The following is a 57671-nucleotide window of genomic DNA, read 5'->3' on the forward strand; positions in this document are numbered from 1 at the left end:
TCATTTTTCAAAGTATCTATTTTATCTAAAATAAAAAAACTAAGACTTTGAAAAATAGGGCCTTGCCCTAACAATAACAAAAACGCCAGAGGCAATCTCTGGCGTTTTCTTATTCTAACGTTGCTTTAATTTCTATTACTGTATTGATAGGTTCTCCACCGGCTTCCAAATCGTAATCAATTAAAAGATTGATTTCAGTATCCTTTTGCTCGATTACAAGACGCTTTGTGTGAACCACAATAGTCATCATGCCCATTGGTGTATTGTAAGCATTTCTGGTTCGAGCCCCTGGGGCAAATTCAAGCTTTGATTGAATGTCTCCTTTTTGAGTCAATGTAAGCTTGTTGTGTTCAAAGCTTATTAGACAATCTACCTTTTGGCCCTCTGGCATAACTCGATTATAAGAAAGGTAACGCTTACTACCTCTATCAATAAATGAACCCACGTACTCCTCATTTGTAGTCTCTGATTCGTGGCCCATCTTTTGCTTGGAGCAAAGTTTAATACTACATTTTGTTCCTGTCATTATTTATTTCCAATCTATTTTTGTTCTCTAATTAATTCACGAACAGCATTTATCTGATTTGACAAATGAACATGCATTATATCCTTCAGGAAATCAACATCTCTTCTGTCGAAACCGTCAATGATAGATTTATGTTCAGATATAAGCTGCGCATAAACAGATGGATTCTTTACATACTCGTAACGATATCTGTACATCTGCTCCCTTGCCGAATTGATTATATTTTCAAGCTTAGGATTTGCAGCGGCCGCATAAATCACATCGTGGAATGCCTCATCAGCCTCCACAATCTTGCGAACATCGTCAGTTCTAGTAGCTGACTCAAATGCCTTCATAGCTTCCTTGAGCTCTACAAACTGAGCATCAGTCATTCTTTCGCAGGCACATACCACCGCAAGAGCATCGAGTGCATCTCTTACTTCAAGTACATCCTGTAAATCTTTTTCTGTCATTTTAGCAACCTGGGCGCCCTTACGTGGAATTGTAACAGCAAGTCCCTCGTGCTCAAGCATTCTAATTGCTTCTCTGATAGGTGTACGGCTAACTCCAAGCTTTGTAGCTAAATGCATTTCCATTAGCCTCTCACCTGGCTTGAGTTCGCCCTTAAGAATAGCTTCGCGCAGGGTGTTAAACACCACATCGCGAAGTGGTAAATAATCATCCATTTGAAGTGTAAGATTTTCAGTCATTCTGTTTAAATCTCCTTATTTCATGTGTGAAACTAATTAATACTTGTTGTTAAAAAGTGTAGTGAGATAAAGCTGCTTTACCAGCTTACTCTCTGTAAGTGCTTCCTTGGCTGCCTTTGCTGTTTTGTTGTCTTCAAAAAAGCCAAATACAGTAGGACCACTACCACTCATCATTGCGCCAACTGCTCCATGATCCAGCATGTTTTTCTTTATATCAGCAATAACTGGATGTAGTGGAATTGTAACCTCTTCAAGTACATTTCCCATGTGGTTGCAAATGGCATGTAAATCCTGATTTTTAATATCTGAAATCAGCTGATCTATGTCTGGATGCTTAACATTGTCAAAGCATGAATCCAAAGATTCATATACCTGCTTTGTAGAAACTGAAATGCCTGGCTTTGCAATAAGCACTGGGCACTTCACCATTGGTGAAAGTGGTGTGAGCACCTCTCCAATTCCCTCTGCCAAAGCTGTACCGCGCATTACACAGTATGGTACATCGGCTCCGATTTTAACGCCTCGCTCCATCAAATCTTTTCTGCTGAGATTCAAATCAAAAAGTTTATTTATTCCAAACATTACAGCCGCTGCATCTGTAGAACCGCCTGCCATGCCTGCTGCAACAGGGATATGCTTTTCCAGGCTGATATGCACACCTGTGTGTATATCAAATTCTTCCATTAGAAGCTTTGCTGCCTTAATGCAAAGATTGTCATCGTTAACAGGAAGGAAGCGAAGATTGGTGCTCATGGTAACAGCATCCCCCTCCTGCTTCTTAATGCTGACCTTGTCAAAAAGATTGACTGTCTGCATAATCATTCTTACTTCATGATATCCATCGTCCCTGATTCCTGTAACATCAAGTCCGATATTTATTTTTGCTAATGCTTTAAGATCTATATTGTCCATTGAAAAGAAATTACTACTCCATTAAAATTTGTACTTGTGTGTATTTTGTACTTGATTGTTCTTTGTATTCAATCCTAATAAATTTTAACAAAGATACCACACTTTTACAAGAATTTTGTATTAAAATAAATACAATCTAATAATAAATATTTCTCAATTAGCATCCGATAATAAGAATAGGAAAAGGATTTCCATATGGTTTTTTATTCATGGCCACAGTAACAAGGAGGTTATTATTATGGAGTTAAGCACATTAAGCAGCGTATCTTCTAATATAGCAGGTACCTATTCTAAGACTACAAATTCTGATGGTTCGGTTACAGAAACACTTGAATTCAATGCATCAAAACAGGAAGTCAGCGCATCAAAGTTTTCTGATGAAGCTGCTGTTTATGAAAAATCTGATGAACAATCACTAACAACAGACAACTACAAAAAGACAGATAGAACTGCTCTTATTCAGCAGTTGAAGGCTGACCAGGAAAAAATGATTAACAATCTTTTAGATATTGTTATGAAGACAATTAATGGTCAGGGAAGCACATTTGCTATTGCTACTCAGGATGATATGTGGAAATTCCTTGCAGAAGGTAAATTCACAGCAGACGAGGAAACAATTGAAAAGGCAAAGGAAGATATTTCCGAAGATGGATACTGGGGTGTTAACCAGACATCTGATAGAATTGTAGATTTTGCCATCGCACTTTCTGGCGGAGATACATCAAAGGCAGACATGCTCTTAGATGCTTTCAAGAAGGGCTACGAGCAGGCAACTGGAACTTGGGGCAAGGATTTACCAGACATCTCTTCTAAGACTTACGATGCTGTATTAGATAAATTTGAGCAGTGGAAGAATGGCGCCTACAAATCAGGCAATAATTCTTCGAATTCAGGCTCAGGCTCGACAGGTGGAACATCCATCACATATATGGAAAACATTTCCACTGTAAGCTCATCTACATATATAGAGACCTAAAACCAGCTTAAAACCAAATAAATCAAGGCTAGTCAGCATCAAACTGACTAGCCTTTTTCATTTACTAAAAATTATCTATTGTTTTGCTTTCTCATCCCAAACCTTTACATCAATGCCAACAACATCTGATGTAAATGGTGTGCCATCTTCTTTTTCGTAATGTATCTGGGCTTTTTTAACATACTTAAATCCAATGTATAAAAGTGGAATGTTGCAGTATGCAATCAGAATGTTTGCAAAATCTGATAAATCCCAAAGGGCACCTAAGTCCATTCCTACGATTGATGTAAGCATACCAAAGCAGATAACTATTATATCAAGTGTACGAATAACATTTATGAATACCTTGCTTCTGCTGATTCTGTTTGCACAGATTTCTGAGAAGGACATGAATCCTAACAAGCAAGTGAATGCAAAAAGTCCAAAGCAAAGTGAAATAAGTAGGGTTACTACTACATTGAATGCTGTGCCTGGTGTAAGCTCTGCTGCTGAGGCAAGATACTTTGGAAGCTTGCCAAGCTCGAACCATGCTTCACCTGCATCTGTGAGCCATACACGACCCATGATTACAACAAAGCCTGTAAGTGTACAAATAACAATTGTATCAAGAAAAACTCCAATTGCCTGAACACAGCCCTGGTCACATGGATGCTTTGCATCTGAAGCAGCTGCTGGCATTGTGATTGTACCTTGGCCTGCCTCATTAGACATAAGACCTCGCTTTACACCCTGCATAAGTGCAATTCCAAATGCTCCGCCAAAAACTGCTTCTGGCTTGAAAGCCTCTGTAAATACTGCGTAGAAGAACCATGGAATTCTTGTAAAGTTGATGACAATAAGTATTACAACAGTTAACACATAAACAATTGCCATGATTGGAACAAGTACATCAGTAACCTTTGAAATCTTTTTTGTTCCGCCAAATGAAACTGAGATAGTTGCAATGATAACAATTACAAAGCCAATCCAATATACAGCATGTGTGGTTGGAAGCTCCTGTCCGCTAATGATGCTTGCTATCTGGCCCATTGCAGAGACTGTGTTAAATCCCTGTGCTGGGAAGCAAAGCAATGCATAAATAATATACATAAGCGATAATACAACACCAACTATTGCAGAATTCTTTATAAGTCTGCGTCCATAGAAGGCCATACCACCTACATATTCATCATCTTTTCTCTCTTTGAAAATCTGAGAAAGTGTAGACTCTACAAATGCTGTAGCCATTCCAAAGAATGCAGAAATCCACATCCAAAGAAGTGCTCCAGGGCCACCCACTGATACTGCGCCTGTAACACCAAGGATATTTCCAGGTCCTACTCGCATAGCAGTTGAAAGGAAGAAAGCAGCAAGTGGCGAAATACCAGTCTTTGCCTTGCTAGTCTTTAATACTTCTATTCCTCTCTTAAACTTTCTAACCTGAATAAACTTCAGTCTGATTGAAAAATAGATTCCTGAACCAATCAAAAGAATAATTGCCAGTGAAAAGTTTCCCAAGATAGGAATGTTTGCATACCACTCAAAATTTGTTGGGAAATCCCAGAATAAATCGGACACTACCTGTATTTTGCCACAGACAGTGGTAATGATATTTAAAATTGTTTCCATCATTTATCCTCCCTTATATTTACATAATATCTTTTTTATCTCTATACAACAATATAAAAAATCTTATTATATCTACTCTTTATAAGACACACAAAAAGGTCTGGCTTTCGCCAGACCCTGAATTCAAATATATACTATTTACGCTTTGCAAGAACAATTGCCTCATCCTTAAATGCGATTCCTGAGAAATCATGCTTAAAATGAACAACTTCTCTATTAACCGATGGAGTAACATAAGTTCCATCAACATCTATTACAAGCTCAATATCCTGATCATACTGACTTAACTCTTCTATAAAATCTCTAATTCTCATGCTAACCTTCTACCTTTCATTACAAAATTCACACTTTTTTCAAAAACTCGATTAGCTTATCACGGTTTCCGATTAGAGTCAAGTCTATGTTTATAATTGTTTACATTGGCGTGCCAACCTCAATCAAATTGCCATCTAGATCATAAAAACGCACAACCTTTTGTCCCCAACTATGTGTCATTAACTTATTCACATATATAGTATCTGGATACAACTTTTCCAGCTTTTCAACAAAAGCCTCAATATCCCTTTCTTCAAAATATAATTCACAGGAATTATTTCTATGAACTACATCTTTATTAATAAAGCTATTCCATATCTTCTCATCCTGAAGAACCAATCCCTCTGTCAGAATCATATTTCCATCATTATCCAAAAGCATATCAAGCCCAAATAAGTCATGATAATACTTCTTTGAAGCTTCTATATCTTTTACTACTATGAGTACATTCCTTAATTTCATAAAATCTAGCACCCTTTTTACATTTAATATATTGCAGTTAAGTTTCTTTCCTTGTTTTAAAATTTCACTTAACTCACTACTGCTACTTGAGCCAAAATTGTTAAGTGAATTTGTAAAAGTGAACTATTCCACTTAAAACTCACACTACTGGTTAAGTTTATTTTAAAATAAAATTATTTTCACTTATATTTTTATCTAAAAATATTTAGTCACTTAAGTTAAAAATAAGAATCTCATTTCACACTTAACTTTTTGTTAAGTTTATTTTCAGCATTACACATTTCACTTAACATATCTAAATACTTTGAGGTAAACACACTGATTTTTTAAGTGAAAAAACAAAAATTACTTATTTCACTTAACCCAACTCTTCAATTTTAAGTGAAACCCAGGATTTTATAATTCCCACTTAACATAGCGCCCCTAAAGCTCCCCTAAAGCTCCCCTAGCTGAGTCAAAGCTGTAAAGTAAGTACAAGGCCCATCACTACTTACAGATAATCTGATTACGTCCTGTTTCCTTGGCCTCGTAAAGATTGTCGTCGGCGCGCTTAAGGGTTTCGTCTGTGGTTTCACCAGGGACAAGGGCGGTAAGGCCAAAGCTCATGGTGATTTGACGATCTGTGTCAGGAATATAGATTGTGCGGACCTCATCCATAATCATAGAAAGCTCTCTTTTTGCTATATCCAACTCACGGTTTTCAAAAATAAGCAAGAACTCCTCGCCACCCCAGCGAGCTGAGAAGCCTTTACCTACCATGCCGGCCTTCAGTTTATCTGCTACTGATTTAAGAATCACATCACCCATTTCATGGCCATAGGTGTCGTTAACCTTTTTAAAGAAATCGATATCTGAAATACAGACGCAATACTTATTTCCCAGTTCCACTGCCTTCACTCTGATTTCTTCCAGCTTCTTATCAGCTGAGCGACGATTGTTCAGTTCTGTCAGAGCATCATATTCTACAAGCTTTTTCAATGATCCTGCCATCCGTTTTCCATCTGTGGCAAGATGCTTTATTTCATCATCTTTTGCCATGAGTTCTCGTGGCATTTCAAAATCAAATTCACCACTAGCAAGACGGTTCATATATTTGTCCATTTTGAAAATTCTGCCTGCCAGTTTATTGCCTTCATGAACCATAATGAATCCAAAGAAGACTGCTACCACAATGCATATGCCAATAATAGGAAGTACATATTTGAAGACCTCTTCTTGAACATCTTCCGCTGAACGACATACAGCAATCATACCAATAATTTCATCTTTATCATCCTTTAGTGCTGTATAGTATGCAAAGCTCTTCTTATCATATACAACCACATTATCATAGAATACACTTTCACCAGTTTTCAAAACTTCGTTTTTTACAACCGCTGCAGCCTTTGTACCCATGGCACTGTTTCCATCATCATCCTTAAGAGTTGTAAGTATTCGTGTGTCCTCTATAAAAATAGAAACATCTATATCCAAGAAATCAGACATGGTTGCTATAAGGGTGTCTTCTCCATTGAGCTTTTGTTCACCTTTATAAATATCAAATTCCCCTTCTTCGCCTGTTTCTTCTATTCTATAATCGCCAACATAAAATTCATCAAAAACAAAGCCAATCAATTCGGCATCATGAATTAGTTCATCCTCAATCTGATTAGTGATTGACGCTCTTACAATACTTACACTTGTCACAATAATTGCCACAGTCAGCAATATAACAGGTACCAGCGTCATTGTAAGCATCTGCTTTTTTAAACTATCTTTAAAATCACTTTTAGCCATGTTTTTCTCCTCTAAAAAACATCAATGTCAAATATATAATACTTCATTTTCAGGGGAAATAATATGAAATAACAGTGAATAAACATGAAAAAAGCAGATGCAGAACGCACCCGCCTTTTCCATGTTGAAGGATTTTGTTAGAAAAAGAAAGTTACTTATTGCGGCGTGCCTTAACTAAGGCAAATACCGACTGAAGGATTATGAAAATACAAAGGAGCGCTGCCGTTGCTATGTTTGCCCAGCTAGAAAGGAGCTTTCCGTTTGTATTAACTAGTACTGTAATTGTACCGTTGATGAGAACACCGAAGAGTGAACCGATTACGTTTCCTACACCACCTGTAAGAAGTGTTCCACCAATAACGGCTGATGCAATAGCATCCATTTCAAGGCCCTTTGCCTGGTTAACTGAACCTGACATTGTGTTCAAGCAGTATAGGATACCACCGATTGAGCAAAGGAATGATGAAAGAATGTGTGAAAGCATTCTTGTCTTTTTAACATTCAAGCCCATCATTGTTGCTGATGTCTGGTTTCCACCAACAGCGTAAAGATTACGTCCAAACTTTGTATACTTTAACATCAAGAAGATAAGAACAAGTACAACAAGGGCAATAACAACTGTTGGTCTCATATAAGGAACAACTACCTTACCATGCTTGTTAACCTTTCCAAGGAACTCTGGAAGATTGATTTTTGAATTTGCCCATGCATAGAAAACTGGGTTGTCAGCCTCTGTGATAGAAATCTGACCTGAGCAGATAACTGCTGTCATACCTCTTCCAAAGAACATGCCTGCCATGGTTACAATGAATGGCTGTATCTCTAAATATCCAACTAAGAATCCCTGAACTGCGCCAAATACAAGACCGATTACAAGAACAAGAATTACCATTGGAACTGCACCCATGTGCCATTCTGTCATACCATAAACAAGTAACATACAGTCCATGGCGATAACTGAACCTACTGAAATATCGATTCCACCTGTCAACATAACACATGTCATTCCACAGGTTACGCAGATAAGACCAGCATTGTTGATAAGGATATTTAGGAATGTCTGTAAGTTTCCAAAACCTTTATCCTGATAAATCAGGCAGCCTACAATATACATAAATATGAAGAGGCCGATTGTGATAAATATTAAAACTGTATTTGGATCTAATTTTCTTCTCGTCTTCATTATGCTGCCTCCTTTATGTGAGCCTTCTGGGCCTTTCTTGCTGCCATGTAGGCTTTGAATGCAGGAGCCTGCACTACTACGATTATAATAACGATGATAGCCTTAAACACTGGAGCCTTATCTGTTGAAACACCCATAGCAAGAAGTGTTGTTGTGATTGCCTGGATTGTGTATGCACCAATGATTGAACCAGCAAGGTTGAATTTACCACCGCCAAGTGAGTTGCCACCAAGTGCTACTGCAAGGATGGCATCCAATTCGTAGTTAAGACCAATGTTGTTTGAATCTGCTGAGTAGATTCTTGATGAAGCTACAATACCTGCGATACCAGCACAGATACCACAAACAAGGTAGCAGATAAAGCAAATTACATCTGAGTTGATACCAGAAATTCTAGCTGCTCTGCTGTTGATACCAACTGACTGGATATAAAGTCCAAGTGCCGTTTTCTTTAAAAGAATAGTTACAATAAGGATTACTAACGCTGCCACAAATACTGGTGTAGGTATTGGACATCCCGGAAGGAAGTTGCCTAAATATTTGTAAGGCTCATATCGTATATACGTAATCTGGTTGTTGCAAAGTAACAAACCGATTGCTCGTGCCGCCGTATATAAAATCAACGTTGCAACCATTGGTTGTATCTTTAGTTTGGATACCAGGGCACCGTTCATTGCACCGCAGACACCACCCATAAGTACACCAAAAAGCATTCCGATTCCCATTGGAACCATAAGCTCATTTACTGAGTTGTTGCCGTATCCTGCAAGTAACATACAGCAGCTACATGCTGATAGTGACATTACTGAACCAACAGAAATATCAGTACCTGCTGAAACCGCAACTACAAGTGTCTGTCCTACTGCAAGGATTGCAATTTCTGAACCACGGTTCAAAATATCGATTAAACGTCCAAACAAAACACCATCCTGTATCTTGATTGAAAAGAATGCAGGGCTCTTAATCAAGTTGATAAGCAAGACCAAAATCATACAGAAGATTGGTAGGAATAGTGGTTGTTTTGTTAATTTCTTAAAGTTTTCCATTATTCTGCACCTCCTGCTATGGCTGCCATGACTGTTTCTTGGTTAAGATTTTCAGTAATTTCTCCAACCTGGGCGCCATCGCGCATTACGTACATTCTTGAACATGTACGAAGCATTTCTTCAATTTCAGAGGAAATAAATACAATGCTCATTCCCTCTTCTTCCGCAAATTTCAAAGCCAACTTCTGGAACTCTGTCTTTGTTCCGATATCAATACCTCTGGTTGGCTCATCCAAAATTAAGAAATCAGGATGTGTGCATAACCATCTTGCAAGGATAACCTTTTGTTGATTACCACCTGACAACTGGTTAATAGGAGTTTCGCGAGATGCTGTCTTGATTTGAAGCATATCGATAAACTTGTCTGCAAGTTCATTTTGTTTTGCAACTGGAATCTTTTTGAACATTCCGTTTCTAGCCTGAAGGGCAAGAATTATATTCTCCCTTACTGAAAGGTCGCCTATGCAGCCGTCAGCCTTTCTATCATCTGGCAAATATCCCATGCCTGCTTTGATAGCATCAAGAGGCTCTTTTACATTGAGATTTTTGCCGTTCATTTTCAGAGTACCAGTTTGAGCTTTATCTGCACCGTAGATGCAACGAACCATTTCTGAACGACCAGATCCCAAAAGTCCTGTAACACCAACAACCTCACCTTTCTTGATTTCGAAATCAAATGGCTTGATTGTTCCCTTATGGCTAAGGCCTTTGGCTTCCACAACAACTTCATCAGATGTGTGTTCTGCCCCTTCCTTTTTGATAGATGCCAAATCATCGAAATCCTTACCAAGCATTGCCGCCACAAGCTTGACACGTGGCATCTCCTCAACTGTGTACTCTCCTGCAAACTCGCCATTTCTAAGAACAGTGATAGTATCGCATACCTCATATACCTGCTCCAAGAAATGAGTTACAAATATTATTCCAACTCCCTTTGCTTTCAAGCCACGCATTACCTTAAAGAGCTTTTCTACTTCGTTATCATCAAGTGATGATGTAGGCTCATCAAGGATTAGAACTTTACAGTCCATATCTACAGCTCTTGCAATAGCTATCATCTGCTGGATTGCAAGAGAATAATTTTCAAGAGCAATAGTTACATCAATATTAATTTCCAAACCATCCATTATTTCCTTGGCTCTCTTGTTCATTGTTCGCCAATCGATGGTTCCAATTTTTGTTTTTGGCTCGCGGCCGATAAATAAGTTTTCTGCAACAGTGAGGTTTGGACAGAGGTTTACTTCTTGGTAAACTGTTGCAATGCCCTTTTCCTGGGCTTCTAATGTTGAATGATTAACTACAGGTCCATCAACTCCAGCTACGTGGATTTCACCTGCATCAAGAGAATATACACCAGTCAACACCTTAATCAGTGTTGATTTTCCCGCACCATTTTCTCCCATCAGTGCATGTATCTCTCCCTTTCTGAGAGTAAACTGTGCATGATCTAATGCCTTAACTCCGGGAAAGGACTTAGAGATATCTCGCATTGTAATCAACAAATTTTCATCCATGTTCTTTCTCCACTTCTCCATCTACGCCAATTACGCATACTTGGTTTAAATTTTAAATAAAGGGGAAGGAATTGACCTTCCCCTATCTCTTACCTTATTTTTAGTATGATGCCTGTGATGCTGCGTCTGTTACAACTACAAGATCTTCTGTAACTTCTTCACCTGCATTGTTTGTGTATGTAATGCTTGAAAGGATATCCTCAGCAACATACCATGGCTCTGTCATGAATGTCTGCTTTGCAACTGTCTCACCAGCCTCAAGCTGCTGTACGATATCTGCACAATACTCACCCTGAAGTGGGTAGCACATGAAGTCTGCATTGATGTCGCCTGACTGTACATATTCAAGACCAGCCTTGCAAGCGTCGAAAGAAATAAGGATAACGTCTTTGTCTACACCATAAGAAACACCAGCTGCCTTCATAGCGTCCATAGCACCAAATGCTTCGTTATCGTTCTGGCAAACAACTACGTTGAACTTGCCTTCATAAGACTTGCAGTATGATTCCATAACCTGCTGACCACCATCCTGTGTGAAGTCACCATCCTGTGAATCAAGGATTGTCCAACCTTCAGCATCAGCGATCTTCTTGAATCCATCTGTACGTCCGATCTGAGCAGATGAACCATTAGAACCTTCGATTACAAGGATGTTGAGATCTGAGATACCCTTAGCTGCTGCATAATCCTTTAACCATGTACCAGCTGCAAGACCTTCGTTCATGAACTCTGAACCAACCCATGAAACATACTTGTCTGAATCATCAATTGTTCTATCGATAACGATTACTGGAATACCAGCATCCTCACACTCTGTAAGAACTGTGTCCCAACCTGTTGAAACGATAGGATCGATTACGATGTAATCAACATCATCCTGGATGAACTGACGAACTGCTTCAATCTGTGTTGCTGAATCATTATCGCAATCAACGAACTGAAGGTCATATCCATTCTCCTCTGAGAATGCAGCCTGTACTGAGTTTGTTGAAGCTGTACGCCAATCTGACTCATGACCAACCTGTGCGAAACCAACTGTGATTAAATCACCGCTTGCTGCTGCATCATCACTTCCAGCATCCTCTGTTGTCTCAGCTGCAGCTGTGTCAGATGATGTATCTGTTGAAGCTGTGTCTGATGCGCCACCACAAGCTACCATTGATGTAGCCATAAGGCTTACGAGCATTCCTGCTACTATTCTTTTTTTCATAAGGTTTTTCTCCTTCCTTCTCCTTACCAGGCCCCTTATTCCTGGTTGTTATTTATTTTCTATATTTAATTTAGCAAAGGTGAAAAATAGCAACAATAAAATTCCCCTAATTTGAAGGCTTTCTAAGAATGCGATAGTACCAATATTTTTAATTTATATATTTTCCATACCAATTCACAAACATTTCCCCAATATTCGTTTTCACCGTGAAATTTTTTTGAATTAAATGTGGAAAATTTATGATTGGTATGTTTTCACTATTGATAAATTTCATACCAATTTTCATTGACATATGTTAGAATTTTTATAGATAACGTGGAAACTCTTATGATTAAAGGTGAAATTTTATGATTCCAAAATATATTTCATTAAAAAATAAATTAAACAATGACATTCTGGAAAATAAATACCCTATCGGTTCAAAGCTTCCCACTGAGGTAGAATTGGCAAAAGAATATAATGTCAGCCGTTCCACTGTAAGACAGGCCTTGGACCTTCTGGTAGAACAGGGAATCATCGATAAACATTGGGGTAGCGGAAATACGGTAATCGCCAAAAGCGACAATTCCAAAAGCAAAACTGTAATGGTGCTTTTGCCAAACAATAAGGATGCGGTTTTCACTGATGTTTTTTCTGATATTAGTTCTATGCTTATGAAAAATGGTTTTGAAGTGGAATTTCATAGCACACAAAACAGCTATCAGCTTGAGCGCCAATACCTGCAGCTTCTTATGAATGATATTTATGCAGGGCTGATTATTATGATGGCTCGTTCTAATTTTCCATCCACAAATGCCGATTTGCTTCAGCTTCAATGCAAACGCCAGCTTCCTATTGTTTTTATAGATAATGCACCTTCTACTATTTATAATCCTGTAATTATCTCTGTAGATAATTACGGCAGAGGCTACCAGATGGCCCGTCACCTTATTAATCGTGGTCATAAAAAGCTTGGCGGTATTTTTATTAATGACAACTATTCTTCCATCCAGGCATTTTCTGGTTTCACCGATGCCATCCGAGATGCCAATCTTGAAATAATGGATAACAGTTTTCATTTTTGTAACTACCACGATCCACAGGGTGTTAACTCTCGTACCAATGCTGGTATAAATCGATTTTTAAAATATGCGTACGATACAGTATCAGCTGTTTATGTGGACGATCCAAACATCACCGGAGATGGCACATTTCCAATTTTTACATCAAGCTTGACCCCTTCCAAATCATTGGGCAAGGAATGTGCTAACGCGATTATGGAAATAAAAAAGAATGGCAACAGCAAATCTGTCACCATTCCATTTAAGGCTAATTAATATTTTCTATTTTGAATGTAGTCCTCTGTCAATTCATCAGGTGTAAAGGTATTCTCATCAACATAAGTTATTTTAGGAACCGTCTTGCCCTGATTTAACATATTAACTATGTTGTACAAATATGGCCCCTGCAGAGGATTACATTCCACTACAAAATTTATCTGACCATTCATACAAAGCTCCAAGGCATTTTTTGTAGCATCAAAGGAAACTACGGTAATTTTACTTCCCACACCATATTCCACACCAGCTTCATTAAGCGCTGCGATAGCGCCCATTGCCTCTTCATCGTTTTCGCAATAAAGCACATCAATGTCACTGGCATTCACTTCTTCCAATGTGTTTTCCATTATTTCTCTAGCTTTAGCTTTTGTAAATTCACCGCAGTCTTCCGCAACGATGTTCCAGTTGTCGTGTTCTTCTATAGCTTTTTCCAAAGCCTTGGACCTACCTAACTGGGCCGATGATTCCAGTGTGCCTTGAATGTGGACTATATTTAAATCCTCAGTCACTCCATCACCATCAGAATCATACAACTTTTCCAAATATGTTACTGCAGCTTCTCCCTGGGATTTAAAATCTGAGCCAACGAATGCTGTGTATAAAGCTTCATTTGATACATTTACATTTCTATCGCAGATAATTACAGGAATGCCTGCCTGCTTTGCTTCTGATAAAACAGTGTCCCATCCCGTTTCCACTATAGGACTAAGAATGATGTAATCCACGCCTTGCTGGATAAAAGTACGAATATCACGAATCTGATTATCCTGCTTTGACTGGCCATCCTTATAAATCAGCTTGTAGCCCTTCGCCTCTGAAAAAGATTCTTTGACTGAATCAGTCAGCGCCACTCTCCATGCTGATTCTGCACCTGGCTGAGAAAAGCCCACCACTATTAAGTCCGAACTTTCATCCTCTGCCTCCTCAGTCTTTTTTGAGGCTCCGCAGCCGATAAAAGTTGCCATGACTATACAAGCCAATATAAAGCTTAAAACCCTCTTTTTCCTAAACATTGATTATCCCCTTCTCATCATGCTTCTGTTTTGGAATGACTACAGTGATTGTGGTTCCAACTCCCTCTGTGCTGGAAATTGTAAGTCCATATTCCTCTCCAAACAAAAGCTGCACTCGCTCATGAACTGTGCGAAGACCAAATCCTATCTTTTCCCCATTTACGATTGCAGCCCTCATCTCCTGCAATCGTTCTTCCGTCATGCCCGCACCATTGTCCTTTACTACAAGCTCAATTCTGTCATCCAAATCCACCGCTTCAACTTTTATTGAGCCCTTCTCGCGCTGAAGCTTTATTCCATGATAAATACTGTTTTCAACAAGTGGCTGAAGCGTAAGCTTTGGTACTGAATACCCATAAAGACTTTCAGGTATATTTACCTGATAATCCATTCTATCCTGATATCTGGTTTTCTGAATTGCCAGGTAGCTGAGGACATGCTTTTCTTCCTCTTGAAGAGAGATGATATCCTTTCCTCGGCTTAAGCAAAAACGGAAGAAATCAGAAAGATCACTAACCATCTTTATACTCTCTTCTTTTTTATCAGCCTCGATTAACCAGATGATTGTATCCAAAGTATTATACAAAAAATGAGGATTAATCTGAGCCTGCAAAAGTTCAAGCTCTGCATGTCGCTTTCTTCGCTCAGCCCTCTTATTTTCCTGAATAAGAGTATTTAGCTTTCCAACCATCTCCTCAAAACCATCTGACAGAGTTTGTATTTCTGCCGGAGCTGCGTCAACAGGAGTCTTTGGTTCGAAATCCCCTTTTGTAATATCGTTCACGCGACCTGCCAGCTTTGTGAGAGGTGAAGTGATAGCTTCTGTAGTCTTTGCAACGTAAAAGATAATAAGGAACACCACTATTACGAACAGTGCAACTGTTCCTATAAGAATGTACTCAACCTGTGTGGTAATCTCTTCCTGAAGCTCACTAAGATGAACTGATTCATAATATAAATAATCGTACATGTATGTCTGAATCAGATCTGTCAGAATGTAGATATTGTTTTCCAGCTGAGTCATTCCCTCATCATAAGTCTCAGCATTATCCACCTCTTCCATTCTGGTTTCCAAGGTTATGCACAAATCTCGCACCGACTCTATGGAATCAATACTATCTTTTTCTGTGGTTTGCTCTAAAAGACGCTCCGCAAGCTCCCTAGCTTTTTCAACCTCTTCTGTTGGCTTTCCATCTGCATAGGCACTATCACTAACGTAATAGAACATCTTTAAATCTACATCACTTTTGAAATCCTGGTTGAATGCAGACGCAGCTGTAACATTATGAAGAATTGTTCTGTATTGAAAAGCATTCCAACATAAGAGACCTATGAGTACCGCAATTACGATACTCATAGGTACAAAAATAACCACTATTAACCTTCTAAGCATAACGCTCATTGAAGGCTTTTGTTTTTTGTTTGTTACTTCAGCACTCATACTCCCTGCCCTTTCGCTCTGAATTCCTTAGGGCTAATTCCATAAGTTTTCTTGAAAATATAACTAAAGTAATGTGGGTCCTTATAGCCCACCTTTTCCGCAACTGCAGAGGTCTTCTCCTTTTTATTTAAAAGCAATTCCTTGGCATGCTCCATGCGCTTTGATGTAATGTATTCAACAAAGGTAGTTTTATTTTCTCTTGAGAACATTGCAGACAAATAGCTAGGAGAAATATTTATTTCTTTCGCCACCTCATTAAGGCTCAAGCTTGAATCACAGTAATGCTCGTTTACATAATTAATTGCCGCAGAAAGCTGTGACTTTGACTGGTTGCCTACCAAATCCTTTCTCTTTGCAATAGCCGCTCTAAACATATCTGAAACAACATTCAATACTGAGTCACTTGTAACCTTTTCCAAGTTTCCTCTTGTGCTTGAATCCAAAACATTATCCGAATCCACCCCAAGTTTTTTCAGATAATCACAAACGCACATGTACATAGTCATAGCAAAATATTTACAGAATATGCTAGAACTCAATGCACTTTTCGTCTGCTGATTTACAATGTTATCAAGGAAATCATCTATCTCAGATTCGCCGGCGTTTTCAAGGAAAAGCATGACAAGTCGCTGGTCGATTGTGTTTGCACTATCCTCGCCAAATGAACGCATAGACTCTACATCCTGCTCTGTGAAGATATGACCATCCGGATTAATAAATCGACAGCTAAGTCGTTTGTTTGCTTGCTGACAGGCTTTTGCAAACTCCGACAGTCTAGTTATCACACCACTTTGTGCCAAATACCAATGTATTTCGTCATCATAGACCATACATCTACGATTGATATTTTCTATTAAATTAGTTGTATTACTTTCGATTGTGGATTCATCGCCCTTAACAATAATTGCATAAGTATCCATATTCCAATGGAACACAATGTATTCTGGGCAGCATTTTAGATACTGCATCAGCTGTTCTGACAAACGAGCCATGTGCTTTGAATACACTGGTGCTGTATGCATTCCTGTCATTGGGGTAAAATCCAAAAGAACCAGGTTGTAATGAGTAGTGTCCAACGAAAGACCAAGCTCCTCAGACTTCTCATAAACCTCAGATACGGACATAGTTCCACTAACCAATTGATTAAAAAATCTGACTCTGGCGAACTGTTCGTATTCCTGACTTTCCGCTTTGAATTGATCTAGATATTTGTCTCGCTCATTTTCTTTATCAAGCTTACTTTTGGCATCGTTCATAACATCTCCAAGCTTATCCTTTGTAATAGGCTTTAAAAGATAATTATCTACGCCAATGCTGATTGCCTCCTGGGCATAAGAAAAATCATCGAAACCACTGATGATAATTATTCTTGTGTTTGGAAGTTCCTTTTTGATCATTTTGGACAGAGAGATTCCGTCCATGAAAGGCATCCTGATGTCTGTGATTAACACATCAGGCTTTGTCTGCCTAATAAGAGGCAACGCCACCTCCCCATCGGCGGCATCACCAACATATGCAAAGCCATATTGCTCCCATGGGAAGCTGGCCTTTAATCCGTCTCGAATGACAATCTCATCCTCAACTAAAAAAACACTATACATTATTCCCCATATCCCCTAAACTTTACTGCTCTGCTTTGTTCTTTAAATACTCTGAAATCATTGCGTACAAGGCGTCCGCTGTTGCCTCTACACCCATAAGCGAGCTATTCACGCAGAAATCATATCCTCTACTGTCGCCCCATTTCATTTTTGAATAGTAGTTGTGATATGCCTTACGTTTTTTATCATGTCTGAACATCTTTGCTTTGGCTTCAAGCTTATTTAATTTGTACAATCGACAGATACGTTCTGTCTTTGCCTCCTCTTCACCTCTAACGAAAATAGAAATAAGTCCAGGAAAATCTCTCAATACATTTTCTGAACAACGTCCAACTACAACAAAGCTTTCTCCGCTTTCTGCCTTGTTTCTGATGAAGTCGAACTGAAGCTGTGCGATTTGATCCTGCACACTTGAAGAATGTCCCCTAACTGTCCTGGTTAATCCCTGACGCTTGGTTTCTTCGTGCTTGTGAAGCTCCTCAGCATCTATACCATTTCTTTCCGCCATTTGATCAAGCATGTTGCGGTCGTAAAGTGGTACATTAAACTTTTCCGCCAATCTGGAAGCAATTTCGTGTCCACCGCTTCCGTACTCTCTACCTACTGAAATAATAAACTGCCCCATAAGTTTCCTCCTTCAGTATTGATTTATACTTATATTCTAATTGATTCAAGCAAAGAAGTCGAGTTTATAAGCTTTAGAAATATCTTACAAAAATGCTGATCATGGATACTGCTAGAACGATGATTGTTCCTGGAACTAGCTCCTTACAGTATGTAGCCCAGCTGATAGGATAACCTTCCTTACCTGCTGTAGATATACCAACAACATTTGCGCTGGCACCGATTGGTGTCATGCTTCCACCGATATCTGTTCCGATTGCAAGTGTCCATGCCATTGTAGACAAATCAACACCTGTTGTAGCAGCCAATGTACGGATAACTGGAATCATTGTTGCTGAGAATGGAATGTTGTCGATGAATGCTGATGCAAAAGCACTTACCCAAAGGATAATTGCAATCATGAGGTAAGCATTTCCACCTGATACCTTTGCAATAAATTCTGCTATGACAACAAGTACACCTGTCTCCTCAAGACCACCTACTACAATAAACAATCCAATGAAGAATAATAATGTGTGGTAGTCAACTCTCTTAAGAAGAGTCCATGCCTTGCGACCTGAAGTTGCAAGTGTGATGATTGCAATAAATGTACCGATGAATGCTACTGTAAGTCCTGTTGTAGCATGTGTTACAAGCAATACAACTGCTGTTGCAAAAATGATTGTGCTTGTTAAGAAATCTTTCATGTTATCGATTTTAATTTCAACATCGATAGTTGCTGGATCAACTTTGTCTGCTGGATCCTGTAATCTATTTCTCATTGTGAAATAGAAATAGAGAACGATGATAACAAGTGAAACTGCACCAATTGCACCTGTGTTCATTACGAAATCTGAAAATGAAAATCCCAATGATGTACCAATGATAATGTTTGGTGGATCTCCACACATAGTGGCACTTCCGCCTAGGTTGGCACAAAAGATTTCTGCCATGATAACTGGAATTGGGTTGAACTTAAGTGTTCTCGCCAATCTGATAGTAACTGCTGCAAGGAACAAAATTACTGTAATTGAATCGATGAACATTGCAAGTACAGATGAAAGAATCATAAATGCAACGAATATTCTAACTGGCTCAAAGTGGGCAAGCTTTGCAATCTTGAGACAAAGCCAATCAAAGAATCCTGCTTCTGCCATTCCTTCAACCATGATCATCATTCCCCAAAGGAAAATGATTGTAGCCCAGTTGACGCCTGAAGTCTGCTCCGCAGATTCTCCTGCTTCATACCAGAAAGATGGTTTGAAAATACCTCCTATCGCCAGAGTGTTAACAAATGCCTCTACGCTTCTCATTCCAACACCAAAAACAAAAATGCTGGTAAGGGCTCCACACCCAAGAGTAACGTAATGCTTAGGAAATCTATCCCAAACAATAAGCACAAACATAGAAATAAAAATTACTATAGCTAGTATTTCTGCTAACATATAATACTCCCTTTCTTTAATTAAAATAAATAAAACTCGTGGACAATATATAATTGCCCACGACATTTTTTATTTTATATTAGGCTGTATTATTTTTAAAGTAAAAAATGCTAATTTATAGCGTTTTCCATCAACTTTTTCATTGATGCAGAATTCTTTATAGTACCCAAAATATTAATAACGGCCTGTTGTAATTCTCCAAGTGCAAGATATGCACCTCTATCAATACCTTTATAGGTAATCAGTCTGCTTCCGTCATCCTGTGTTTTTATACTGCAGAGACCTTGCTTTTCAAGTGATAATACCTTTTCACTTATCTGAGCATCAGCAGCGACTACTATTGATACTTGCGCATCGCCACTCTTATCCAAAAGGAATGACCCCCATTTTTCGTATGTAATCATTGGCTCATTATAAACATAATTCTTGTTTACAACAGTTACATATCCATCTGCCTCAAATGTAGGAGCTGTTTTAATCATTGCTTCAAGAATATGATCTGGATCGAAGCCTGGCATAATCAAATCACAACCTGCATGCAAATCATAAGCCTTTTCTGATTTAGAAGCCCAATCTGAAAGTACCATTCCAGTAGAACCCCAGTCGCTTTTAATAATATCTGTATTCAATCCTCTTTGGGATGAAGCATAAAGTCCATTAATCTTGTTACCAGAATTTAACAGACCTGCTGGTGCAGCTACCATTTGGCAAGCAGAGAATGGGCGAAGATAAAGCTCGCCAAAAGCCTGTCTTGATACATTAATATTTACATCCGAAGTACCACTTTCTTGATTATAAGTGGCCACATTCTTCATAATGACATCTCGGCCTTCATATCTCTTAACGCCAATAACAAATCCCGCGCCAAGTATTCCTGCAAGCGAAGGGTCCTCAGAATAAAATTCATAGGCTCTATTTCTCATAGGATTTCTGTGAATATTAAGAGCTGGTGCAATACAATAATCTATATTGTAGTATTCCATCTCCCTTCCATACACTCTACCCATACGAATCATTGCAGACATATCCCAGGTCTGGGCCATATTCATAGGCGAAGGAAAACATGTGCATGCCACCCCTTCGATTCTTAAACCTGATGGCCCATCAGCAAATGTTACCCCTGGAATACCAAGTGTAGTTGCAAACTGTGATGTGGTTCTTGCGGATATTCCAAGCTTATTCTTTTCATGAATAATATCAAAATTGAAGCGATTCTCGCTTTCTACTTTTGACTCACCACATTCGCCAGCCACTATGCGGGCTAATACTTCCGGTGATAATGAAGAAACAAATTCCTCCATCGATACTTTATTTTTAATAACATCAAACAATGTTGTTGAGCCACACGGTTTGATATACTCCAGATTTTCATGAACCCTAGTAGGCATGCTATATGAATTCTCATTTACATAAGAAACATACTTGCTACCTTCTGTAAGATAGGTTGTAACCTCCTGTTTTACCGGAACATATTTATTTTCTGAATTGTAATCATCCCCTGATAATGAAGCTACCTTTATATAGCCTGTATCTTCCTCTGCTCTAGGAGATGGTGATAGGAATTTCAATTCCTTTGTAGGTTCCATAACATTTGTAACTCTTTTGATAATAGTCATTCTATCTAGAACAACCTTAGCACAAAGCTTTGTATCTCTTGAATTTGAACCTAGTCTAAAGAGATAGTCTCCCTTTTCCATTACCCATGCGGTGCTTTCCTCATCAAATGAGCACAATTCCATTATTGGAATCTTTATTGTCATTTCTTCAGATTCACCTGGTTTAAGCTTTCCAGTCTTGCCAAATCCTGAAAGAATCTGATATGGCTTTTCAATATTTCCCTGAGGCTGGCTGCAATACAACTGAACAACCTGACGTCCTGCGCATTCGCCTGTATTCGTAACTTTTACACGCAATACAACAGCCATCCAGCTTGCTTCTAAGTATTCTAATTCCATATCAAAGGATGTGTAGCTTAGACCAAAGCCAAAAGGAAATAGAGGTGTCACATCAAATGCATCAAAATAACGGTATCCCACAAAGATACCTTCTTTATAATCGATTTCATTTGATTTTGCCGATTTGTTTAAAACTGATGGGCTATAGCAAGTCGAATAATCTTTGTACTTTTTAGCCCACGTTACAGTAAGGCGACCGCTTGGATTTACTGCGCCCGTCAATACATCAGCTAATGAGTTGCCTGCTTCCATGCCAGGCACACCCATATAGATAATAGCCTTAATGCTTTTCATCCTTGCAACAGATGAAAGCTCCAGCATTCCGGAATTAATAACTAAAATTACATTTTTGAAAGAGCTGGCAATCAATCCGATATTGCTAAGCTCCGTTTCTGTGAGTTGGTATTGATTTTCACTACCTTCCTCACCTTCACTTATAATTCCGTGTCGTACTACATATATACACGTATCAGTACCTAATATTGCTTCTGCCATATCTGCAACAGAAATAGGTACCTCTGGAGTGCAGCAACGTTTCCCCTCGAAGGCCAACCCCTTCTTCGCTACCTGCTTCTCCTTTTTGTCGTTAAGCTTTACCGCCTTTTCCATCTTACTCAGCCAGCTGTCGGTAGTTAACGTAAATCCGTTATTAAGCAAACCTTCTTTAACGTTTACAGTCGAATCCGTAAATACGTAGTTGAAGTATAGACCACAAAAAATTGTGTCTACTGCACCTGCACCAAACAACGCTACATTGCCCTTATTCATTGGTAAAATTCCGCTGTTTTTAAGCAACACCATACCGTCTGCGCCTAATCCACGAACTACATCTCTGTGTTCAGGAAATTGCATTTTGCTGGTTTTAGAAAACACTCCCCTTAAACGTTTGATGGCCATAATGTAATACTCCCAAAATCAACAATTTTTTCCCTTATTATCCCCACAAAAAGCTTTTTTTTCGTTAGTGAATATGATACTATCTTTTTATTTAAAATATGTGTCTAAATTGTTAACTTTGGCTAGTTTATAGGAGATTTTTATGTTTAAAGATATGTTTGCTAATGATTCATCTCTATCTTTTGAAGTATTTCCTCCAAAGAAGGACGATGAATTCGAAAATTGTTACAAGGTACTAGACTCACTTTCTGAATTAAAGCCAGACTTCATAAGCGTTACTTATGGTGCCGGTGGAAGCCGTTCAAAGAAAACAGTAGAAATTGCTTCTTATATTCAGAACGAATTACACACAGACGCTATGGCTCATATGACATGTGTCGGTTCTACTTCAGAAGACATTCTTGCAGTAACACGCGATTTAGAAGCAGCAGGGGTCAATCATGTGCTTGCACTTCGCGGTGACAAACCTCGCGACATGTCTGACGAACAATTCAATCAACGTGTTTTTCCACATGCTACTGATTTAATACGTTTCTTAAATGAAAACACAAAGCTGGATATTTCAGCTTCTTGCTATCCCGAAAAGCATCCAGAAGCAATGTCTATGGATTCTGATTTAGCATTCATGAAAATGAAGCAGGATATGGGAGCAAAGATGTTTATCTCCCAGTTATTCTTTGATAACGCAGATTTTTATCGCTTCAATGAGCGTGCAGACAAAGCTGGCATCACAGTTCCTGTAGTTGCCGGAATTATGCCTATTACATCTGCAAAACAGATTGGATCTACAGTCACACTTGCAGGCTCATCTGTACCAAAGAAATTAGCTGACATCTGTGCAAGATATGGAGAGTCTGCAGAAGATATGCGAAAAGCCGGCATTGAATACGCAATCGACCAAATTAGAGACCTTCGTAAATGCGGAGTAGGACACATCCACATCTACTGTATGAACAAACCTAAGATGACAGCAGAAATCTGTAAATCTATCTAAAACCAAGTTCTTCTAAAACCTACGCATGTTACGCTCTCAAGCCTAGGTATTACTCCGGTCAGCAATCACGCTTCCCTTGAGTAACACTATACCTTGTTAGCTACATGCTATTAAATGTGATACAATAGATTTACATTTTACGATACCACGGGGGTACTATTATGGATGGAAAAAAGATAGAGCAGGAAATGCTCGAAATTACAAAAGAGCTCATGAAGGATTACAAATCCGACAGAGCTATAGATAAACTTGATACATATCATCAGCCAAACAAAGACAGCATCATCGACATCACAATGAAGCTTCTTCGAGTTGTTTATCCTGGCTATTATCGTGATCACGTATACAAGGTCTACAACGTAGAAACCAACATCAACACTCTTATGGAGGATGTTGTTTACAATCTTAACAAGCAGATTTCACTTGTACTTTGCTACAACTCTATATTTGACGGTTGTGGTGATGAGATTTGCACTACAAAGGCTGAGGAACTTTCATTAGCATTCCTCAAGAAAATTCCTCATGTTCGTGCACTTCTCGACACAGATTTGCAGGCTGCCTACGACGGCGACCCTGCCGCTACAAGCATCGATGAAATCATCTTTGCTTACCCTGGCATTTTAGCAATCACAATCTATCGTCTTGCCCACGAGCTATACTTACTTGGAGTGCCTATCATTCCACGTATCATGACTGAGTACGCACACTCAAACACAGGTATCGATATTCACCCAGGTGCAACAATCGGTGAATACTTCTTCATCGACCACGGCACCGGCATCGTAATCGGAGAAACAACAGTCATCGGCAACAACGTAAAAGTATACCAGGGCGTCACCCTTGGAGCCCTTTCAACTCGCGGCGGCCAATGCCTTCGCGGTGTCCGCAGACACCCTACCATCGAAGACAACGTAACAATCTACTCCAACGCATCAATCCTTGGAGGTGACACCGTAATCGGGCACGATTCCATCATCGGAGGCTCAACCTTCATCACCGAATCCGTACCACCCGAATCCCGCATCTACTACGACGTAAAGTAACGGCATCATCGGGGTGTAATAAGCGGGGGACACCTCCCCTGACCCCGGCCCGCGCTATGGAGCTGTGGTGGTGTCATCGCATGAATATTATGTTTTTCTAAAGCACAAGGAGAGCATACTTTATTTACAGGTGTCTTTTGCAGGTCTGTACATTTTGTCGATTTGTATTTCTAGTTACGGACACACATATAATTGAGCTAGTATGGATTTCAAAAGTCATGGTTACCTTGGGTGATTTTGGAATGAGCTTAGAATAATAAAAACAGGTTTTGTAATATGTAAGCATGAGGCGCCATGGACGGCGCCGAGAGCCCGACAACGAAATGGACTGAGTTAAAGGGCGGTGCTTATATATACAAAACCTGTTTTTTAATTATTCTTAGCAAATGGAATATGAATCCAAGGAACCATAACTTTGGAAATCCATGCAGATAAACTAAAGTGTCCGTACTAGAACATACAAATCTCCAAAAGGTTCATCCCGCAACAAGACACCTGCAGTATGCTCTCCTTTTGTGCTAAGAAAAACTATAATATTCGCGAAATCGACACCACCACAGCTCCATAGCGCGGGCCAGGGGCCAGGGGAGGTATCCCTACATCTATATTACCCCGATGATACCGCATGCTAGTACAATGAGGCCTAGCGCGATTCGGTACCATCCGAAGACTTTGAAGTCATGCTTCTTGATGTAGTCCATGAGGAATTTGATTACGAACATGGATACGGCGAAGGCCACTACCATTCCTACGATGAGGATGGCTGCTTCCATGGCTGTGAAGCTGAGGCCAAACTTTAGGATTTTGAGAAGGCTGGCGCCAAGCATTACAGGTATTGCGAGATAGAATGTGTACTCTGCGGCTGTTGTTCTGGCAACACCAATCAAAAGAGCGCCTACGATTGTGGCACCTGAACGAGATGTACCAGGGAATATAGCGGCGATGAGCTGGAACATACCAATTAAGAATGCTGTGGTGTATGTGATATCGGCTACGGCATTAATTTTGGCTGTGTGACCAGCTTTTTTGTTTTCAACTAAGATAAATGCTACACCAAAGATTATAAGCATGAGTGCTACTGTAGTGTAGTTGTAGAAAAGCTCTTCGAATAAATCATCCCACAATACTCCAACAATTGCAGCTGGAACACATGATACTAAAATGTGGAACCATAATACAAAGATGTCTTTTTTGATCCATGCTCCAATTCCGCTTTCTGAAAGTGGTGCATTGTTGTTTTTCTTGCCAAATGGCCAAATACTGTTCCAGAAAATCAAAACTACTGCAAGGATTGCACCAAGCTGAATTACCACCTGGAACATGCTGTAAAACTCTTCTGATACGTTGAGCTTTACTATTTCATCTAAAAGAATCATGTGGCCAGTGCTGCTGATTGGTAGCCATTCTGTGATTCCTTCAACTATACCGAATAATATGGCTTTTAAAATTTCTATCATCATTATCCTCCATTAATTAAAAAGAACTGCTGCATACACAGCAGTTCTCATTATATACTTTTATATATTTTCCTTCCAGTTGTTCTTGAGGAGTCGCTCTTCTCGTTTTTTTTCTTCCTCTTCCATCTTTGTCTGCATGATTGCATTGTTTAGTTGAAGCATCTTTGTATCCATCATTGAAACGATTTCAGAACACTCACGAAGGTCACGGCTTATGTACTCAGGAGCATTGCCTTCGAACTTGTAGTAAATCTTGTGCTCCAAGCTTGCCCAGAAGTCCATTCCGATTGTACGGATTTGAATTTCTACCTTTGTATCAACTGTCTTATCTGACAGGTAGATAGGAATTGTAACAAGCATATGATAGCTCTTGTAGCCAGATTCCTTTGGATTCTTGATGTAGTCCTTTATTGAAACGACTGTAACATCTGTCTGTCTACCAATCATTTCTGCAATCTGATAAATATCCGATGTAAAGGAACAAACTATTCTAACACCTGCAATATCGTTACAATGTTCAATCATGTTTGGAATGGAAATTTCATATCCATTCTTTTTTAATTTCTTAACGATACTCTCTGGTGTTTTTACTCTTGTTTTAATGTATTCAATTGGATTATATTGATGTACCTGCTGAAATTCGTCGTTGAGAATCTCTACCTTCGTACGAAACTTTTTAATGGCTGACTCATATAGCAGCATAACGGTGTTCCAAGAATTTACTCCGTCATCTGGAAACATACCTAAATCCACAATGAATCACCTCCCCATATTTATTACTACTATATAATAGCATACTTTCTCTGATAAATTATTAACAAATTCTAAAATTTGAAATTGTATAAAACGGGGAGTCTAATCTTCTTCTAATACATGAATTTCCAAATAATCAAATGGAATTTCGTCTACAAAATTATCCTGTGTAAAACGGGCTTTTCCATGACGTTTGAATTCTCTGATTGTGGAATCTAGCCACACCGGCTTGCTTGTATCAAATTCGTAGCTGGCCTTATCCACTGCCGCAAAGATTTTATGAGTACGTGTGTCTTCCGATTCATCCTCCACAACATAGTCGTGAAGCATGTGATTGTCTTTCCATGATTTAAACCAAATTCGCATTATTCTAATCCTTTTTTAACATATAAAGCACTACTTCGGCAGATGCTTTATGTGCTCCGCTTTTTCTATTATTTTTTCTTTCCAGTTGTCATCTTCTGCCTCAAGCTTATATGTGCTATATCCATACTGAGGCCCCAAAGAGCATACCACAGTTTCATCGTCTACGTGAAGAGAAATTCTGTATTTGCTCGGAAGTTTTTGAGGAAGTATATCTTTGTTTCCCTGCTGAACTTCCTTCAGATGACGCTGAGCATTTACTATACCATCAAAATGAACATTATAGTGTTTAAATAATCTTTTGATATATTTCTCAGGCCTAAATGAAGACGTATAAATCCAGACTTCGTATCCCAGCTGCTGCAATTCCTTTACTAAATCTGGGGTACCAAGTCTTAGTCTTTCTTTATAAATGATATTGAGAGGAAACTTGAGCTGAGGCTCTGCCTTTATATAATTTGGATTAACAAACAGCACCTCATCCAAATCGAAAGAGACCCTCATCTTTTCCTCATGATTTTTCTTTTTATTCATCCCTTTGCCCTCATTTTAGGCATCAATTTCCTTAATGATATCCATTACCGATTTCGACCAGTTTACTCCTTCGTCGATAGTAAAATCCTGGAAATCTTTTCGCACATTGTCAATCATTAAAACCGCATCATTATCTATATGCAAAGTAAACAAATACTTTTTTGCATATAAATTCTGCATTTCACTTTTTTCTTCCTCGGTTTGTTTACGCTTGGAAGTACCTGTCACTATACCTGTTACATGAACATGATACTTTTTAAATAATGCTCTTAAATACTCCTTTGAATAAAACTTTGAGCTGTATAACCAAATGTCATATCCATCTTTGTTCAGCATATTGAATAGAGCAGGTATTCCCAATCTTAACTTGTCTTTATAAAGCTTGTTAAGAGGGAATGGTAAATCCTTTTCTGCTGGACCATTATTTGAATTATAAAAAACAACCTCATCCAAATCCAGCGTTACTCGCTTGTCATGCTTTGAATTATTAATAATATCTTTGATTTCCTCATTGCTAGTCATATTTATGACTTGAATAGGAATCTTCTCATATCCTAATTTAAGAGCTGCTGCCCATCTATGATGACCATTTAAAATCATATATCCATCTGGTCTGATTTTCTCTACCATGATAGGCTCTTCCCCATTAAAATAATTCATACTATGGTTTGAATTATAAATGTACTTCTTTTCGTATTCTGAAATAATTCGGTAGCTTGGTCCCACGGATGGAATAGAAAACTCATCCTCTGGATTGGGATGAAGATCTGTGCACATGGCTTTCGTCACCATAATACGATTAAAAAAACCTGCCTTAACAGGCATTGTGACTCCAGCATATTTTGCAATGTCATCGGCTATATACTGATCAAACGCTACACCAATACTTTTGCTCATAGGTTGCCTCACACTTTCGTCTGATTCTCCCTATGGAGGTATAATATCACACTAAAAAAAGAAAAAAGTGAAGAAAAAGTTAAAGCTAACATACCAAGCGAAAAATTTGGTTGTTAGCTTTTAATTACAATAATTATTTAATTAGTTCTGCTATGGCTGTGACTAAGTCACCCTGATTTGAAATTGATATTTTTATATCTGAAGCTCCAATTTGAGGTAGAATCTTTAGGATATTATCATTACCATTAAACCTTGGTGCCCCATTGGATATTCTTATGGTTTCAACATTTCTGAAATCAAAATTTATTTCTGGATAGTTGCCACATATGGCTTTGTATACAGCCTCTTTTACAGCAAACCTTCCAGCAAGGAACTGATAATAGTCAGTCGAGGAGTTTGCATCTTTCAGTTCCCTGTCTGTAAATGTTTGTCGGACGAAGCTCCCGTTTAGTCTTTCGTCCAGATTATGTATTTCACTTATCGAAACTAGGTCTATTCCGACCCCTAAGACATTTGACATAATTACTTCTTCTGTCCCATGGCACGTACTGCAGAAATAACAACATTACCCTTGATTTCTGAAACAGGTGCCCCTCTTGAGCAATCACATACAATACTGTTGAATCCCTGAAGCATAGGGCCATAAGCATCTGCATGACCAAACTGCTGAATAAGTTTTACAGCTGTATTTCCTACGTTAAGGTCTGGCCAGATAAGTACATTAGCCTTACCTGCAACCTTGCTTTCACGGTTAACCTTCTTTGCAGCTACTGCAGGAACAATTGCTGCATCAAGCTGGAATTCTCCATCAATGTCAAGGTCAGGACGCTTTTCGTTTGCTATAGCAAGGGCTTCCTTAACCTTATCAATAAGCTCACCCTGACCAGATCCAAGTGTTGAATAGCAAATCATTGCACATCTTGGTTCCCAATCAAGAAGTCCCTTAACTGTATCACATGCAGAAATTGCAATATCAGCAAGCTGTTCAGCTGATGGATTTGTACATACTGCACTATCACCAACTGCAAGAAGCTGACCTTCGCTTCCTTCAAAGCCAGGAATATCACAAAGTCCAATAGATGAAACTGTGCTGATGCCTTCCTTAAGTCCGATAATCATCTGACCTGCCAGAAGAACATCTCCTGTTGTGTTGTCGATACCTGCAAAAGTAACATCTGCCTCTCCAACAGCCTGCATAGCCATTGCATAATAAAGAGGATTCTCCATTCTACGTCCCAAAGCTTTTTCCTTAAGACGTGTATTTGGAAGGGCTACATACTTTGCAATAACCTCATTCTTATAATTCTCTTCCGCGATATCTATTATCGTAAATACGGATTCATCATAGCCTCTTTCAGCTATAAGTTCTTTAATCTTTGCAGAGTTACCAACAAGTATAGGAACAATATAGCCTTCCTGTCCACACTCATAAGCAGCCTGCATCATCTTTTCATTTTCGGCCTCTGGGAAGGCTACCTTTTGAGGGTTAGCCTTGGCCTTATCATAGATTTTATCAAGTACGCTCATATTAAAGTTCTTCCTCTACCTTATCAACAAGATCTCCGATTGTCTTGCAAGCAGCAGCATCCGAAAGCTGAATCATTGCATCTAACTCATTCTCAATTTCTGATACAAGACCAACCATCATTACTGAAGTACCGCTAATATCCTTACCAAATTCTGAATCTACGCTAAGCTTTGCCTCATCTGCGTTGTAGCACTGTGCTACCATCTTAATAATCTGTGCCTCAAGTTCTTTTCTTTCCATTGTTCTAATCCTCCTATAGCCCGCCTGCTACGCAGACAAGCATGATGAATTCTCCGCTTCGCATAGAAAGCTCCGCTTGAGAATTATCATAGCTTGTCTACTGCAGGCTCATTTAATTAATAAAGATACTGTTCGGCTGTTACGCTCACAGCCTCATCTAAATAATAAAATTACTGTTCGTCTAATTCGTAGACTACGGTTTTGAATCCACCATCTCTGTCGATGATTTTTGCGTGTACTGGAAGTGGAAGCTTATCCAAAAGCTCTGGACGTGTCTTCTTGCTAATTCCAATAACTACGCCATTAAATTCAGCGCCCTCTTCTGTCTCGATAACGCCATAAGCATATTTGCCCATTCTCTCCTTATACTCAGGCTTTGATGAAAGTGGTGCTGGAAGAACTATAGACTTCATTACAGCCTTACCGCTAAGCTCAACCCACTCTGTGTCATCACAACCGCAAGTATTACAAGCGTATACTGGTGGGAACTCAACTGCTCCACATCTCTTACATTTTCTACCAAGCAACTTGCCCTGCTCTAGGCCTTCGTAATATGTCTGAACAACCTTTTCAAGCTTAAGATGTGACTCCTTAGCTGGCTCCTTAGATGGTTCAAAATCATCTACTGTTTCAAGCATGATAGCTGCAACGTTCTGAGAACCGCCGTAGCCTCTAAGCATTGCTGTCTTAGGAAGCTTCTTAACCTGGTGCTCACCGCACTCACCACGCATCTGCATACAGCACTCATAAACATCTGCAAGACCTGAAGCTGCATGTGCATGTCCGAATGATGTACGTCCACCGTTTGTGTTGATTGGCTTGTCACCATCAAATGCTGTTCTTCCATCACAAATGTATTTCCATCCCTCACCGTATGGTAAGTATCCAGCGATTTCAGCTGCATAAAGATGTGATGTAATAATAAAATCGTTTGCGAAGAAGATATCAAGATCATCTCCTGACTTTCCTGTAAGCTCATATACCTGGCGAATAGCTTCCTTAGTTGCGTTGATTTCAAAGTGAGGTGTTGATGCTTCACAAGCAGCACTACCAATACCAATGATTTCGATTGGCTTATGTCTCAAGTTCTTGCAGAGCTCAGGAATCTTTTCTGTAGCAATTACGATACAAGCTGCTGCACCATCACACTTACGCTCGATGCCTTCCATTCTAAGGAAATCACCAGACTTTGGATTGTATGGGCTTCTCATATAATCCATTACATTGTCGAAGCCTTTCTCCTTTGCAATGTCCTCAAACTCCTCATGTGTGATTGCAAGTGGGTTGTGAACTGCATTGTGTCTGTTGTTGATTGCCATGTGGTTAAGAGTATCGTCCATCTGCTCTGGAGTGATACCTCGAGTTCTAACATAATCCTCTGCGCAATCATCATAAATAAGTTCCATTGGAGCCATAAGTGGTCTTGCATATGTCTTGTCATAAATCCATGCAGTTGTCTTAAGGAATTTCTCCATTGTCATCTTGTCTCTCTTGTATGGATGCTTTGGATCCTCTACGCTCTCGCTTGGTGAAGGAACAGCGTCACCAAATTCTACTGCACCTGTAAGTACGCAATCATACTTACCTGATGCGACTGCGTTTGCTGCGATTTCAAGTGCAAGATAACCTGTACAGCAAGCCTCAGAATGATGCATAGAGCCTTTGCCCTTCATACCAAACCAGTTTGCCACCTGGACATTAGGTGTAATATAGTTTGAACCATTAAGTGGATTTGCCTGGCCATGGAAATAATAATCAACATCCTTTGGTTCAACACCAGCATCTTCCATTGCTTTTAGAGCTGCATATCCAAACATTTCGCCTTCTGTTAATCCAGCTGTTTCTGGATTATCAAGCGTATTCATAAATGGAGTGCAACTTACGCCTACAATTGAGACGCTTCTTGAATACTTATTAATCTTAGTCTGATTCATCTCTATTCTCCTTTAAATAATTTACTCCGCAGGTTTCCAGCAAGGTTCGCCTGTGTATACCTTCGCTTCCTCTACGCCGTCAAGAACACGAATTGCTCCAGCAGCCATAGCTTCTAGCTCAAACTCTCCTGGATAAGCAGTTACTGGTGCAATCCAAGAGCATGCCTCTGTAATATCAGCTACAAGCTTTTTGTTATGAACCATTCCACCACCAAGAAGAATTCCATCTACCTGGCCATGAAGAACTGCTGCCATAGAGCCAATATATCTGATAATCTGGTATGTCATTGTGTCCCAGATTAATTTTGCTTCTTTATCTCCAGCCTCTGCTCTGTTGAATACCTCCAAAGCATCTGAAGTATTTAAATGGCTAACAAAACCACCTGTCTTTGTTGTAAGTGATAATGTTTCTTTTTTATCTGGATGATCATAAGCATATCTAATCATCTGTGCAGCTGGTATTGAGCCACAACGGGTTGGTGCCATTGGTCCATCTCCAGCAACAATATCATTTCCGTCAATCATCTTGCCTTTACGGTGTGCTGAAATAGAAACTCCTCCACCGATATGACAAACTACATAATTTTTATCTTCGTATTTAACACCGTTTAAATTACTGTGTCTGATTGCTGTCTCTTTAAGGTTCAAAGCGTGTAAATGAGATTGTCTATATACACCTTTGATACCAGTCATTCTTGCTTCAATAATAAATTCATCTGTGTCTGGTGGATTTACTACGAAAGCTGGTTTTGAATACTGATTTGCAAATTCTGCTGCAAGCTGAGATCCAAGCTGCGCTGGATGTTGAATTCCATTTGCTCCTCTTCTTGCATGATCAAGAATTGTTTCGTCGACTTTGTATGTGCCACCTTCTACTGAAAGAAGTCCACCACCTCGGCCAACGAATGCATCGACCTGTGAAAGATCAATACCTGCTTTTTTTATTTCTTCTAAAATCAAATCTCTTCTGTAAGGAAGCTGATCACTAATGCCAGCGAATTCTGCCAGCTTTGCTGCGTCATGTGATACATTCACCGAGAACTCTAATTTATCTCCATCAAAGTAACCTACCTTTGTAGATGTAGAGCCTGGGTTAATTGTTAAAATCTTATAACTCATTCTATTCTCCTAAAACTCATCTCAGGATTTATGATTATTTATGTTGTGCATTACTTTTTTAAAATTTTGATAAGCATCTTTTGAAATAAATCTCCCACAACTCCTACATACCAAACACCAGCTAGCATAGCCGCTGCAATCTGTAGTGGCATACTTCCTACAGCTGCAACATCCATTGGTCCCATAATAGTAAGACCAATAGCCCAGCCTGCCAGCCATGCTGGTACAAATATTGCTTTTTCTCCAATTGTGCCAAGGATGACTGCGAGCCCACCCATGACAAAAAGTGTGAGATAAAGTGTAAGATTAGGATCAAGAGAACTGTGAGCCATTATTGTAAGAGCAATAACAGCCCACGCATCTCCTAATAAGAATCCTAGGGAAACTGGAATTGCTTTTTTGATGTTATTTCCAAGACATGCAAAAAGTCCTGCACAAATAAGTGCTACCGCACCTACTGTCACACCAATGTAGGGCGATAAAACCGCCCATATTGGTGGAAGCAAGGCAACGGTAAATGCCAATGTTAAGGCATTAATCCATTTTTCCTTCATTTTGTAATCCTTTATTTATCAATAATTCCTCTGTACTCGTGGTCTACAAAGTTTTCTGGCTTTGCAATATCAACAGCTGCAAGATATCCAGAACGAGTACACTGATCAACCTGACCTGGTCTGATAGAATCACCAACAACGAATACTTCAGCATCTCCTGCTGCAGCCTTTAATTCATCGTAAGGAACAGTCTTCATACCAAGTGCAAAAAGGATTGTATCTGCCTCAAGTGTCTGTTCACCATCTGCATTTTCAACTCTTACTCCATCTGGTAAGATTTCAAGACACTTTGTCTTTGGCATTGTCTTCATGCCATGGTTTTCCATCTCCCAAACAAGAGCTTCACGGTAGCTACCGAATGCCTCGTTTGCAACACGATCAAGCATTTCAACAACTGTTACTTCATGACCTAACTTTGTAAGGTGTAATCCAGTTTCGCAACCAACAAGTCCTCCACCAATCATTACAACCTTCTTGCCAACCTTAAGTTCTCCATCATAAACTTCCATAGCCTGATGAGCATTCTCTATACCCTTGATAGGTGGGCATGATGGAAGTGAACCTGTAGCAATAATCACTGTGTCTGCACCAAAATCTTTTACGAATTCAGGTGTAGCTTCTGTGTAAAGACGAACATCAATATCACGCTTTTCAACTTCGCGGATAAGTACGTTCTTGAAGTTGCGTAAGTCTGGCTTATCAACATCGATATCTGTGAAGTAAAGAAGTCCTCCAAGATTTCCCTTCTTTTCAACAAGAGTTACCTTATGGCCTCTGTCGAATGCTGTGATTGCAGCCTGAAGACCTGCAGGGCCACCACCAATTACAAGAACCTTGTTGCTCTTTGTTGCAGCTGGAAGTGTAGCTGGGTCAAATGGTAAATGTGCAAGAGGATTGATTCTACAATGACCTACATAAAGAGCAAGCTCCTCGCTTGTGAATGGTAAGTCTGTGTATCCTTCCTCAGGTGAACCTGGGAAGCAAAGGTAACAGCGTAAACATCTTCTGATGCAATCCTCTTCACCACACTTACACTTGTTTGCAAACTCTGGATCTGCAAGCATCTGACGGCCAAGAATAATGAAATCAATCTTACCTTCAGCGATTGCCTTTTCACCCATCTCTGGTGAGTTGATTCCACCAACTGCACCAACTGGAAGCTTTGTATACTTCTTGATAATTGAAGCTGGTTCAATGTTAAGACCGTGCTCGTGGAACATAGAGCTTTCTGTACCAGACTTAACTGAATCCTCGTAAATACCACATGTTACGTGAACAGATGTAATGTAATCCTCAACCCAGCTGATAAACTCACCTGTCTCCTCTGGTGTGATACCATTTGGCTGGTGATCAGTTCCATCGATACGAAGCTCGATAAGGAAGTCAGGGCCTACTGCTTCACGCATAGCCTTGATAATCTGAATTGGGAATTTTGCACGGTTTTCAAGTGATCCGCCGTACTCATCTGTTCTTGTATTCATAAGTGGGCTTAAGAACTGTGTAAATAAGAATCCGTGACCACCATGGATAAGTACACCGTCAAAGCCTGCCTTCTGCATATAAGTTGCAGCTACAGCAAAATCATTTGCTATACGAGCCATATCATCTTCATTCATAGCACGTACATGAACGCCAGCTAAGTTTGTGCACTCTACTGGTCCGATTGCTTCTTCCTCTGGTCTGAAAGGAACCTTCTCCTTACCACAGTGAACAAGCTCTGCAAGAGCGATACAATCATGGCTCTTGATTCTTTTTGCATACTCTGCAACGGCATTGAAAGTTTCCATATCTTCCTCTGGCTTAGCAAAGTCGAATGGTCTAAAGCCTGGAATACGAACAGCATCTCTGAAGTTAACATCTGTCTCGCCAACGATAACGCATGCGTTACCTCCGATTGCGCCGCTCTCAAGCTTGCGATAAGTAAAATCTCTTGCCTCAGGATTCTGTACAATTAATCCGAATGCCATAGGCGCACTTACAATACGGTTCTTGTAAGTTACATTTCCAACTTTCATTGGACTCATTAAGTGTTCAAATTTCATGGTTTTTCTCCTTTTACACTTCTCCAGTAATTTTTCTGGCCAGCATTTCTGCTGGTCTGTTCCATAAGAATGAAACAACATATCCTACTAAGTAGATAGGAATGAATGTAGAAATCATTGCAAAGAAATATGCAACGACTGGAGCGTGACTCAAAATAACAACATTAAAGTAAGTAAGGAAAATACAGTTGACGACTACATACACAAGATTGACAATTACATTCACTAAAAGTCCGAATGGTAATGTATCCTGCTTTGCCTTACAAGCGCTTGCAAATTTTAATCCCCAAGATACTGCTGGCAAAAACATTCCAACAAAAAAAGAGATTACATATGCAAGTGTGAAATTGATTAATAAAAGTTTAGGTACAACGGTACGTGTTGCGATAAGCTGTGCAGCTAAAGAAATAGCAAACGCTATAGGAATATTTGTTATCAATACGTTTAAAACTTTACATTTTTTGCTCATGTTCATTATCGTACATCTCCCTGTTATTTAATTTTTAGATACCCTTAAACTGCTTGTTTTTGTAGCGTCCAATTTTGCTTGCTACAATTTCTCTGTTTTCTGGATTTGCAAAGAAACCGCCCTGTGTGTGTGCTATCTCTTCAAGATGCTTTGCACGTCCTGCTACTGTGGTTCTGTCCTTGAGAAGGCCATCCTTCTGAATAACAAATTTCCACTTGCCATCAGCTGTCTGCTCAAGATTTCCACCTGCGCCACAAACCTGGCACTCAATTGGATAATGAAGTCCATCCCACTGCATCTCGCCAAGTACAAGTGCATTACTGTGGCAGTTTGGACACCATCCCATGTCCTCGTCACCGAGCCATCCTCTTTCTTCAACTGGAGTCTGAACTGCTTTGATGATGTTCTCACCCATCTTGTGAGCTCTTTCAATGAGATCATCCTTGAGAAGTACCTGAGAAGGGCCAGGAACCTGAGTTGCAAGAAGCATATCTACTACCTTGAAGTCTGTAGTAAACATGGTTGCCTGCATACCTTCAAGAGCCATTGCTTGCCATGCTCTTGTGGAACCACCCACTGAGATAAGACCTGCTACACGGTCCTTGTGCTCGATAGCACCAATTGTTTCGAGGAATGCTGTCTCGTAGCTAAGACTGCGCTGTGCGAATGTAAGATAGTTTGATGCTGGCATCAAATCATATGTTGGTGCTGCAAAAATTACAGCATCCTGATTAAGCATGACATCCATAATCTTTTTCTTGTCATCCTTCTTATCGAGGATACATCCAACATGCTTACCCTGAGACATTCCGATAGTACAAGAAGTACATCCTGTACAATCCATAATGTTGTAGTCTCTGAGGTTGATCATAGTGACTTCTGCACCAGCCTCCTCACAGGCGATAAGCGCCTCCTTCAACAAAATTTCGCTGTTGCTGTCCTTTCTACCGGCAGCAACACCCATTACTTTAATAGCCATCATTATTCTCCTTTTACTTTTGTTTGATAAAAATATAACAATCTTTTTGTATATATTCATCAGACATAAATTCAATTAAATCTATAAAAAGGAGATTACTTTTCCGACATTTGTCTGATATACTCAGTAAGTATTCTTTGGAGGTTATTATGGAAGAAATGAACAACGAATTACTAGAAATGACCGATTTTATTAAGAATTATCAACAACTCCAACAAAAAAAGGAGTCTCTTTTCACTGTATTACGCCATGGACATGAGTTAAATCTTATCCTACAAAAGGCGTATGGCTATTTGAATAATCCTATAAACATCTGTGATAGTAGCTTTTCTATTATAGACTCTTACCCTACAGTTGATGATTATCGCTCTTTGGAAGTTAGAAACGACCGACTTTCTTTAAAGAATGTTTTCTCAAATGATATGAAAGAATCCAGCCTCACTGACAATATTTACCACAGTATCTACCCATTTATCACTAAAGTCGATGACTTTGAATATGACTGGGCATTTGAAAGCATACGCATTAATCGTTCAGTTGTTGGATATGTTTGTGTAAGAGGAATTAATAGAGAGTTTACAGATGATGATTTAGAGCTAATCCACCATTTGTCCCATATCATTTCAGTTTATCTACAGAAGAACAATTCCTATATAAATCCGCGTGGAATCACAACAGACAGATTTCTTAAACAGTTATTATTGGGACATTTTGAAAATGAAGACACTATTAAATCTCAGATTTCATCCATAGGTTATAAACCGAGCAACAACTACTACCTTATGGCTTATGATTTTGTTGATTCAGGTTCAAAATTACTTGCAACTGATTATTTCATTCAGCAGCTCCAGGCTATATTCCCTTACGGAATTACTGGTACTTACGAAGGACAGCTGGTTACTCTTTTACCTGCCAAGCACACCACACCTTTTAGCGGAGCAACAGAAGATCGATTACATACCTTTCTATTAATGAACAGGATGATTAGTACCATAAGCTTCGTATTTACGAATTTAACTGAAGCGCCTACTTATTTCGAGCAATGCAAATGTATATTCGGAATGATTGATTTGGAAGATAATATTGGAAATACGTTAAGATATGGAGATTATTGTTTACGTCATATTACTACACTTTTGGATGATCCTTCGCTATTTTTAGCTACAATACATCCAGCCATTAAATTTATGCAGTCATATGATGCAGACAACTCTACAGATTATTTGAATACTTTAGAAACTTATATAAAAACCAATAGGAGTGCTCCAGCCGCAGCAGAAGCACTCCACATACATAAATCCACTTTTTTCTATAGACTTGAAAAAATGAAGTCACTTTTTAACATTGATATATCTAATCCTGATAACATGTTTGCCTATGAAATATCTCTCAAAATTTTGGATATTTCAAAGAAATATCGATACTAGTCGATTATCTTTTAGATAAGATTCTGTATAGGAATGTAAATATGATTCCAGCTACAGAAAAGCTTAATGCAATAATAAATGCCTGCTGATAAGCACCTGTTGTTGCATATGTATTTCTCATGATTTGTGGACCAAAATATCCTGCAAGGGCAAAACCAATAAACATAATTCCATAGTTTACGCTGTTGTTCTTTGGACCGAACTGGTCTGCTGTGAATCCTGGATAAACACCCATAAATGAACCAAAGCTGATTCCTACGATTGCAAGACCAACATAGAACAAGCCAGCTGCTGAGGTTCCGCAATTATAAAGAATTATTCCTCCAATGCAACCAAGCATACATGCAATCATAAGTGTATTAATTCTGCCTAGCTTATCTGAAATATAGCCTGCCAGAATTCGTCCAAAGGCGTTAAAAAGTGCAAGTAAAGATACTGCAAGTGAAGCCTGTACTGCTGTCATTCCAATCATGTTTTGTGCAACTGAAGATGCCTGAGAAATAATCATCATGCCAGAGAAAGCTCCACATGTTAATAATAACAACATCACATAAAATACTGGTGTCTTAAGCATTTCTTTCCAGTCTTTATTTACTACATCCGCACTTGCTCCCACTGTATTTGAAGTATATCCTGCAGGTGTATATCCTTCTGGACACTGTTCCAAAAACATACAAGAAACAGCAATAAGCACAATAAAGATAATACCAACTAGCTTGAATGCAAAGCTTGCATCTGTTCTTGAAACAATTGCTGTAACAATTGGTGGTAAAATTACTGAACTTGCACCATAAACCGCTGTTGTTATTCCACCAATTAATCCTCTTTTATCTGGGAAGAATTTTACACATGTAGAAATAACACTTCCATAGGCCATCCCAAGACCAAGTCCACCGATAATACCGTAAGTCACAATTAAATATCCTACACTAGTAGCAAATCCTGACAAGAACATGCCAAGTCCCCACATAATTCCACCAACTAGAATTACTTTCTTAGGACCGAATTTGTCATTGAACCATCCTCCTGAAATCATTGTGATTGGTCCAACAGAGTTTGCAATAGTGTAAACGATTGCTAAATCACCTGGTGTGATATTGCCACCCATTGTGGCATTGAAATAATCTGCCATTGCGGCAGAAAAAACGCTCCATGCATAAATAGAGCCAAGGCAAAGATTAATAAAACATCCTGCCAATAAGATAATCCATCTTTTTTTGTCTAAATTCATTTTATTCTCCTTCTAATCCTTAGGTTGAAGATTGGAGAATAAATAAGTTATAAGATTTCGCAGCAATTGCATTCTAACTATAAAAAAAATAAATGTCAATTTGCATCGACATTTATTTCTTTAGCTTATATTTTATTATTTTCTCTGTCTGTGAGTTTCATACATCAGCAAACTAGCTGCAACTGATGCATTTAAAGATTCTAACTGGCCTTCCATTGGAATCTTTAAGTAGCTTGTTGCAAGGGCCGACATTTCGTCAGTCAGACCATTGCCTTCATTTCCAATCATGAAAGCTGTAGGGCCAGTGAAATCAAGCTCGTCGTAGAATTTCTCTCCCTTTAGGTGAGCAGCATAAACTGAAAGCCCATGCTTTTCTTCAAGCTCTTTGATAGTAGCGCCTAGGTCTGAAACTATCATGTGTGGCACTCTAAAAATGCTTCCCATAGTAGAGCGTACAACCTTGGGTGAATAGATGTCCACTGTGGTGTTGTTCATGATAATGCCGGTAGCACCTGCCCCCTCAGCAGTACGAACAATGGTGCCCATATTGCCAGGGTCCTGCAGTGACTCAAGAATAACCACATGAGCTGGCTTGCCTGAAGCAGTGCCTAGCACATCATCCATTGTGAAATCCTGCATCTTTACAAGAGCAAGAACTCCCTGTGGTGTGACAGTGTCGCACATGGTTTTGAATACATTTGTAGCTACCTCTTCCACGTGAACATTAGGAGCCTTTTCCCTCATTTGAGAAAGAAAAGACTTGCCCTCGGCTGTGGATTCAAAGCCCTCTATGATATATACACTATCCAAAAGATTGGCTGGGACTTCTGCAACTGCACGAATCCCTTCAATCACAAAAAGCCTTTGAGCTTTACGCTCTCTGGCTTTTTTGTTAAGTGCAATAATATTTTTGATTTGATTGTTATTAGTACTTGTAATCATTGTTCAAAGATTTGCAAAGTGAGTACTGGTACTCATCAACGTCCTTCTTCATAGCAAGTGCCTCGTCGATATCGAAATCAACGAACTCACCATGTCTATAACCAACTACACGGTTTGTCTTTCCTTCGCAAAGAAGGTCAACAGCCTTTGCACCCATAGTAGATGCATATACACGGTCCTTACATGTAGGTGAACCACCACGCTGCATGTGACCAAGGATTGTAGCACGTGTCTCGATACCTGTAGCAGCTTCGATACGCTTAGCCATAGATGTTGAGTGACCGATACCCTCTGCATTGATAATGATGTGGTGCTGCTTGCCCTTCTTACGTCCTTCGATAATGTGGTTTACAAGCTTCTGCTCATCATAATCATAACGCTCTGGAAGAAGTACATCCTCAGCACCGTTTGCAATACCGCACCAAAGAGCGATATAACCAGCGCCACGTCCCATAACCTCGATGATTGAGCAACGCTCATGAGATGTAGATGTATCACGAACCTTATCGATAGCTTCCATAGCTGTGTTTACAGCTGTATCGAAACCGATTGTGTACTCTGTACAAGCAATATCAAGATCGATTGTACCTGGAAGACCGATTGTGTTGATTCCGTACTTAGAAATCTTCTGAGCACCCTTGAATGAACCGTCACCACCGATAACAACGAGGCCATCGATACCTGCAGCGATTGCATTCTTAGCAGCCTTCTCCTGGTACTCAGGATTAAGCATCTCTAAACAACGTGCTGTCTGAAGAATAGTACCACCACGCTGAATAGTCTCTGAAACGCTATGTGCGTCCATATCTATAATCTCGCCTGAAAGTAATCCGGCGTAACCTCTTCTAATACCCTTTACCTTCTTGCCTCTAGCGATTGCCTGACGAACAACAGCACGAATAGCGGCATTCATGCCTGGAGCGTCACCACCTGAGGTAAGTACACCAATTGTGTTTACTTTATCTGCCATTTTGATAAATCCTCCTAAAATATCCCACTGAAAACAATTCCAATCTATTTTATCCTCTTTTTTCGCTTATTTCAATAAAAAATCACTCTTTTTCATTGAAATTAATACCTTCTAGAGGCAAATTGAACCTTTTTGTTTACAACCTTTACATTTGCTTCTCCAAATTTCTCGTAAAGGATTTCGAGATTCTCAGCTGTTGCGCCTATTCCCCAGTTGTCTGGCATACGTTTTACAGCCTTTTCCTCGGTTAAATAGATAACCATATTATCGTTGCCATCCATACTGCGAATTGTGTCAGAAAGAAGCTGTTCATTTGAATCGTACTCTGCCTTGTTGCTAAATTGAATCCAAATCTCTCGTTTGCAATCATCAAAGCTCTTTATATCCTGGCAAATGATTTTTGCATCTTTCTCTTCCTCTGCCTGAACACGGCCACTAATAAAGACTTTATTGTTTTCTGCAATAAGTGAACGGGCTGGCTCGAAGCTGTTAGGGAATACTATTACTTCCACCTGACCTGTAAGGTCTTCCAAAGTAATGAATGCCATAGCCTTGTTGTTTTTAGTGTACTTAATCGTTACATCTGTAATCATTCCACCTACAACAACTGTTTTATTATCTTCGACCTTTGCCATTCCTGTTTCATCATCAACAAGGAATTCACTGGCATGAGCTGTAACGTTTTTCTCCAAAAGTGCAATGTAATCATCAAGTGGATGACCACTTACATACACTCCCATAAGCTCTTTTTCAAAGGCTAATAACATTTCCTTATCGAATTCTTCAACAGGAGGCAATGATATCTTCAAATCTTCCTTTTGCTCTTCGCTGGCAAAATCAAAAAGAGACATCTGACCATCAATCTCATTTTTCTTTTTGCTATTCATGGAATCCAAAATGCTTGGAAAAATCATGCATTTTTGTCTACGGTTTCCATCAAGAGAATCTAGCGCACCAGATTTGATAAGGTTTTCGATGGTTCGTTTGTTGGCATCATATTTGCTAACACGATCTATAAAATTTTCCAAATCATGGTAAGGTCCATTCTTTTCACGCTCATATTTGATAGCGTCGATTGTAGGACGACCAACTGATTTAATTGCATATAAGCCATAGCGAATACTTTTGCCATCAACAGAGAAACGGCCATCTCCATAATTAACATCTGGAGGAAGAACCTCGATTCCTGAAGAACGGCATACACCAATGTATTCAGCAACCTTTCCGCTGGCATCAATGACCGATGTCATAAGGGCGGCCATGAATTCGATTGGATAATATTTCTTCAAATATGCTGTCTGCAAGGCAACAACAGCATAGGCGGCAGCATGGGATTTGTTGAAAGCGTACTTGGCGAAATCAACCATGTGATCGTAGATTCCATTAGCCACCTCGCTTGAAATGCCATTTGCTACACATCCAGGAATCTTAGTAATCTTTCCAGTGATATGGTTTTCGATTTGACCACCGTTAACGAAAATCTCACGGTTCTCCTCGATGACATACTGCTTCTTTTTACTCATGGCACGACGAATTTCATCGGCGCCACCAAGTGAGTATCCAGCCAATGACTGAACGATTTGCATAACCTGTTCCTGATATACGATACATCCGTAGGTAGGAGCAAGGATTGGCTCTAGTTCTGGGCATTCATAAACAATGCCATCCTGATTATTCTTACCTTTTATGTAGTTAGGAATGAAATCCATTGGACCCGGACGATATAGTGAAATACCGGCAATAATATCTTCGATTGAATGAGGCTTTAGCTCCTTCATGAAGTTTTTCATACCAGTGGATTCAAGCTGGAAAACGCCCTCGCATTTACCAGCAGAAATCATTTCCATCACACCCTGGTCATTATAATCTATATTATCTATATCAAGCTTGATGCCATGATTCTTTTCTACAAGCTTAACTGCATCATTAATAACTGTAAGTGTACGAAGGCCAAGGAAATCCATCTTTAAAAGTCCAAGCTCTTCAATGGTGGTCATAACAAACTGTGTAACGATTGTGCCGTCACCGCCTCTTGAAAGAGGAACATATTCATCCATTGGCTTTCCGGCAATAACAACGCCTGCCGCATGCATACCAGTGTTTCGTGGAAGTCCCTCAAGGGTACGAGCTACATCAATAAGATTTTTGATTTGATCATCAGCATCGTACATGGCCTTAAGGTCACGATTCATTTCAAGCGCTTTGTCCAAAGTGATACCTAAATCCATAGGAATCATTTTGGCAATGGAATCCACATAGCCATATGGTAAATCCATTACTCGGCCTACATCACGGATAACACCACGAGCCTTTAAGGTACCGAATGTAACAATCTGAGTTACGCAGTCTTTGCCGTACTTTTCAATAACGTAATCGATTACTTCTGAACGACGCTCGTAGCAGAAGTCAATATCTATATCAGGCATGGATACACGCTCTGGGTTAAGGAAACGCTCAAACACCAAGTTGTATTTGATTGGGTCGATATTGGTAATTCCTGTAGTGTAGCTGACAAGGGAACCTGCTGCGGAACCACGGCCAGGGCCAACGGGAATACCATGAGTTCTAGCATAGTTGATGAAATCCCATACGATAAGGAAGTAATCAACGTATCCCATATTTTTAATAACATTTAATTCGTATTCGAGACGAGATTTGAGACTTTCAGCCTTATCACCATAGCGACGGTCCAATCCCTCATAACAGAGCTTATTCAAATATGTCCATGAATCATAGCCTTCTGGAACCTCGAAATGAGGAAGCTTTGTCTCACCGAAAACGATTTCTACATGACATCTATCTGCGATTTCCTGAGTACGATAAACGGCTTCCTTAGCATAAGGGAAGAGCTCTAGCATTTCTTCTTCTGATTTAACATAGAACTCGTCTGTTTCAAAACGCATTCTATCTACATCCTGAAGCTTTTTACCTGTCTGGATACAAAGAAGAACGTCGTGACTGGCAGCATCTTCTTTGTTGGTGTAGTGGCAGTCGTTTGTAGCAACAAGTGGAATGCCTGTCTCCTTTGAAAGACGAAGAAGCCCCTGATTAACAGTCTTCTGCTCGTCAATACCATGATCCTGCATCTCAAGGAAGTAATTATCTGCTCCAAATGTATCGCGATATTTGATAGCAACCTTTTTGGCATCATCATATAATCCACGGGCAAGAAGCCTAGCCACCTCACCTGCAAGACAAGCAGATAGACAGATAATTCCCTCATGATATTTCTGGAGAATCTCAAAATCCACACGTGGCTTATAGTAGTATCCATCTACAAAACCTGCTGATACGATTTTTATAAGGTTTTGATATCCATCATTATTTTCTGCAAGCAAAATAAGATGATAGTATCTATCCTCTCCCTGTACTCGCTCTCTATCAAAGCGCGAACCAGGAGCAACATAGACCTCACATCCTAATACAGGATTGATTCCTGCCGCTTTACACTCTTTATAAAAATCGATAACACCATACATTACTCCATGATCTGTAATGGCCGCCGCAGTCATACCCATGTCTACGCATTTCTTAACATATGACTTTATCTTATTAGAACCATCCAGTAGTGAATACTCTGTATGTGTATGCAAATGAACAAAACTCATTTATACTAATTCCTCTAATTCCTTTACAATTTCGCCCATCTTTGCTAACGCAGCTTCGATTGGGGCCGGGGTGGTGAGATCAACTCCCGCTATTTTTAGAAGCTCAACAGGTGCATCAGTACAACCTGATGATAAGAACTTCTTGTAGCGAGCCACTGCTGGCTCACCTTCTGTAAGAATCATTTCTGCAATAGCTACTGCTGCACAGAAAGATGTTGCATACTGATATACATAGAAATTGTAATAAAAGTGAGGTATGCGAGCCCACTCATATGCTATCTCTGGATCAGAAATCATATCTGGTCCATAATAACGCTCATTTATGTCCTTATATATGGTCGACAGGTTTTCTGCGTTCAAGCTGTCTCCATTTTCTACCATTTCGTTTGTAATCTTTTCAAATTCAGCGAACTGTGTTTGACGATAAACAGTTCCCTTGAAGCTATCCAAATAGTGATTTAAAAGATATGCTCTTTCCTTTTTATCTGTACAGTTTTTAAGTAAATACTCTAAAAGTAAAATCTCGTTACAGGTTGAAGCAACCTCTGCAACAAAAATTTTGTAGTTTGAATAGATGTATGGCTGTGCACTATTTGAATAGTGGCTATGCATAGAATGTCCCATTTCATGAGCTGTTGTAAACATATCATCAAATGTATCATTGTAGTTTAAAAGCATGTATGGATGGCAGCCGTATGCAGTTGCTGAATATGCTCCACCCTGCTTCCCTTTATTTTCATACACATCAATCCAACGATTTGCAAAACCTTCTTTTAAAAGCTCCACATAATCATCTCCAAGAACTGCAAGGGCTTTACAGATAGTCTCCTGAGCTTCCTTATAAGTTACCTTTTTAGCAACATCAGCAATCATCGGTGTGTAGATATCATACATATGAAGCTCATCCACACCGAGGCACTTTTTTCTAAGTGAAACATATGCATGAAGCTTATCCAGATTTGCATTAACCGTCTTGACCAAGTTGTCATATACTTCAGGTGATACATTGTTTGCATCCACTGCGGCTTCAAGATTTGATGAGTATCCTCTCACTCTTGAATGGAACACTCTCTGCTTAACTTCTCCACTATAAGAAGATGCTAATGTATTTATATAATCCTTCATGGTGTCATAGTATGCCTTAAATGCATCTTCTCTGACACGTCTGTTAGCTGACATCAAAAATGGAACAAAACGTCCATGTGTAAGCTCTACTTCTTCCCCGTTCTCATCCTTGATGCTAGGAAATTTCATATCAACATTAGTGAATGCCTCGTACACTTCTGATGCAGTGTTAGACATTTCTGTTGTCATAGCAACAACCTTCTCCATTTCTGCCGAAAGAGTGTGTGCCTTTAATCTTTGGATTTCCTTTATCTGCTTCTTATATAAATCAAGCTTTGGCTCTTTATTATAGAACTCTTCTAGCTTTGCTTCATCACAGGCTAATATTTCTGGATCGATGAACGAAACATCGGAACTGATTTTGGCCATAATGCTGAAGACCTTCTGATTCATGCTTTGATGAAGAGTGTTTCCCTGGTCTTCATCAAAAAGTCGAGCTGCATAATTGTATGCAAACTCAAGCTTTTCAGAAATGAAGGCTGAAAGCTCAAGCACCTGCAAAAGAGTATCTGCGCTTTCACAAACTTTTCCCTCAAACTTAACAAGCTCCTCTGACTTGCTCAAAATCACTTTTATATCTTCTTCCCAGTCACTGTCGCTTGCATACATATCCTTAAGGTTCCAAGTATCTTCCACTTTGACCTGGTCTCTTGTAAGTAACTCTTTTGCCATCTCATTACCCTCCATCTAAATCCACTGAATCTTTCACTATTCTATCACAGATTATTCAAAGATACATTGTATTATAAAAATGTTCCCACCGGGAAATGGCGATAATATTTATCATAATTTATAGGAGGATTCCATGGATAGCCGTGAGGATTTAATCAAAGGACTAAGCCAGGCAATGAATGGCAACAAAGAAGACGAACTTGGTCGTCAATTTTTTGCAGATACAAACACATTGAAAACAGGTGCTGCTGGTGGAAACGTAGAAGTTAGTGTTCTTGTATCGAAAGCAGAATTTGGAAGAATTGCAAGCGGTGTTGCAAAATATCACGTAACAGACCGCCGCGGAATCGAAGACGGTAACGATATTACATTTAATGAAGTAGAAGCTGATGGCTTTACTCAGACTGGCCACAAGCTTACAAAACGTGTACTTGATGTAAAATCTTATCTACAAATCAATGGTCTGAAGGAAGGCTATTATATCGTAGCATTTTAATCATGTGCATTTGCTACTTGAAGCTACATGCTTCAGGTAACTTATTATAAAAGGGCTCTGGAGACCTCCCAGTTTAGTTGGAATCCAGAGCCCGATTTTTAGAGTTTGACACTCAAAATCAAATGCAACGTTTTTTAAGTAGAATGTTAAATCTCTTTTAGCATTTCATATACATCTGGTATGTCATAAATTAATGTTTCATAGACAATTTTCAAATCAACTTGCCCATAATCATGTACTATCCTGTTGCGCAAGCCAAAAATGTCGCTCCAAGGTATAACATTGTTCTCAGTTCTAAAATCATCCGAGAGTTTTCTTGCATTTTCAGAAATCTGAATCAATCTAAACATCATTGAATCTTGCAGGACTTCATTTTCTTCAAATTCTGGCTTTGTTACACCCATCATATTTCTATCAATAAACAGTAAATCAGATTTTATTTTTTCTATAAAATATCCGTCATGTTTCACATTATCCATATATCTTTATACCATCTTTTAATATTTCATTTAGTAGTTCTGGGTTATTTACAACTTGACCCATATCAAGTAAGTCAACTTTTTTTCTAAGTGAATTCGATATTTTTTCTACAAGTCCATAAAATTTTAGGCCCTTCACGGTAGAAGATATCAGCAAATCTACATCGCTGTTTTCCTTTGCTTTTCCCTTAGAATAAGAACCAAATAGATAGCAGTAATCTATATTATAATCTATAAATATATCTGAACATTTCTGTTTTATGTCTTCAATTTTGAGTATTCCATGTTCTTCATCAATTTGGTTGAGTTTACCAAGCATTTCTTCCATATATTTATATTTTATCGTACCAACTTTATCAGCATCATTTTCATATGATTTATACGAACGTAATGACACCTGTAAATAATCCGAAGCTTGTTCTTGGGTGTATCCAATTGTCTTTCTAATCTCTTTTAGTGTCATTGTATGAATCACCTCCACAATAGAATTATACAATGACTCTTGCACTTTTTCAATTATAAAAGGTGCAAATATTGCACTTATATAGTGTTGCCGTGCAATATTTGCACCTCTTTGAACTACAGAGTGCAATTATTTTTTTTCGTATGTGTCGCCGAAAATACTTCTTTCTATTATATATACATCTGATTTGTCTGTAGCTGAAACAGCCATATAATCTCCTGGCTTGCCAAGGTAATAATGCTCTGGGTCCCACTTTGTGAAGACCTTTGTTCGAACACTTACTTCCTTTGCATATATCTCGCTTGTGCCAACCGAAATACAACTGTGTGCCCATGGCAACAATTCTCTGCTTATGCCTTTATCTACATCCTTTATTGTAGGCGGGTAATTTCCAGGATAAACATATTCATCATCAGAAATTTCATATTTCTTTACAAAGGAATCCCATGACATAGGATAAATCTCACCCCTGATACCAATGGCAATAACTGTGTCTTCCTGAATTTCAAGCTCCACATCACCCTCTAATGTACGGATAACGCATCTAGTAGACGCTGGGAGGATATCTGTAGCCTTAACATATCCTACATGTAGACGTTTCTTTTTGTATTTAGTCATACCTTTGGTATTAGCAATATAATTATCTGTATAGATTATTTCGTTGTCCTTGAAGTATTCCTTCATGCGTTCTCTAAAGAACTGCTGAATAGCTGGCGCTGTGTACTCCATCTCCTGTAATTCCAAAAGAGAACGACGAATCTGTCCACCGGCCTTTACTAGATGGCCACCGCCATCGCCAACACCTGCACAGATAAATCTGGCAAGCTCATCTGCCTTTACTTCTTTTATACAGCTTCGTACGGAAATCTTTACACCACCTTCGTGGATAGAATATACAAGACAACAATGTACATCCTCTACTTCAAGAAGCATATCTGAAATAATACCTAGAACGTTTGGATCACATGGATCTGATTTTACAATTGAGTAATGATTATCGCTGTAATATTCCGAACCAAGCAGTGCAATTCCGGCAATTCGAAGCTCCGCCTGGGAAATGTTAGAATTTCTAAACTTGGTGATAATAGACGCACTATATTTTAACTCATCGCGCATATCCATATCTAAAGGATGATGAAGCTCTGAGAAATTGTTGCTATCTGTCATCAAGCCATAATAAAGGGCTGTTGCAAGCTTTACATCATCGTTGGCATCGTAGCCAGCTTCCCTAAGCATATCCCACACAACTGTGGCACAGCTAGCCTGATATGAACGAACCTCTGCTAATTCTGGAAGCTCATTTGCCACCTGATGATGGTCGATAATTGCAATATTCTTGGCTTCAAACTTTTGAATATTGCCCTCTCCATACTGACTATCCACTGTCACAAGTACATCTGGCAAGCCATCCTTATCAATTCCAAGGATTTCGTTTAGTTGCTCCTGATAGCGCACATGATGAATACGAATATCCAAATCCTCAATCATAAGTCGCAGATTGCTTTTAGATATTTCAAAATTACCACCATATACAAATCGGGCATGTTTGCCATTTGATTTTAAATATTTCATAACAGCAAAACCAGATGCAAGAGCGTCTGCATCAGGATTATTGTGGCATTGCACTATGATATTGTCGAATTGTAATAATTGTTCTAGTTTCATAAAAACTATTATATAGTTTTAACTATTAAAATAAAAGATAGAACTTATGTATAGAAGAGGCAGGACTTAATGTCCTGCCTCTTCTACTAAATGGGAATATAAATAGGTCAACGACCACTTTTTATTTATAGGTGTCACCATAGCTTTATAAGTTACGGATGGAGCCTTTGTTTGTTTATAAGCATCCAAAAATGCATCCAAACTGTCGCTTGTAAAGCCTTCAAAAATCATAAGCTCTGAAATCATATCATTAGAGTCCTTCATAGGCTTTGGCGTCTTGCCCTCACCAATAATGTACTCCACAGATTTATGGATATCATCCTTGGAAACGGTCACTAGTTCAGCACCAACTACGCTACAAGCTTTACTGACTGCGGCTATTTTATTAAACATTAAATTATATACAAATACTCTCATATCTGAGATTCTATCACTTTATTTAAAGAATGACATCTCCTCATTTAGCTTTTCAGCTATTTCCTTAAGATTTGATGCAGAATCCGCAAGTTGTCCAACAGTTGCCGAAAGTTCCTCTACAGATGCTCCTGTTGTTTCTGAAGAAGCTGCATTCTCCTCAGATATAGCAGAAAGTGAAGACATTGCATCAGATACAACCTCATTTGAAGTAACGCAAGTATTTGCACCTCCAGCTATGTCTCTTACTCCAAGAACAGTTCCATCAATGTCCTGAAGCATTCCATTAACTGATTCTAATGTCTCACCGATTGCTTCCTGCTGTTCCAAATTGCCTTCTTTTACAAGCTCTGCTGCTGCAACTGCCGCCTCTGCCTCTCTTAACAGCTCATCCATCTCTTTGCGAATTTCCTGAGCCATACTGTCTGAATCGTCTGCAAGCTTTCTGATTTCCTCAGCAACAACCGCAAATCCTTTTCCTGCTTCACCTGCTCTAGCTGCCTCAATTGAAGCATTAAGAGAAAGCAAATTTGTCTGTGATGCAATATCCGAAATACCATCAACTCTCTCATTAATGTTTGCAACTGCATCTTGGGTAGCTGAAATAGTACGAGCAATTTCTTCAATCTTTGAAGTCATATCACTGCTTGACTGCTGGAGATTCAACAAAGATGCACTTGAGGTTTCCGAAGCTTCCTTCATTTTACTTGCCAGACTTTCCATGTTTCCTGTAGAATTCTGCACACCTGTAACTGCATCAGTAATTCTTCCAACATTTTCTGCAGCTTCCTGAATTTCCTCTGCCTGCTGAACTGCTCCTGTTGCAATTTCCTGAACAGCATTTGATACACCCTCAGTTGTTGCAGAAATCTGGTTTGCCATATCAGCCAAGTCTTCTGATGAAATTGTAACTGTATTAGCAGACTCCTTTATGTTATTTACGATATCCTGTAGTCTCTTTATAACATCATTGAAGTTTCTAACAATTTCTCCAAATTCATCTTTACGTTTTGAATATCCACTAATTCTACTAAATCCACCATCAGCAAGCTCTGAGAGTGAGCTATTAACATCAAGTATTGGTTTTACAAAACTATTTGCAATTATAAGTGAAATAATTACACCAAGTATTACAAGGAATATGCCTATACCAACTGTGATTAAAGCAGATTGTCTTGCTTCTGCCATAACAACTGAATCCTGTTCTGCCACGGCAATTGTCCATCCAGATATAGGTTCCTTAACCCATGAAATATATGCAAGTTTTCCTGTAGCTGTGCTTTCATACATACCACTTGTTTCAGAGGATGTCATAAATTCTGATGTGCTGTGATCTTCCGGCTCATCCTCTGGTGTGATTTCATGTGCAGCATGTGCTGCTACAATACCTGTTCTATCTGTAATATAACCGTCACTTACATGCTCTGCCAAAAGCTCATGGAAGTTATTAAGATCAAAGCTTCGCTGTACTGTTCCAAGGAATGCGCCTGTTTGGTCGTCTAAAACTGGAACGATTACAACCATAATACGATTTCCATTCGCTTGGCTAATCAATATATCCGAAGTAGTAGGCTGTAAAGATGCTTTACAATCCTGGAAAAATTCTCTTTCACTTATATTCGAAAGCGCACCATCACCAGATCTTACAAGCTGCTGACCATTTGCATCTGCCAAAACGGTCTGATTACCATCTCCAATACTATTATCAAGCACCTGCATTTCAGCCTGCATTGCAGAATCTGGAATAGTAACCTCCTCTGCACCATATGTATTGAGATATGTAATTGTACTTGGAGCTGCTGCAAAAGATTGCAGACCAACTACATTCTTCTCAATTACATTAGCAAACTCTGACTCAAGCAGCTTTGCATTTGAATTCAGTATATCTAATGCATCATTTTTTGCCTTGTTGGTAGAGGTGTTATAGCTAACAATTATTGCTATAACCAAAGGAACTGCTACAAGCAACGCCATTATTGTAATGAGCTTTGTTCTAACGCTGTCCTTTACTGATACACTGCTAGTTACATTTTGTGTTGTCTTAACCTTCTTCTCTTTCTTTCCCATAGTCTCATCTCCTGTAAAAAAACCTTTAAGAAAAAAAAGTAGCAAATATGCGCCGGTCTTACGCCTCTTTGCTACTCACGCACACTGATTATACGTGTAAAATGTGGCTATTTTATGAAAACGTCCTTTATTTTTCATTTTTTATAATGTCATCCAATAACCGGCCAGACGCTTCCACTACCTTATTTATACCTTCTTTGTTAATTCCATCATAATGAATTCCTGCAGCTACCACTACCGGCTGCATATATTTCTCATGCAAAGTATTTGCCCATGATTCTGCAATAATTGTTTCTTTATGATTTGGAAATGTGGTTGAAGTCAGATTGCCATTCTCATCGATAATTGCTACTGCTCCAATGTGGGATTTATCCCCACCAGCCACAGTTACGTTTATGCCATTATCCGTATATACGATAATAGCTCTTATCTCTTTTCCAAGCACCTCGGCTTGTTTTTCAACTGTTTTAATCATAGACTTCACCTAATTATCGGGATTCCATCTCTTTAATCCTGCTTCTATGTCAAACCTATCAAGAATTCTTCCTACAATTTGCTGTTCTACATCAGCCAATGTCTTAGGATGAGAATAATAGCTTATTACAGGTGGCAAAATGAATACTCCTGGCATTCCTGCCAAGTACGCCATGTTATCCAAGTGTATCTTTGAAAGGGGAGATTCTCTTGTCACCAAAACAAGCTTACGTTGCTCTTTTAAGACTACATCTGCTGCACGAAGAAGAAGGTTGTCAGAATAGCCATGTGCTATACCCGCCACTGTTTTCATGGAACAAGGGCAAACCACCATGCCAATAGTTTTGTATGTACCACTGGCTATAGCGGCTCCTATGTTGTGGTTGTTATAGCAAACATCTGCATACGAACAAAACTCACTAAGTGAAATACCGCACTCTTCTTCAATAGTCAGTTCACCTCCGTGAGTTATAACCAAATGTGATTCCACATCTTCTACATTCTTCAATTCTTTTAAAAGCTTTAATGCTAGCGGTGCTCCTGAAGCACCGCTAACTCCTATAATTATTCTTTTCTTTATCATATTATGATACCAATGGGAGTACTACACTAACCCAAAAAGCACTTAAAGGCATAACAATAATCATAGACGGAATCATATCCGCCACTGGGAACATCTTTACCTTTATCATTCTGAATCCTGTTGCAAGCATAATAAAACCACCGCAAGCTTTGAAATCAGCAATCATAGTTTCATTTGTCATTGGGTAAATAAATCCTGCTAGTAAAAACAAAATGAAAAAGATAATAAACTGCGGAATAGCTACAACGCATACTACAGCACCAAGTGTGCAGGCAAAAATAAGACCAGTGAATAAATCAAGTATGGATTTGGCAATAAGAATACTATGGTCTCCTGTCATGCCTGACACAATAGAACCGTATATACCTGTACCTGAGGCACAGAATAAAACAATACATGTTACCAATGTTGCAATAAATTCATCCTGTGTGACATTGCTGTTCTCTACCTTGATAACCTTGCTAATAAGCTTTTGCATTCCCGCTGCAGCTACATTTATCTTGTCACCAAAGTGAATTGCAAGACCAATTGCTGTACCGATAATTACAGAAAAAATAACAGCCGGCATGTTTTTCATAAGGACGATTGTGCTGATTCCCATTCCCATAGAACAAGCTCCAAAAATCATGTTTAGCTTGTCCTTAAAATCCATTGAAAGCTTATTGCCAGCTACCGCGCCAACCGCACCTCCTATAACAACTGAAAGTGCATTTACAATTACACCTATTGGCATTTTTTATTTCCTCTCTTCTTTATAAAATTAAAACTCAAAATCTGGAAGCCACTTTTTAGGGTCAACTTCAAGGAATTTACATCTCTCAAATTTGTCCTTCATAGTATATGGCACTGTACAGTCAAAAATTGCCTTGCAGGCGATTCCATGTACTCTGATAGATGGGTCAAATGCAGGATCGTTACTTGGGTCCAGCACATGTGTGTGAACACCAGGAATTGGAATGAAATCCACATCACCTTGGAATCTAGTAGTCATTGCCCACATAACATCAGACATATCAAAGATATCTACATCCTCATCAACCAGGAACACATGCTTCATCTCTGAAAATGCCGAGAATGCCAACAATGCAGCCTGACGCTGACGTCCTTCATCGTTAATGTTGTTCTTTCTGAACTGGATGATAGAAACAAATTTTCCACCACCACATGGTGCCGCGTGGACATTAACAAGACGACCAGGCATTGCTCTCTCAACTAAATCGATAACGGAAGCCTCTGTAGGAATTCCTGCCATAGAAACATGCTCATGGCTAGGTCCAATACAACTTTCCATGATAGGATTCTTTCTTGTTGTAACAGCCTTTACCTTGATAACTGGAAGATAATTTGGTAAATCATCGCCCTTTGCTTCCCCTGTGTAACCTGGGAATTCCGGCATAGCTTTTCCTGTATTAGAATTAATATCTTCTCTCATTGTGAGACCAGGTGTAAGTTCGCCTTCGATTACATATTCTGCTCTTGCAATGCAGCGCTCATTGATGCTTACGCATTTTGCCAATTCAACTGGCTTTCCTCTAAGAGCACCTGCAATCTGAAGCTCATTGAATCCATAAGGTGTTGTTGGTGGTTCGAAACCTGCCGACATATAAATAGCTGGATCAAGACCGATTGAAACTGAAATAGGAAGTGGCTTGTTTGCCTTTAATGCCTTGTCCCACATAGCTCCAATGTGTCGGCTACCTGGTGTAATCCACATAGTCATTTCATCCTTCGACTGAATACAAAGACGATGGATTGTGACATCTGATACTGATGGGTCTTCTGGGTCTGTTGCCATGCAAAGTCCCATTGTTATGTATGGACCGGCATCCTCAGGTGTATTTGTAGGTGCAGGAACCAGTTTTCTCAAATCGAAATCTGCATCTGTCACTCTGTGTACAATTTCCTGGCAAGGAGCAGCACCTTCAATATCCACTGGTGGGATTGTATTTTTCACTGCATCTCTAAGCTTCCAACCAAGAGTTTTATAATCCGTATCAAGAAGCAATCCCACTCTTTTTCTACTTGAAAGAACTCCGATTGCTACTCTTGCATCAGGAAAACCTTTTACATTGTTGAATACCATTGCTGGACCATCTTCTTTTGTAGGGCGCATTACTGTTCCACCGCTTCCTACGTGTCTGTAGATGCCAGAAATTTCCGCATTTGGATCAGCTTCAACATCTGTTTCTACAAGCTGCCCTGGCTGAGTTTTTAAAAACTCCAAAGCACTTCTTAAGTCATTAATCTTGTTCATCTTTATTACTCCTAATATTTATTTTGCTAATGAATCTATCCAAGCGAATAGTTCAGGCAAATCATAATCACCGCTATGAGGCAGTCCCCATGGAAGGAAGAAATCTACTTCATAGCCTTTATTTTTAAGTAGCAGTGAAAGGATGGTTGGGATAGCAAGAGATGTATCTCTATCAAAAGCCCCGTGTCTAATTCTCCAATGTTTTGCTGTGTCTGCTTCACCGATATAGCGTGTAGGGTTTAACATCTTTACCACTTTGTCATCCGCCATTTCAGCTGCAGACTCAGAATGCATCATAGAATATTTTGTAAAGTGTCTTGCAAACACGTTGTCATCACCGAACTCTTCATTTTCTGGGCTCTTTAAATCCAAAAGATCGAAGGATGGTGCTGGCTTCATTCTAGTTATAGCCTTTACATATTTATCTGTATCTATAGCTGTTACTTTGCCACCTTCTATTGTTAGCGCATCCTGCTTTTCCACATCAGAACCCATCACTCTTAATGCTGGATGACGTGTTAGAGACTCATGTGTTTCCAATTCTTTTTCTGCCGACTTAATAACCTGTCCGAAGACATACTCCTTAAAAGTTCCCTCTCCATTTGAATCTAAAACTAAAGGATTTCCATTTTCATCCTTCAGCTCTAGGCTATTCAGATAAACAGGGAATAGACTCTTTAAATCATCACTTACTTTCATCTGCTCCTCTGTAAGATTGATTTCGATTGGATGCATTTCTACTTTTCCATCTACTTCTTCAAACTTCATCATATGAGCAACTTTTTCTTTATTGAAAAGCCATTCATATGCCATATCAGCATGCTCTAGATTATGAATTGGGCAGTAACAGTTTGCTGCAAAAATATCGTCTCTTTCATCTGCTGCACCAATCGCTTTTAGATAAGATTCATAATCCTTGCTGTTGCCTGATGCACCTGTTATTGCAGATAAAGCGCCTCCAGCTGATGTTCCGCTTGTTATAATCTTTTCCACATCGCCAGGAACTACATCCTTGTTGTGGCGCAAATATCTGATTGCCGCTTTCATATCTACAACTAAAGCAGGGGCACGACCTACTAGTTTCCCATTTTCCTTTTTGTCATTGCCTGCATTTGCTCCAACGAAAAATTCCTTTGAAGCCATGCCTGTATTTCTGCCTCTGATTCCCGCACAGGCAACCACATATCCATGGTCCAAAGCTTCAAATGTAGCATTAATAATCCCAAGGAAATTCTTTCCTGGTTCATCAGCAGGACCTTCCATATATCCGCCAACAGTATTTGGCATAAAAATCGGAACTGTTTTTAGTGTGTACCCATTAACAGTTTCCTTCTCATAAAAATCCTGAGGTACGTAAATATTCATTTTCTGTATCTCATTCACCGGATTCTCACAATAATCAAT

52 protein-coding genes (1 of these 52 running past the window's edge) are annotated in these 57671 nt (G+C 39.2%); 6 read left to right on the forward strand and 46 right to left on the reverse strand.

All coding sequences use genetic code 11. The features are described 5' to 3' along the window. Positions 1-109 precede the first annotated feature (109 nt). The 3 genes from E7274_RS10660 to ispE are packed head-to-tail and all read right to left on the reverse strand — an operon-like array spanning position 110 to position 2127. Positions 110-526, reverse strand: coding sequence for a DUF1934 domain-containing protein (locus tag E7274_RS10660; protein WP_304175841.1), 417 nt, complete (start codon positions 524-526; stop codon positions 110-112). A gap of 14 nt (positions 527-540) precedes the next feature. Continuing rightward, positions 541-1215 (reverse strand): GntR family transcriptional regulator, encoded by a 675-nt coding sequence (locus E7274_RS10665; protein ID WP_044935728.1) that lies wholly within the window; start codon positions 1213-1215, stop codon positions 541-543. Between the two features lie 36 nt (positions 1216-1251). Then, complete coding sequence (gene ispE / locus E7274_RS10670) at positions 1252-2127, reverse strand: 4-(cytidine 5'-diphospho)-2-C-methyl-D-erythritol kinase (protein WP_304175844.1); 876 nt, start codon at positions 2125-2127, stop codon at positions 1252-1254. A 238-nt stretch (positions 2128-2365) separates the two neighbouring features. Here ispE and E7274_RS10675 point away from each other — a divergent pair, with 238 nt between their 5' ends. Beyond that, a complete protein-coding gene (locus tag E7274_RS10675) occupies positions 2366-3103 on the forward strand; it encodes a hypothetical protein (RefSeq protein WP_304175845.1) in 738 nt (245 codons plus the stop codon). 75 nt (positions 3104-3178) lie between these two features. On the opposite strand, the gene E7274_RS10680 is transcribed toward E7274_RS10675, so the two are convergent. The 8 genes from E7274_RS10680 to E7274_RS10715 all read right to left on the reverse strand — a co-directional run bounded on the left by E7274_RS10680 (position 3179) and on the right by E7274_RS10715 (position 12217). Beyond that, positions 3179-4714 carry an alanine/glycine:cation symporter family protein gene (locus tag E7274_RS10680; RefSeq protein WP_330598840.1) on the reverse strand — a complete coding sequence of 512 codons (1536 nt, stop codon included), beginning with the start codon at positions 4712-4714 and terminating at the stop codon, positions 3179-3181. Between the two features lie 131 nt (positions 4715-4845). Then, the gene (locus E7274_RS10685; protein ID WP_304175847.1) at positions 4846-5025 is read right to left on the reverse strand and encodes a hypothetical protein; all 180 of its coding nucleotides are present in this window, start codon (positions 5023-5025) and stop codon (positions 4846-4848) included. A 100-nt stretch (positions 5026-5125) separates the two neighbouring features. Next, entirely contained in the window at positions 5126-5488 is a 363-nt protein-coding gene (locus E7274_RS10690) for a VOC family protein (protein ID WP_304175849.1), read from the reverse strand. 486 nt (positions 5489-5974) lie between these two features. Then, complete coding sequence (locus E7274_RS10695; RefSeq protein WP_304175851.1) at positions 5975-7264, reverse strand: diguanylate cyclase domain-containing protein; 1290 nt, start codon at positions 7262-7264, stop codon at positions 5975-5977. A gap of 151 nt (positions 7265-7415) precedes the next feature. Further along, positions 7416-8447, reverse strand: coding sequence for an ABC transporter permease subunit (locus E7274_RS10700; protein WP_033151695.1), 1032 nt, complete (start codon positions 8445-8447; stop codon positions 7416-7418). After that, positions 8447-9493 (reverse strand): ABC transporter permease, encoded by a 1047-nt coding sequence (locus tag E7274_RS10705; protein WP_304175853.1) that lies wholly within the window; start codon positions 9491-9493, stop codon positions 8447-8449. Before E7274_RS10705 ends, E7274_RS10700 begins: the two co-directional genes overlap by 1 nt. Beyond that, on the reverse strand, positions 9493-11007 hold the full coding sequence (locus tag E7274_RS10710) for a sugar ABC transporter ATP-binding protein (protein WP_304175855.1): 1515 nt from the start codon (positions 11005-11007) through the stop codon (positions 9493-9495). The genes E7274_RS10705 and E7274_RS10710 overlap by 1 nt, the downstream gene beginning before the upstream one ends. 100 nt (positions 11008-11107) lie before the next feature. Continuing rightward, entirely contained in the window at positions 11108-12217 is a 1110-nt protein-coding gene (locus E7274_RS10715; protein ID WP_304175857.1) for an ABC transporter substrate-binding protein, read from the reverse strand. Positions 12218-12564: 347 nt separating this feature from the next. Here E7274_RS10715 and E7274_RS10720 point away from each other — a divergent pair, with 347 nt between their 5' ends. Continuing rightward, positions 12565-13533, forward strand: coding sequence for a GntR family transcriptional regulator (locus E7274_RS10720; protein WP_304175859.1), 969 nt, complete (start codon positions 12565-12567; stop codon positions 13531-13533). On the opposite strand, the gene E7274_RS10725 is transcribed toward E7274_RS10720, so the two are convergent. The 6 genes from E7274_RS10725 to E7274_RS10750 all read right to left on the reverse strand — a co-directional run bounded on the left by E7274_RS10725 (position 13530) and on the right by E7274_RS10750 (position 22491). Next, a complete protein-coding gene (locus tag E7274_RS10725) occupies positions 13530-14549 on the reverse strand; it encodes an ABC transporter substrate-binding protein (RefSeq protein WP_304175861.1) in 1020 nt (339 codons plus the stop codon). The genes E7274_RS10720 and E7274_RS10725 overlap by 4 nt on opposite strands. Continuing rightward, positions 14542-15990 carry a sensor histidine kinase gene (locus E7274_RS10730; RefSeq protein WP_304175863.1) on the reverse strand — a complete coding sequence of 483 codons (1449 nt, stop codon included), beginning with the start codon at positions 15988-15990 and terminating at the stop codon, positions 14542-14544. Before E7274_RS10730 ends, E7274_RS10725 begins: the two co-directional genes overlap by 8 nt. Next, complete coding sequence (locus E7274_RS10735) at positions 15987-17591, reverse strand: response regulator transcription factor (protein ID WP_304175865.1); 1605 nt, start codon at positions 17589-17591, stop codon at positions 15987-15989. Before E7274_RS10735 ends, E7274_RS10730 begins: the two co-directional genes overlap by 4 nt. Positions 17592-17613: 22 nt before the next feature. After that, positions 17614-18216, reverse strand: a complete 603-nt coding sequence (locus tag E7274_RS10740; protein WP_044935691.1) for a cytidylate kinase-like family protein — start codon at positions 18214-18216, stop codon at positions 17614-17616. Positions 18217-18289: 73 nt separating this feature from the next. Beyond that, positions 18290-19639: an SLC13 family permease gene (locus tag E7274_RS10745; RefSeq protein WP_304175866.1), complete on the reverse strand. Its 1350-nt coding sequence runs from the start codon at positions 19637-19639 to the stop codon at positions 18290-18292. Positions 19640-19749: 110 nt separating this feature from the next. Then, positions 19750-22491 (reverse strand): glycoside hydrolase family 3 protein, encoded by a 2742-nt coding sequence (locus E7274_RS10750; protein ID WP_304175867.1) that lies wholly within the window; start codon positions 22489-22491, stop codon positions 19750-19752. A gap of 142 nt (positions 22492-22633) precedes the next feature. Here E7274_RS10750 and metF point away from each other — a divergent pair, with 142 nt between their 5' ends. Together metF and E7274_RS10760 are read left to right on the forward strand one after the other, a co-directional pair. After that, positions 22634-23485, forward strand: coding sequence for a methylenetetrahydrofolate reductase [NAD(P)H] (gene metF / locus E7274_RS10755; RefSeq protein ID WP_304175868.1), 852 nt, complete (start codon positions 22634-22636; stop codon positions 23483-23485). A gap of 161 nt (positions 23486-23646) precedes the next feature. Further along, positions 23647-24528: a serine O-acetyltransferase gene (locus E7274_RS10760; protein WP_304175869.1), complete on the forward strand. Its 882-nt coding sequence runs from the start codon at positions 23647-23649 to the stop codon at positions 24526-24528. A 602-nt stretch (positions 24529-25130) separates the two neighbouring features. On the opposite strand, the gene E7274_RS10765 is transcribed toward E7274_RS10760, so the two are convergent. The 14 genes from E7274_RS10765 to E7274_RS10835 all read right to left on the reverse strand — a co-directional run bounded on the left by E7274_RS10765 (position 25131) and on the right by E7274_RS10835 (position 37397). Then, positions 25131-25985 carry an undecaprenyl-diphosphate phosphatase gene (locus E7274_RS10765; protein ID WP_304175935.1) on the reverse strand — a complete coding sequence of 285 codons (855 nt, stop codon included), beginning with the start codon at positions 25983-25985 and terminating at the stop codon, positions 25131-25133. Positions 25986-26045: 60 nt separating this feature from the next. After that, positions 26046-26726 carry a GTP pyrophosphokinase gene (locus tag E7274_RS10770; RefSeq protein ID WP_304175937.1) on the reverse strand — a complete coding sequence of 227 codons (681 nt, stop codon included), beginning with the start codon at positions 26724-26726 and terminating at the stop codon, positions 26046-26048. Positions 26727-26840: 114 nt separating this feature from the next. After that, positions 26841-27107, reverse strand: coding sequence for a hypothetical protein (locus E7274_RS10775; RefSeq protein WP_304175939.1), 267 nt, complete (start codon positions 27105-27107; stop codon positions 26841-26843). A 27-nt stretch (positions 27108-27134) separates the two neighbouring features. After that, positions 27135-27635 (reverse strand): HAD family hydrolase, encoded by a 501-nt coding sequence (locus tag E7274_RS10780; protein WP_304175870.1) that lies wholly within the window; start codon positions 27633-27635, stop codon positions 27135-27137. A gap of 15 nt (positions 27636-27650) precedes the next feature. Next, positions 27651-28532 (reverse strand): ParB/RepB/Spo0J family partition protein, encoded by an 882-nt coding sequence (locus E7274_RS10785; protein ID WP_304175871.1) that lies wholly within the window; start codon positions 28530-28532, stop codon positions 27651-27653. A gap of 133 nt (positions 28533-28665) precedes the next feature. Then, positions 28666-29052, reverse strand: coding sequence for a holo-ACP synthase (locus tag E7274_RS10790; protein WP_304175872.1), 387 nt, complete (start codon positions 29050-29052; stop codon positions 28666-28668). Positions 29053-29054: 2 nt separating this feature from the next. After that, positions 29055-30059 (reverse strand): phosphate acyltransferase, encoded by a 1005-nt coding sequence (locus E7274_RS10795; RefSeq protein WP_304175873.1) that lies wholly within the window; start codon positions 30057-30059, stop codon positions 29055-29057. Position 30060: 1 nt separating this feature from the next. Beyond that, entirely contained in the window at positions 30061-30300 is a 240-nt protein-coding gene (locus tag E7274_RS10800; RefSeq protein WP_074792075.1) for an acyl carrier protein, read from the reverse strand. Between the two features lie 170 nt (positions 30301-30470). After that, positions 30471-32234, reverse strand: coding sequence for a thiolase C-terminal domain-containing protein (locus E7274_RS10810; protein WP_330598843.1), 1764 nt, complete (start codon positions 32232-32234; stop codon positions 30471-30473). A gap of 21 nt (positions 32235-32255) precedes the next feature. Further along, a complete protein-coding gene (gene buk, locus E7274_RS10815) occupies positions 32256-33353 on the reverse strand; it encodes a butyrate kinase (protein WP_304175874.1) in 1098 nt (365 codons plus the stop codon). Positions 33354-33403: 50 nt separating this feature from the next. Then, a complete protein-coding gene (locus E7274_RS10820) occupies positions 33404-33907 on the reverse strand; it encodes a DUF1097 domain-containing protein (protein WP_304175875.1) in 504 nt (167 codons plus the stop codon). An 11-nt stretch (positions 33908-33918) separates the two neighbouring features. Continuing rightward, on the reverse strand, positions 33919-35949 hold the full coding sequence (locus E7274_RS10825; RefSeq protein ID WP_304175876.1) for an oxidoreductase: 2031 nt from the start codon (positions 35947-35949) through the stop codon (positions 33919-33921). Between the two features lie 13 nt (positions 35950-35962). After that, positions 35963-36424 carry a hypothetical protein gene (locus tag E7274_RS10830; protein WP_304175877.1) on the reverse strand — a complete coding sequence of 154 codons (462 nt, stop codon included), beginning with the start codon at positions 36422-36424 and terminating at the stop codon, positions 35963-35965. Between the two features lie 28 nt (positions 36425-36452). Then, positions 36453-37397 (reverse strand): flavodoxin family protein, encoded by a 945-nt coding sequence (locus E7274_RS10835; RefSeq protein ID WP_044935651.1) that lies wholly within the window; start codon positions 37395-37397, stop codon positions 36453-36455. 149 nt (positions 37398-37546) lie between these two features. On the opposite strand from E7274_RS10835, the gene E7274_RS10840 reads away from it, so the two are divergent. Continuing rightward, a complete protein-coding gene (locus E7274_RS10840; RefSeq protein ID WP_304175878.1) occupies positions 37547-38824 on the forward strand; it encodes a PucR family transcriptional regulator in 1278 nt (425 codons plus the stop codon). Between the two features lie 4 nt (positions 38825-38828). On the opposite strand, the gene E7274_RS10845 is transcribed toward E7274_RS10840, so the two are convergent. From E7274_RS10845 to pepF, 5 genes are all read right to left on the reverse strand, one after another. Beyond that, a complete protein-coding gene (locus E7274_RS10845; RefSeq protein WP_304175879.1) occupies positions 38829-40055 on the reverse strand; it encodes an L-lactate MFS transporter in 1227 nt (408 codons plus the stop codon). A 135-nt stretch (positions 40056-40190) separates the two neighbouring features. Beyond that, on the reverse strand, positions 40191-40997 hold the full coding sequence (locus E7274_RS10850) for a TrmH family RNA methyltransferase (protein WP_304175881.1): 807 nt from the start codon (positions 40995-40997) through the stop codon (positions 40191-40193). Further along, positions 40981-41967, reverse strand: coding sequence for a 6-phosphofructokinase (gene pfkA, locus E7274_RS10855; protein ID WP_304175883.1), 987 nt, complete (start codon positions 41965-41967; stop codon positions 40981-40983). The genes E7274_RS10850 and pfkA overlap by 17 nt, the downstream gene beginning before the upstream one ends. A gap of 101 nt (positions 41968-42068) precedes the next feature. Then, the gene (locus tag E7274_RS10860) at positions 42069-45575 is read right to left on the reverse strand and encodes a DNA polymerase III subunit alpha (protein WP_304175885.1); all 3507 of its coding nucleotides are present in this window, start codon (positions 45573-45575) and stop codon (positions 42069-42071) included. Further along, positions 45576-47372, reverse strand: a complete 1797-nt coding sequence (gene pepF, locus E7274_RS10865) for an oligoendopeptidase F (RefSeq protein WP_304175886.1) — start codon at positions 47370-47372, stop codon at positions 45576-45578. Between the two features lie 133 nt (positions 47373-47505). On the opposite strand from pepF, the gene E7274_RS10870 reads away from it, so the two are divergent. Then, on the forward strand, positions 47506-47868 hold the full coding sequence (locus E7274_RS10870) for a hypothetical protein (RefSeq protein ID WP_304175888.1): 363 nt from the start codon (positions 47506-47508) through the stop codon (positions 47866-47868). A gap of 146 nt (positions 47869-48014) precedes the next feature. Here the strand turns inward: E7274_RS10870 and E7274_RS10875 are convergent, their stop codons facing one another. From E7274_RS10875 to E7274_RS10920, 10 genes are all read right to left on the reverse strand, one after another. Continuing rightward, entirely contained in the window at positions 48015-48347 is a 333-nt protein-coding gene (locus E7274_RS10875; RefSeq protein WP_304175890.1) for a HepT-like ribonuclease domain-containing protein, read from the reverse strand. Beyond that, positions 48340-48810: a nucleotidyltransferase domain-containing protein gene (locus E7274_RS10880; RefSeq protein ID WP_304175892.1), complete on the reverse strand. Its 471-nt coding sequence runs from the start codon at positions 48808-48810 to the stop codon at positions 48340-48342. The genes E7274_RS10875 and E7274_RS10880 overlap by 8 nt, the downstream gene beginning before the upstream one ends. Positions 48811-48939: 129 nt before the next feature. Then, the gene (locus E7274_RS10885) at positions 48940-50475 is read right to left on the reverse strand and encodes a DHH family phosphoesterase (protein ID WP_304175894.1); all 1536 of its coding nucleotides are present in this window, start codon (positions 50473-50475) and stop codon (positions 48940-48942) included. Positions 50476-50541: 66 nt separating this feature from the next. After that, positions 50542-50868, reverse strand: coding sequence for a DUF3783 domain-containing protein (locus tag E7274_RS10890; protein ID WP_304175896.1), 327 nt, complete (start codon positions 50866-50868; stop codon positions 50542-50544). Between the two features lie 42 nt (positions 50869-50910). After that, entirely contained in the window at positions 50911-52956 is a 2046-nt protein-coding gene (locus E7274_RS10895) for a methyl-accepting chemotaxis protein (protein WP_304175898.1), read from the reverse strand. 127 nt (positions 52957-53083) lie between these two features. Continuing rightward, on the reverse strand, positions 53084-53431 hold the full coding sequence (locus E7274_RS10900; RefSeq protein WP_304175900.1) for a prenylated flavin chaperone LpdD: 348 nt from the start codon (positions 53429-53431) through the stop codon (positions 53084-53086). A 9-nt stretch (positions 53432-53440) separates the two neighbouring features. Then, complete coding sequence (locus E7274_RS10905; RefSeq protein WP_304175902.1) at positions 53441-54013, reverse strand: UbiX family flavin prenyltransferase; 573 nt, start codon at positions 54011-54013, stop codon at positions 53441-53443. A 1-nt stretch (position 54014) separates the two neighbouring features. Further along, a complete protein-coding gene (locus E7274_RS10910) occupies positions 54015-54746 on the reverse strand; it encodes a DUF554 domain-containing protein (RefSeq protein ID WP_304175904.1) in 732 nt (243 codons plus the stop codon). A gap of 27 nt (positions 54747-54773) precedes the next feature. Next, on the reverse strand, positions 54774-56267 hold the full coding sequence (locus tag E7274_RS10915) for a UbiD family decarboxylase (RefSeq protein ID WP_304175906.1): 1494 nt from the start codon (positions 56265-56267) through the stop codon (positions 54774-54776). Positions 56268-56285: 18 nt separating this feature from the next. Beyond that, positions 56286-57671: the 3' portion of a subtype B tannase gene (locus tag E7274_RS10920; protein WP_304175908.1), read on the reverse strand. It continues 93 nt past the right edge of the window; only the last 1386 of its 1479 coding nucleotides appear in the window; the start codon falls outside the window, past its right edge; its stop codon occupies positions 56286-56288.

It is taken from the genome of Pseudobutyrivibrio ruminis (assembly GCF_015057245.1).
Taxonomy (GTDB): Bacteria; Bacillota; Clostridia; order Lachnospirales; family Lachnospiraceae; genus Pseudobutyrivibrio; species Pseudobutyrivibrio ruminis_E.

Coding starts and splice junctions, on each gene's coding strand:
- E7274_RS10795 (WP_304175873.1), bottom strand. CDS start 30,059: ATGAGCGTACTTGATAAAATCTATGATAAGGCCAAGGCTAACCCTCAA.
- E7274_RS10875 (WP_304175890.1), bottom strand. CDS start 48,347: ATGGATAATGTGAAACATGACGGATATTTTATAGAAAAAATAAAATCT.
- E7274_RS10790 (WP_304175872.1), bottom strand. CDS start 29,052: ATGTCAAATGTCTTAGGGGTCGGAATAGACCTAGTTTCGATAAGTGAA.
- E7274_RS10880 (WP_304175892.1), bottom strand. CDS start 48,810: ATGACACTAAAAGAGATTAGAAAGACAATTGGATACACCCAAGAACAA.
- E7274_RS10700 (WP_033151695.1), bottom strand. CDS start 8,447: ATGAAGACGAGAAGAAAATTAGATCCAAATACAGTTTTAATATTTATC.
- E7274_RS10780 (WP_304175870.1), bottom strand. CDS start 27,635: ATGAATAAAAAGAAAAATCATGAGGAAAAGATGAGGGTCTCTTTCGAT.
- ispE (WP_304175844.1), bottom strand. CDS start 2,127: ATGGACAATATAGATCTTAAAGCATTAGCAAAAATAAATATCGGACTT.
- pfkA (WP_304175883.1), bottom strand. CDS start 41,967: ATGGCAGATAAAGTAAACACAATTGGTGTACTTACCTCAGGTGGTGAC.
- E7274_RS10860 (WP_304175885.1), bottom strand. CDS start 45,575: ATGAGTTTTGTTCATTTGCATACACATACAGAGTATTCACTACTGGAT.
- E7274_RS10695 (WP_304175851.1), bottom strand. CDS start 7,264: ATGGCTAAAAGTGATTTTAAAGATAGTTTAAAAAAGCAGATGCTTACA.
- E7274_RS10800 (WP_074792075.1), bottom strand. CDS start 30,300: ATGGAAAGAAAAGAACTTGAGGCACAGATTATTAAGATGGTAGCACAG.
- E7274_RS10820 (WP_304175875.1), bottom strand. CDS start 33,907: ATGAAGGAAAAATGGATTAATGCCTTAACATTGGCATTTACCGTTGCC.
- E7274_RS10810 (WP_330598843.1), bottom strand. CDS start 32,234: ATGAATCAGACTAAGATTAATAAGTATTCAAGAAGCGTCTCAATTGTA.
- E7274_RS10740 (WP_044935691.1), bottom strand. CDS start 18,216: ATGGGGCAGTTTATTATTTCAGTAGGTAGAGAGTACGGAAGCGGTGGA.
- E7274_RS10910 (WP_304175904.1), bottom strand. CDS start 54,746: ATGCCAATAGGTGTAATTGTAAATGCACTTTCAGTTGTTATAGGAGGT.
- E7274_RS10830 (WP_304175877.1), bottom strand. CDS start 36,424: ATGAACATGAGCAAAAAATGTAAAGTTTTAAACGTATTGATAACAAAT.
- E7274_RS10895 (WP_304175898.1), bottom strand. CDS start 52,956: ATGGGAAAGAAAGAGAAGAAGGTTAAGACAACACAAAATGTAACTAGC.
- buk (WP_304175874.1), bottom strand. CDS start 33,353: ATGAGTTATAAGATTTTAACAATTAACCCAGGCTCTACATCTACAAAG.
- E7274_RS10770 (WP_304175937.1), bottom strand. CDS start 26,726: ATGTTTCCAGATGACGGAGTAAATTCTTGGAACACCGTTATGCTGCTA.
- E7274_RS10675 (WP_304175845.1), top strand. CDS start 2,366: ATGGAGTTAAGCACATTAAGCAGCGTATCTTCTAATATAGCAGGTACC.
- E7274_RS10900 (WP_304175900.1), bottom strand. CDS start 53,431: ATGATTAAAACAGTTGAAAAACAAGCCGAGGTGCTTGGAAAAGAGATA.
- E7274_RS10730 (WP_304175863.1), bottom strand. CDS start 15,990: ATGAGTGCTGAAGTAACAAACAAAAAACAAAAGCCTTCAATGAGCGTT.
- E7274_RS10785 (WP_304175871.1), bottom strand. CDS start 28,532: ATGAGCAAAAGTATTGGTGTAGCGTTTGATCAGTATATAGCCGATGAC.
- E7274_RS10850 (WP_304175881.1), bottom strand. CDS start 40,997: ATGATTACAAGTACTAATAACAATCAAATCAAAAATATTATTGCACTT.
- E7274_RS10765 (WP_304175935.1), bottom strand. CDS start 25,985: ATGATAGAAATTTTAAAAGCCATATTATTCGGTATAGTTGAAGGAATC.
- E7274_RS10715 (WP_304175857.1), bottom strand. CDS start 12,217: ATGAAAAAAAGAATAGTAGCAGGAATGCTCGTAAGCCTTATGGCTACA.
- E7274_RS10710 (WP_304175855.1), bottom strand. CDS start 11,007: ATGGATGAAAATTTGTTGATTACAATGCGAGATATCTCTAAGTCCTTT.
- E7274_RS10825 (WP_304175876.1), bottom strand. CDS start 35,949: ATGAAATTTGAACACTTAATGAGTCCAATGAAAGTTGGAAATGTAACT.
- E7274_RS10660 (WP_304175841.1), bottom strand. CDS start 526: ATGACAGGAACAAAATGTAGTATTAAACTTTGCTCCAAGCAAAAGATG.
- E7274_RS10885 (WP_304175894.1), bottom strand. CDS start 50,475: ATGAAACTAGAACAATTATTACAATTCGACAATATCATAGTGCAATGC.
- E7274_RS10665 (WP_044935728.1), bottom strand. CDS start 1,215: ATGACTGAAAATCTTACACTTCAAATGGATGATTATTTACCACTTCGC.
- E7274_RS10680 (WP_330598840.1), bottom strand. CDS start 4,714: ATGATGGAAACAATTTTAAATATCATTACCACTGTCTGTGGCAAAATA.
- E7274_RS10915 (WP_304175906.1), bottom strand. CDS start 56,267: ATGAACAAGATTAATGACTTAAGAAGTGCTTTGGAGTTTTTAAAAACT.
- E7274_RS10845 (WP_304175879.1), bottom strand. CDS start 40,055: ATGAATTTAGACAAAAAAAGATGGATTATCTTATTGGCAGGATGTTTT.
- E7274_RS10890 (WP_304175896.1), bottom strand. CDS start 50,868: ATGTTTAATAAAATAGCCGCAGTCAGTAAAGCTTGTAGCGTAGTTGGT.
- E7274_RS10905 (WP_304175902.1), bottom strand. CDS start 54,013: ATGATAAAGAAAAGAATAATTATAGGAGTTAGCGGTGCTTCAGGAGCA.
- pepF (WP_304175886.1), bottom strand. CDS start 47,372: ATGGCAAAAGAGTTACTTACAAGAGACCAGGTCAAAGTGGAAGATACT.
- E7274_RS10750 (WP_304175867.1), bottom strand. CDS start 22,491: ATGGCCATCAAACGTTTAAGGGGAGTGTTTTCTAAAACCAGCAAAATG.
- E7274_RS10760 (WP_304175869.1), top strand. CDS start 23,647: ATGGATGGAAAAAAGATAGAGCAGGAAATGCTCGAAATTACAAAAGAG.
- E7274_RS10705 (WP_304175853.1), bottom strand. CDS start 9,493: ATGGAAAACTTTAAGAAATTAACAAAACAACCACTATTCCTACCAATC.
- E7274_RS10745 (WP_304175866.1), bottom strand. CDS start 19,639: ATGTTAGCAGAAATACTAGCTATAGTAATTTTTATTTCTATGTTTGTG.
- E7274_RS10725 (WP_304175861.1), bottom strand. CDS start 14,549: ATGTTTAGGAAAAAGAGGGTTTTAAGCTTTATATTGGCTTGTATAGTC.
- E7274_RS10870 (WP_304175888.1), top strand. CDS start 47,506: ATGGATAGCCGTGAGGATTTAATCAAAGGACTAAGCCAGGCAATGAAT.
- metF (WP_304175868.1), top strand. CDS start 22,634: ATGTTTAAAGATATGTTTGCTAATGATTCATCTCTATCTTTTGAAGTA.
- E7274_RS10720 (WP_304175859.1), top strand. CDS start 12,565: ATGATTCCAAAATATATTTCATTAAAAAATAAATTAAACAATGACATT.
- E7274_RS10735 (WP_304175865.1), bottom strand. CDS start 17,591: ATGTATAGTGTTTTTTTAGTTGAGGATGAGATTGTCATTCGAGACGGA.
- E7274_RS10840 (WP_304175878.1), top strand. CDS start 37,547: ATGGAAGAAATGAACAACGAATTACTAGAAATGACCGATTTTATTAAG.
- E7274_RS10690 (WP_304175849.1), bottom strand. CDS start 5,488: ATGAAATTAAGGAATGTACTCATAGTAGTAAAAGATATAGAAGCTTCA.
- E7274_RS10685 (WP_304175847.1), bottom strand. CDS start 5,025: ATGAGAATTAGAGATTTTATAGAAGAGTTAAGTCAGTATGATCAGGAT.
- E7274_RS10835 (WP_044935651.1), bottom strand. CDS start 37,397: ATGGCTATTAAAGTAATGGGTGTTGCTGCCGGTAGAAAGGACAGCAAC.